The sequence below is a fragment of the Paenibacillus daejeonensis DSM 15491 genome, assembly GCF_000378385.1.
In the GTDB taxonomy this organism is placed as follows: Bacteria; Bacillota; Bacilli; order Paenibacillales; family Paenibacillaceae; genus Paenibacillus_D; species Paenibacillus_D daejeonensis.
The window spans coordinates 375883-432739 of sequence record NZ_KB899662.1; the positions used below are offsets into that span (position 1 = coordinate 375883).

The window sequence follows — 56857 nt, forward strand, 5'->3', positions numbered from 1 at the left end:
CCAGCAGGTTGCCGAGCAAATAGAGGAACAAAGGTGCGTTACAGCGGGCGATTGGCGGAGATGCGGGCAAATAGAGGAACAAAGGTGCGTTACAGCAGATGGTTGGCGGAGCTACGGGCAAATAGAGGAAGAAAGGTGCGTTACAGCTGCTGACCAGCAGGTTGCCGAGCAAATAGAGGAAGAAAGGTGCGTTACAGCGGGCGCTTGGCGGAGCTACGGACAAATAGAGGAACAAAGGTGCGTTACAGCAACCGAGCAGCGGGTTGCCAGACAATTAGAGGAACAAAGGTGCGTTACAGCGACCGACCAGCGGGTTGCCGGACACATCTGACTAAAAAAAGACCCATGCAGCATATGCATGAGTCTCTTGGTCTTTATTCGTGGCTAAGGCGCTATCTCCAAAAACTTGGAGCTTGGATTTTTGTCCATCGCGGTACGCATGGCGTACTCATTCTCGAACAAGGCCACATAGTTGCCCTTCTTGTCCTTCACGAGTGTCGAGTTAATCCGGTACTTGGACGGGTCGATCTTGTCGTCGACGATCCACCGCGCAAACTGGAATTGCAGACGGTGCAGTTGGATATCCACGCCGTACTCGCCCTTCATCCGATACTCAAATACCTCAAACTGGAGCTGACCGACGACGCCGAGAATCGTCTCGTCGAAGTTGCCCGTCGAATGGAACACCTGAATGGTCCCTTCCTCCGTCAACTGGTCAATGCCCTTCTGGTACTGCTTGTGCTTGAGCGCATTCTTGACTGTCACCTTGGCGAAAATCTCCGGCGAGAACGTGGGGAGCTCATTGAACGTGATCTGTCCGCCCTGGGAGAGCGAGTCACCGATTCGGAAAATGCCCGGATCGAACAGACCGATAATATCACCCGGGTACGCGGACTCGACAATATCCCGGTCCTGAGCCAGAAACTGCTGCGGCTGGGACAGCTTAATATCCTTGCCCACCCGCACATGCTTGACACTCATCCCCCGGTCAAAACGGCCCGAGCAGATGCGCAGAAAAGCGATCCGATCGCGGTGTGCCGGGTTCATATTGGCCTGAATCTTGAACACATACCCTGAGAACTTCTCCGCCGTCGGCTCGATCACGCCCTCATTGCTTTCCCGAGGCGTTGGTGGTGGTGCCAGCTGGAGGAAGTTCTCCAAGAAGGTCTGAACACCAAAGTTGTTGACGGCGCTGCCGAAGAACAGCGGCGTCAGTTCCCCCTGCTGCACTTTTTCCAGATCAAACTGATCGCCCGCTACGTCGAGCAGCTCCAGATCGCCCTTCAGTTGCTCATGCAGGAAGTCGCCAGCCATTTTGCCGATAATGTCATCGTTATAGCTGTCAACCTTGCGAACTTCGATTGTCGAATGGTCGGTGCCATTAAACAGCTCGACTTGATTCTTCATCCGGTCGTAGACGCCGCACAGATCCCGTCCCATGCCTATAGGCCAGTTCATTGGCACTGCACGAATACCCAGTACCTGCTCGAGCTCCTCCATCAGATCAAATGGACTCTTGCCCTCACGGTCCAGCTTGTTAATGAATGTAAAAATCGGAATGCCTCGCTGACGGCACACCTGGAACAGCTTGATGGTCTGCGCCTCGACACCTTTGGCGACGTCAATGAGCATGACGGCGCTATCGGCTGCCGTAAGCGTCCGGTAGGTGTCTTCACTGAAGTCTTGGTGACCAGGCGTATCCAGAATGTTGACGCGATGACCGAGATAGTCAAACTGCATGACGGAAGAGGTGACCGAGATCCCGCGCTGCTTCTCGATTTCCATCCAGTCGGACGTTGCATGACGGCTGGCCTTGCGCGCCTTGACCGTACCTGCGAGGCGGATCGCGCCGCCGAAGAGCAGGAGCTTCTCGGTCAGGGTGGTTTTCCCCGCATCGGGGTGAGAGATGATAGCGAACGTACGGCGCCGCTCCACCTCTTTCTTCAATTCGTCGGTTATTGGTTTACTCATGCTTGCCTTCCCTTCGTTCGTAGCAAATTGGCTCAAAAAAGCAAACTGATCTAGATTAAGTTTTCGAGAGTCGCTGTGGGAAGAGGGGCTTCCGATCGCTGTTATTCCCAGGTTTCATAATTATTATCGACTCAGCGGTTGAAATCCGGGAACAAAGGCGAACGTTCAACGCTTTCTGTAAGAAAGCGACCTCGGAAGCATACGCTTTTCTCCAGCCTCCCTCTTCCCTTCACTGCTCCTCGTTCACTCCGTCTAAAGACAGAATCTTTTATTAACCAATCATTATTTAGAGTTGGAGACCCAAATGACGTTGTCCTCTTCCTGGCCGTTGACGGGCCACCAGTGGAAGCCGTCCTTGGCGAGCAGTTGCTCTGCCTCTTGAGGGCCCCAGGAGCCTGCCGGGTAGGTCGGGATGTCGCCCTCGTCCTTACGCCACGCGGCAGCGATTTTGTCCACGAACGCCCAGGCGTGCGACACTTCGTCCCACCGGGTGAAGTAGGTGGACTCGCCGCGTGTGGCATCAAAGATCAGCCGCTCGTAAGCTTCGGGTGTATTCAGGCCGATCAGGCAGCTCTGGCAGAATTCCATCGCTACCGGCTGGACCTGAGAGTCTGCGCCTGGCTTCTTGGCGTTGATCTTGATGTAGATGCCCTCCATCGGATTGACCCGGATGACGAGCAGGTTCGGATTGAGTTGATGCTTGCCGCCAAACAACACATTGTTCGGCACGTTCTTGAACTCAATGACGACCTCCGTCGTCTTCACCGGCATCCGCTTGCCCGTCCGGATGTAGAACGGTACGCCAGCCCAGCGGAAGTTATCCACCATGACCCGAGCAGCAAAATAGGTCTCGGTCTTGGAGTCCGGTGCAACGGAATCCTCCTCGCGGTAGCCTGGTAAATCCTTGCCACGAGCAGAACCGCTGGTGTATTGACCGCGCACCACATGACGTGCCGCCCGCTCCAGCGTGTCGTACTGGCGCAGCGACCGCAGCACTTTGACCTTCTCATCGCGAATGTCTTCAGGATGCAGTCGGCTCGGCGGCTCCATGGCGATCATACTGAGCATCTGCAGCATATGGTTCTGCCCCATGTCGCGGAGCGCCCCGGATTTATCATAGTAGCCGCCGCGTTCCTCCACGCCGACCGTTTCAGATAACGTAATCTGTATATTAGCAATATGCTTGTTGTTCCAGAGCGGTTCGAAGAAGGCATTGGCAAACCGCAGCACTTCGATATTCTGAACCATCTCTTTGCCCAAGTAATGGTCGATCCGGAAAATATCTTTCTCGTCAAACACTTGGGAGAGCTCATCGTTAAGCTTTTGCGCGGATTCCAGGTCGTAGCCGAATGGCTTCTCAATGACAACGCGGTGCCAGCCTTTGGTTTCCAGCAAGCCGCCATCCCGCAGATTATAAGAAACCGGCCCGAACAGCGAAGGCGCCAGCGCCAGATAGAACAGGCGGTTGCCCTGAATACCGAATTGCGTATCAAGACGAGCCGTGAGCTCGCTCAGTTCGCGGAAGCCGTCGACATTGTTAATATCGAGCGACATATAGACGAAATGCTCGGCGAACCGGTTCCATTGCTCGGCATCGTCCGCCTTGTAGCGCGAGAACTCGGTGATTGATTCATATACATCCTCACGGAATTGCTCATGGGTACGGGGGCGGCGCGCCAGGCCAACTACTGCAAAATCCTCAGCCAGCTTGCCTTCCTTGTACAGACTGAACAAGGCAGGGAACAGCTTGCGGCGGGCCAGGTCGCCGGTAGCTCCGAACAAATAAAATACCGCTCCCGCGGCAGCAGTGGGTTCCATTGTATAGTAATCTGCCATAATCCCTCATTCTTTCCTATGTATTTGAATGCATGCATGGGTGTTATCTTGTACTGTAGTTTAGCATATCTGCCTGACAAGTGCTATTCATCGGTTCATAAAAAAAACTGATCCTTCCCCATATAAATGGTGATGACCGGCGGACGGGAATTACCTGGAGCGCGGACTGTAATCGCCTGTAATGAGAGGGATACCTCCGGCAATCGTATGACTGCCTGTGAGGCGGTCATAATGCGTTGCCAGTTGCAGATTGATTTGGGCCTCCCCACTGAATGCCGACCGTCCCAGACGATCCGTGTAGTATGTGCTGCTAGATGAGCCGTTATCCTCATACCGCTCCTGTAGTGATGCGCCTGCCGCTTCGGCGATTCGTTCCGCTGCATCCTCCACTTGTGCCGTTCCCCGGAAGGAAAGAGACCATGTCTCCTCCTCCCTCAATCGTTCTAGCGGCTCTTCCACAAATCTTGCCTGCTTCAGCAGCTCCTGCCGGGACAGCCCGGACTTCGTTTCCAGCACCAGCACAAAGGCCTGCGGAGCCTCCGGCTCCGAGTTCTCCGTCTCGGCGTGCCACAGGGTCCAACTTGCGCTCCCTTGCTGGCGTCTCGTCACCAGTCCTTCCGTCGTACCCGACATGGGTGGCAATTCAAGCCGTTGCGCGAGTGCCTTGATCTCCGATACACCGGCCCGTCCGTCCCAGCGCATCGACCATTCCGCCGACTGTGCCCCTCCTTGCAGCCAAGGATCCGTCCATCCCCACAAGCTGTCCACCGTCTGGGCCAGTGTCTCAGTTGGACGGCTGTCGACTGGGGCAGCCGTTTCCTGGCGAACCAGCCAAATGGCGCACACCATCAAGATCACCAGAGCTACCCATACACTACGCCACTTCTTCGTTCTATTAGAAGATTGGGCCAAGCGAATCTCCTCCTCCACCGGCAAAAGCCGTGACATCTGGGTATTTGACCATACGCATCCGCCCCCTGGTGAATATACTGCTTGCAGAAGCCTTGGGAGGTGTCAACGCATGGAACCTATTTTTCCGCTTCACGAAGAGCGGATCAGTCAGTTCTGCGGTCAGGTTGTATGTGCGGTGATGAAAGACGGTACGCGATATGTCGGCGTGCTCAGTTCATGTAAAGGCGGCCGGCTGATGCTGAACGACCACGGATCGCATGGGCATACCGGCCATCCGCATATCAGCAGTGATGCAGGAATCAGCGCAGCCAAGCCAGATAAGAAAAAGAACTCCAAATCCAAGAAAGCAGCCAAGGAAGCCGAGCCGACTGCGGAAACACAAGCTTTTGGCCCCTATGGCTACGGGTATAACTACGGCTACGGTCCAGGTTATTACCCCTTCGGCCCGCCAATTGGACTGGAGCTCGGCTTACTGGCCTTCTTATTCCTGTTGCTGTAGTCGCACCGCTGGCTGGAATGGTTTGAGAGAGCGCTCGCCGGTGAACGGTCGGGCGCTTTTTGGGTTTGTTCCACTCTTTTCGTTATAGGATAAGTTCGATTCAGTGATGGATATTCCTGCCTTTTTGGGTGAGGTTTAGGAGCGGTTGCAATCTTTTTCTCAGAAAAGTGGTAAATTCATCCTAATCCCGGTTATATAGATAGTATAAATCTGTTCATGAACGAGAGGCGGGTGCACGAATGGTACAGTCTGCACGAAGCATTGTCCGAGCCGGATATTCTCACAGAGTACACCCGGTGATGCCTTACGCCCACTATCCACAACAATACGAGGAGTCTTTGATCTCTCCGTTTAACAGCTACACTTACTTTGGAAAAGGCACCTGGGCCCGTACTGTGCGCTCCGCGGCCGACAGCGTCCGCGAGTGGCGGGAGCAAGGCGAACAGCTGCTTCAAGAGCTGCAGCGCTTTCTCGGAGCACACACGTCGCCTTGGCATGCTCGCAAGCTCACCTTGTCGAATGCAGATATGAAGGGCAAGGTACAGCGGGGTGCCAGAATACATACGTACTCCCTTCATATTGTTGCTCCAGCCCAGGCGGAAATGGTGTGCAGCTATGAGCTGGCTCAGGACGGGTTGTCCATCGCTGAACCCGGTCGGCACCGGTTCTTGGTCCGGCAGGGCGAGCAAATGACAGAGCTCTCTGTAGAAACCAGCATGACGGATACGAACGGACATCTGCTCGCCAAGCTCCAGCAGACGATCCAACAGGCGGATCTCGGCATCCAGGTTGATATTTTGGCGGACAATGGACGTCAGCTCCTGGCATTGGAGCTTAAAGGCAGCCAAGCTTTTTGTTTGACTGACCTGGAGGGAAGCGTCATCTCTGCGGTCGGGGCGGGGCAGCCGTCGTCTGCCGCTGAACATGCCCGTGTGCAACTCGACGGTGGTTCTGTGCAGACCGTTCAGAATAGCTTGTTAACGCTCGATGCTGGTCGGGTGAAGCTGCAGTTGGATGGAGCGGGGACCCAGCCGTCGACTGTCAAGGTCGAACAGGATCAGGAAGCCGTGATTGATAGCATCCGCCTGCTCATGGAACAGGTCAATAGCTTGATTAACGAGGATTCAGACGGAGCAGAACTGCTCAACCCCGAGCTGCGGGACAGCATTCAACGGGTGATGAACTCGCCTTCATACTCCTTATTAGGCTTTTCCCAGACGGCGCTAAGAACCTGGTCACTGGATACTGAGCTGCTTGCGGCCGCTCTAGCAGATGATCCTGGACGGGTCGAGCGGGAACTCGGAGGGCCCTATGGCTGGGCTGGCCGTCTGAACGAGACGATTGCCCGCCTCATTGAATGGCCTGCGCGGGAGATGATGAATCCGGCGGATCAGTTAATGCATCAGTTTACGCTGTACGAGTCGTCGATGCAATCCTATTGGCATGTCCCCCACAGTGGATGGATGATTAATGAACAGGCTTGAGTCACGGTGAAGTGAGTGCCAGCCACACGCAAACTAAGCTGGCCAGCTATTCCGACACAGCACCCACCCCTGCTGCTCTAACGGCGACAGGCGCGCTTATTCGGTCCATTTGGCGGTCGTTGCTGGGCTAACGGACACAGATAGAGTGTCGATTAATACTGTATCGGTTATCGCGCATCACTCAGGATTCATGTTTTGCTGTAACGAACACCACAGCACCTATTAGGCCTTAAAGTTCTGAAATATCCCATTCGCCCACGAAGCTTCTCCTGGATTACAGGAGTAAGCTTCTTTCCGCAATTCAAGATTCCTTGCGTTTGTTGCGCATGGCGCGAATTAGCTTGATCCCTTCCTGCTCCCCCTGCGCGAATGCCTGGTATTCCGGCGATTCCACCGGGTATAGCGCCACTTTGCCAGCTGCGTCAAAATGAATTCCCCAACCGAATTTCTTCGGCAACATCGATGCACGCAAGCACGGCTGTTGTTTGCTGCGAAACGCCTCTTCCAACGCTTGGCCCTCGCGCTCCCGTTCCTCATCCGAGAGACCTTTTTGCTGAATATGCACTTCCACTAGCAGCTCGTCTGATGTGAAATGGTACGGGTGCCGGGTAATCAGTTCATGCTCGATGCCGGCTTTGGTTTTGGAGCCGCCTCTCTCGGGCGGTACGATGCCATACTCTGCCGGACAATCTTCAGCAATCAGAATAAAGCTTTCATAATAGTTAGTATCCACGGGCTCACTCACCTCTTTATTTAAATGAAATGCCGTCCCCTTCAGACTTGGCTTCCGAGGATGGATAGTATACAATTGAACGAAACGCAAGCTATTGGTGAAGGGCGGTTGCAGGAATTGGAAAATGAAGAATTAATTTTGACGCCAGAAGGGCTGGCCAAGCTCGAAGCTGAGCTCATGGAGCTGAAGACAGTGAAGCGCAAGGAACTGTCGGAACGGCTCAAGGTCGCGATCAGCTATGGCGACTTGAAGGAAAACAGTGAATATCATTCGGCCAAGGACGACCAGGCCTTTATGGAAACACGCATCCTTCAAATCGAGCGGATGCTGAAGACTGCCAAGGTCGTGGATGCCAGCAGCCGGACCTCCGATGTCGTGAGCGTCGGCGGCGCGGTTGTGCTTCATGACCTGGAATTCAATGAGAAAATCGAGTATCAAATCGTCAGCCCGGTTGAGGCCGATGTTGCAGATAACAAAATTTCGTACGAAAGCCCGCTCGGCAAGGAGCTCATCGGCAAGAAAGTCGGTGACAAGGTGAACGTTACCGCGCCAATGGGCGTCATCACCTACGAACTGTTGGAGATCAAGGAAGGCTGATACCCTCAGTGAACGCTGCCAGCGATTAACCCAGCACAAGGGACCCTGAAAAGGGTCCCTTGTTGCCATTTACTGCATTCCGTCTTCTGCCAGCAAGACCACCGGATCATCCTGAAGCAGCAAGACCTCTACTCGCTCACCTGCCGCAGCACCTCTTGAACCCGATGGGACACGAATCAGAGCTTGGGTTTCCGGCAACGATGCCATCATGCCCGATTTGCCATAGCCCAGCGGGTCAGCCTGCAGCTGCCCGTCCTGCACCACCAGGCGGCAGCGCACGAATCTTTCATGCGGGCTGCCTTTGTCAATGTCATGCAGCAGCTGCGCCTGCACCGCTACAGACAGCGCAGACTCGTCACCCAGGCGGTGACGGATGAACGGCCGTCCGAATAGCTCGAAGCCCACGTAACAGGCGCCGGGGTTGCCGGATAACGCGAACAGTGGCTTGTCCCCGATCAGCGCTGCCGAGGTCGGGCTCCCGGGGCGCATGGCCACCTTGCTGAACAGCACCTCTGCCGGAGCTCGGTTGTACTCGCCGGTTTCGGCAATGCTGTTCATGAAGTCGGCCATCACATCGTAGTCGCCCACCGACACGCCGCCGGTGGTCATCACCCCATCACAGCTCGCCAGCGCGACATCAATAGCCGCTGTGACCTGGTCCAGCCGGTCCGGGAGCGCCCCGAACAGCACCGGCTCTCCGCCGCTGCGCGCAACCAGCGCCGCCAGCATGGCGCTGTTGCTGTCGCGGATGCGGCCCGGCTCGAGCTGCGCCCCCACCGGCAGCAGCTCGCCCCCGGTCGCGAAGACCGCAATGCGCGGCTTCGCGAAGACCGATACTTCGGCATACCCGAAGGTGCCGAAGACTGCGATGTGGCCCGGCGTGATGAGCGTGCCGGGCCCCGCCAGTGCGCCGCCGAGGCGAAATTCCTCGCCCGGCTGCGCCACATTCTGGCCGGGGGCGGCGGCGTGCTTCACCTGCACCGCCGTCCCGCCGGCCAGGAGCGCGTGCGCCGTCTGCTCCAGCATGACGACGGCGTCCGCGCCCTCCGGCACCGCCGCGCCCGTCATGAGGCGCACGGCTGTGCCGGACTCGACGATCGCGCGGGAGACCTCTCCCGCCGCGATCGCGTCGATGACCCGCAGCGTCACCGGCTTGTCCGCTGACGCCTCCTGGACATCCGCGCTGCGGATCGCGAAGCCGTCCAGCCCTGCCCTTGGGAACGGCGGCCAATCCGAGGTCGCTGTCAGCGCTTGAGCGAGCCGACGGCCGCCGCTCTCCCAGAGCGCCGTGTGCTCGACGAGACGCGGCTGCTCCGCCCGATTGAGCGCCGTTAGTAGTCGTTCCTGCGCCTCTCCCACCGGCACGGCACGGCGGTTAAAACGTGTACGATCGTCTTGCCCCACATCCATTCATCCCCTCATCCTTTTTTCATATCATACCAAATGGATCCCTTTACTGAAACACATCGCCGCAAATCGCGACTCCCCAGCTTCCAAGCAGCCCCCCCTTCCTGTACAATAACAGCAGCGAAAGGAGGAGCCGATGAACCCACCTCATATTTTCCAAATCGTCGGATTTAAGAACGCCGGCAAGACGACGCTGCTCTGCAAGTTGATTGGGCGGCTCAAAGCGAGCGGCAAGCTGGTTGGCACGATCAAGCATGATGGACATGACTTCGTAATGGATCACCCGGGTACGGATACCTGGCAGCATCAGCAGGCGGGAGCGGATGCGGTCGCCATCACCTCTGCGCATCAGACGGCATGGATTCGCAAGCAGGCGACACCACTGGAAGATCTGATCGAAGGAATGTCAGACATGGATGTCATCCTGGTCGAAGGCTTCAAGACGGCAGACTACCCCAAGCTGGTCCTGCTCCGTTCGCCGGAAGATCAGGTATTGCTCAGCCAGCTCTCGCACCCGGTAGGCATCATCTACGGTTACGACGAGGTAGAGTCCAATCTTCCTTTGCGGGAGACACCCGGCTTCCACCGCGACGACGATGCGGACATTGCCCGCTTATTACTGAGCATTATGGGAGACTGAGCCTGACACGGAGGAGCGTAATCCGATAAGCAAACGCACAGCAGCCTCACCATCTGAAGACGGTGAGGCTGCTCCTATATATGATTAGTTGTTCACTTTGCGCTTCAACGCTTCCAGCTGCTCATCAACCTTCAGCTGCGTCGAAGGGTCAACATAGGTCTGAGTCGTTCCGCTATATGTGGAGCTATAGCCTGTGCTCCGGCTTACAGCTGCTTCTGCTTCCAACTGCATGATCTTCTCTTCCATCCGGCTGAAGCCGCGGGAGGCGCCGCCTGCCTGGATCACTGGCTGGCTGCTGACTTGTGACAGCTGCTTGGTAGCCTTGGCCGCTTCTGCACGGGATGCGAGCTCCTGACGCTTGCTCTTCAGGGCAACGAACTCATCTCTCATCCGCTCCAGATCGCCTTGCAGCTGCTCCGTATGCGACTGCAGCTCGGATGCGCGCTGACCGAAATCGGCCGCTTGCTTCTCGGCACCCAGCTTCTCTTCGAGCAACTGACGGGCCAGCTCTTCATTGCCATCACGAAGCGCTTGTTCAGCTGCCTGCTCACGGGAGGCTGCCAACTCAGCAGCTTGATCGGCACGTTGTTTGGTCATGCGCTCGGAAGCCATTTGCTTCGCCACCGTACGCTCCGCGTCGAAAATTTCTTGCTCCATGTCACGCAGGTATTGATTCAACATGATGACGGGATCCTCTACCCGATCCAATGCCTCGTTCAGTGATGCTCTTGTCATATCGCCCAGTCGTTTGAAAATACTCATGATTATTTATCCCCTTTCTCAAAATCAGCAATTTTTTTACGCATCTCTTCCAATTCCTTACGCAATGCTTTAGTTTCCATGTCCGCCATCATCCGGTCTACCCGGCCAGGCGAAGCTTCTGCAGCGCCATATCCATGGTCAGTACCTGTTGCACCCGTTGAAGGGTTTTGCGGAGGCCATGCATTCCAACCTGTGCCGCCGGCATGAGCGCCTGCAAAGCTATAAGGCGGCTCAGGCGACTTCGGAATGACAAAGCCTGCAATCAGGTAAATGAACAATAACGCGCCGTGGGTAAGAATTGTACCGACAATGAACAAGATCCGCAGCAGCGTTGCATCCCAGCCTGTCATTTCGGAGATCCCGCCGCAGATCCCCCACAACTTCCTGTCTCGTGTAGAACGATACCATTTCTTCATCTTAGCTCTCATCCCTTTCCTGTAACCTCTCTTGCTTATGTGTTAATTGTACCTTGTTCTGCGGCTTGGCATAACAGACCAGGGGCGGTTTTTCAACCTAGCTTTAGGTCTAGGTCGGTGCTGCACTTAAGGCGGAGATAGCCTCCGACCATCCGTCTTTTCAGGCCCCAGACATCAACCCTATCCACCCCACGGTGCAAAAAAAAACCGTACCGTCCATGGATTCATGGATGATACGGGGGCAAGTTGGTTTACTCTGCTATGTCATGCTTGTGCGCGTAGATGGCCGCCTGAGTGCGGTCGTCCACATGCAGCTTGGAGAAAATATTCGTAATATGGTACTTTACCGTCTTGATGCCAATGAACAATTCGTCAGCAATGTCCTGGTTGGTCTTGCCTTCCGCCAAACGCTTGAGCACATCCATTTCGCGTTCCGTCAGATCGTCGTGCAACGGTTTTTTCTCCGGCGCCTTGGGTTGGCGGAACCGGTTCATCATCTTGGCCGCCACCTGTGATTCCAGTACGGACTGGCCGCGCGACGCCGCACGGATGGCATCGGCAATCTCGCTGGCGCGGGAGGTCTTCAGCAGATAGCTGAAGGCCCCCGCCTCGATGACGGGATACATCTTGCCATCATCAATATAGCTGGTCAGCACGATGACCTTGCAATCCGGATGGATCTCGAGCAGCTTCTTGGTGGTCTCCACTCCGTCCATCGGCTCCATGACAAGATCCATCAAGACCACATCCGGCTTGTAGTTCTGGGCGAGGCGGATGCCATCCATCCCATTGCTCGCCTCACCCACAACCTCAATTCCATCTTCCGTATCCAGCACCGCCGCAAGACCGATGCGGACCATCTCGTGATCGTCAATCAGCAATACTTTAATTTCCTGTTCCATACGGCTATTCGCCTCCGCCTTCTTCCGCTATGATCGGGATCCAGATTTCAATGCCAGTGCCTTGACCAGGAGCAGTAATGACATGCATCGTTCCGCCCAGCTCCATCACCCGTTCCTCCATGGTCAGCAGACCATAAGAGGTCTGTTTTTTCTCCTCCATATCGAAGCCTACGCCATCATCGCGCATCGTCAGCCGCAGCTGATTCCCATGACGTTCAATACGTATATTGAACTCATTGGCTTTGGAATGCCGCAGCGTATTGGATAACGCCTCTTGAATGATGCGGAATAAATGATCTTCTGCATGAGGAATCAACTGTACAATTGGATCCATCTCCAGCGTGATTTTCATTGGCACTTTCTGCCGCAGCTCCTCCATCAAGCCTTCCAGAGCCTGACCGAGATTCTTGCCCTCCAGATGTACCGGCCGCAGATGAAGCAGCAGCGCGCGCATCTCGGACTGGGCAACAGACGCCATTTCCTCAATAAGTTCCACCTGCCGACGGGCCCGGTCAAAATCCTTCTCCAGCGTCCGCCCAACAGCCGTCGCCGTCATGGAGATGGCAAACAATTGCTGGCTGACCGCATCATGCAGCTCACGCGCCAACCGCTGCCGCTCCTCCGTAATTGCGGTGAACCTCAGCTGCTCATGGCGCAGCTGCTCTTCTTCCCGCTCTACTCTGGTCTCCTCGGAGTCGTCCTCCGAGTTGATCGTTACACTGCGGAACCGTTTGCGCTGCTGCTCGGTCAGACGTTTTATGGTTTGCTTCAGCTTAACGCTCTGCAGGTAGCTGTAGACAGCTCCACTGACGAGGGCTACGCCGATGACGGACAGACCGATGACGGCCGCAGTTCCTTGCAGTTGGAACCAAGGCAAATATCCCGTTCCTTGCAGGACCAGAACAAGTAAGCCAAGGATGACCAGCAGCCATAGAATCGTCTCCGCCGTATTGCGTCTGGCCGGACTACCCGGTTTGCCTGGCGGTTTGCTGCCATTCATGCCGCGCCCCCCTTTCTCTACCATTATGTACGCAGCCTGGCTGCGGGTGTTTCATACCTCTTAAAGGCAGCCCGGCTGCGGGTGTTTCATACCTCTTAAAGGCAGCCCGGCTGCGGGTGTTTCATACCTCTATCCCAGCGCATCACCTGGCCAAACGTGCAATAGCAAGCAGGTGTCTCCACCGGCTTGCTACCTTAAGCTGCACAACTCAGATGAATCTGCAGGAGTTCAGCATTGCAAGTCTTATTCCGACTGTTCAGGCGGGTTAAGCTTGGCTTTCATCGCCCGCAGCTGCTCTTCGACTTCAAGCTGCTTGCCAGCGTCGAGGGAGCTGACCCCACGGCTTGGTCCGTTATAGTATGAGCCTGGCGCTCTCATCACATCAGCTTCCGCTTCCATCTGGACGATTTTCTCCTCCATCCGGCTGAAGCCGCGCGCTGCACTGCCGCTCTCGATCGCATGCGTGCCGCCGAGCTGGGACATTTGCTTCTTCGCCTTGGCCATCTGAGCCCGGGCCACCAACTCATTGCGTTTGTTGCGAAGCTGGTAGAACTCATCCTTCATCTCGTGAAGCTGAGCCATCAGCTCATCCGCCTGAGACTTGGCTTGAGCATGCATGTCACTGTACTCGTTTGCCTTCTGATCATAGTATACCTTCTCTTCAAGCAGCTTGCGAGCCAGTTCTTCATGTCCGGAGCGAAGTGCCTGCTCGGCCTTGCTTTCACGGTCCATCACCTGGCGAGCCGCTTCCTCGAAGCGCTGTTTCATGCGGCGCTCATTCGCCATTTGCTTGGCTACTGTTACTTCAGCCTGGTGAATTTCCGCTTCCATGTCACGCAGATATTGGTTCAACATAACAACCGGATCCTCTAATTTATCAAGCATCTCATGGAAAGAAGCTTTCGTCATATCTCTCATTCGTTTAAAAATCCCCATTTTAACGATCTCCCTTCTCATATCTGGATAGTTTAGCCTTCAGCTCTTCCAGCTCTTTGCGCAGTGCCTTCTTCTCGATATCGTCCATCATTTCATCGAGTTGCGAAGATTTCCGTTCGTAACTGTGGTCGCTGCGTGTCTGCTGCCGAGTCTGCGACTGCCAATCGGTTGGTCCCGGACGTCCATAGGGATCGCCTTGTGTCGAACCGGGATTATAGTAGCCTTGGCCGCCAGGGCCATAGGGGTTATTGTATCGTTGGTCAAACCCACCACCGAAACCAGTGTAGACAGGCGGTTCCTTTGGTACAACCAGTCCAGCCAGTATATAGACCAGAATCATAGCGCCGCTGGAGAAAATGACCGCCACAATGAACAGCACCCGCAGAAGCGTAGCGTCGATGTTCAGCATTTCGGCAACTCCTCCACACAGGCCTAACAGTTTTCTGTCCCTTGTGGATCGGTACAATTTCTTCATGACGTCATCAACCTTCCTTTTCGAGTTTCCGTTTCAGTTGCTGCAGCTCTTGCTCAATCGTGGACTGCAGTGAATTCATGGAGGCATTAGCCTGGTTCATAAATTGCTGCCCTGCCCGGCGAAGGTCTCGTAGACTTCCCGCTTCGAGCTCCATATCGCTGATGCGGTCATCCAGCCTGCGGAACATGCCGCTGGGGTTGCCCCCGGAGCTTTGATTATTATAGCGTGCGTTCATCCGCTGCTGCAATCGCAGGGATTCCATGCGGGCCGAGTAATATTCGCGTTTATCATAGACGGCCTGGTACTCGCTGCGCAGCTCTTGGAGATGATCTTCCAACTCGTCAATATTTTGCTTGCTTTGCTCGTAGAGCTCTTTATATTGAACTGCGCGTTGGTCATGAGCCGCTTTTTCCTGAAGTGCCATGCGTGCCACTTGCTCCTCGCCGGCTTTCAGTGCTGTCATTGCCTGTTGCTCGCGCTTGTCTTTTTGCTGTTCGGCCTGTAGCCATTGCGTCCGGAGATGATTCCCGTGACCTGAGTATTGCTGATAGAGCCGTTCCGCCTGGATAATCTCTTCTCTGGTGGACCAGAGGAACTGATCGATCAGCCGGACCGGATCCTCAGCCTTTTCCAGCCGTTCATTCAACGTTGCAACCGTTATATCTCGCACTCGCTTGATTAGACTCATCGTTTGACCTCCGATTCTTTAAAGATACGATTCATTAGTACGCACGCTTGTTGCCTCTAAACAGGGATACGCCGAGGACCACCAGACCAACCGCTACCAGGAACATGAACAATCCGGAGAGCTTGCCAAGCAGCATGATCAATCCGATTGCGAACATCACACCGCCGATTAGCTTGCTGTCGTTCTTGATGCCGACATAACCAAGTCCCATCAACAGGAGCGGGAACAGGAACGAGATAATCGGTCCCAAGGTAACTCCCAGAATCTTAAGTGCAATCCATCCACCCATAATCACCAACAATACGCCGAGCGCTGTTTTGCCATTCATATCAGTGCCCACCACCTTTCTTCTAATGTCGATCCGCAGGTCGCGATGGCTGTTTGTTTTGCATGTCCGCCAGTCGTGTCCGCTTCTATGTCTCTATTGTAGGATGGATTGGAGTTTTTCAAAACGGACCTGCGGCGGTTTTTGCACCTGGACTCAGGTCGGGGACGCTGCCGTTCCCAGGTCTCGCGGGGACTCAGACCCTGCGGTCGCCGCGGGATGTGTGGGCTGGCTTGTCGGAGGTTAGCGCTGCATGATTTTGCGGTATTCACGGGGGGAAAAGCCAGTATAGCTCTTGAACATGGAAGAGAAGTTATGCTCGTCGATACCGACTGCGCGGGCAATACCGCCGATGGGCTGATCGCCGCTTAGCAGCTGACGGGCACGATCAAGCTTGCGCCGGTTGATGTATTGAATCGGTGAGCTGCCGAACACGGCATGGAACGCGCGGATAAAGTAGTTGGGGTGATAATGCACAAGCTGAGCGAGTTCATCTACGGTCATGCGCCGATCTAGGTTTGCTTCAATATAACGAGCCACGTGGGCCAGCTTGCCCGGCTGGGAGGCCGTACCTGGTTCGGGCTCGGATACTTGACTGACCACAAGTCCGATCAGCTGCAGCATCGCGGCACGAGCGTTCAACACGCTTGCCGGCGTTCGCTTGGCATGCTCTTGCACCAGAAGGTTGAATAATCGTGTGGCCTCCGCCGGATCGTCCAAGTCGTAGCAGACCGGAAAGCGATACAGCTCGAACAAATCCCGGTTACCTACTCTCGCCGTGAAGTGACACCAGTATTTATAAAAAGCATTGTCTGCATCGGTCCGATAAGATTGCCTGATATGGCAGGGCATCACGACGAGCTGATCTTGCTGGGGAACGTAGGTCTTGCCATCTACCGTGATCTCGCCTTGCCCAGCGAGGATAAGATACATCCGGTTGAAGCTATGTACATAATCGTCACGCCGCCACTGACTGTCTACCTGCTGCAGATCAGCCATGATCACATCCGCCTGCAAATGACCAAGTACACTGGAGAGCGATTCCATCTCAGGAGTAGGCATATTCATTCTGTTCACCGCCACCCTTCCTTAAAATTCAGGTTAGAATTGACTAAAAACAGGTTAACAAACGCCATAGTGTGTGTCAATGGCTCGGTCTATGATGAATAGGAAGCGATTTGAATCCTTACACTAGAGAAGGAGGATTTTGAAGATGATCCGGCGTTTCAACGATGAGCGTGACCGTTTTTTTGACTTGAGATACGGTCTGTTTGTGCATTGGGGACTGTACGCGATTCCCGGCTGGCACGAACAAATCCTGTGGCGTGGAGACACCTCCCGCGAGCAATACGAGCAATTGATTCATGAATTCAATCCCGTGAACTTTGATCCGGAGGCCTGGCTGGATCTCGCCCAAGAAGCGGGAATGCAATATTTGTGCATCACCACCAAGCATCATGACGGCTTCTGTCTCTGGGACACCAAGCAGACGGATTACAATATTATGCATACGCCTTATGGACGGGATGTGCTCGCCCAGCTGGCAGAGGCTTGCCGGAAGCGGAACTTCCCGCTTAGTTTGTACTACTCGTGTCCGGACTGGCATCATCCAAATTATCCGAATCAAGGACGGCATCATGAGATGTTCGGCCCGCGTGCAACCGATACGCCGGATCTGGATCTCTATTACGCGTTCGTGAAAGAACAAATACGGGAGCTGCTGACCGGGTATGGCCCGATCTACCAATTGTTCTGGGACGTGAACGTGGCGGAATACTACAATCCCGAGCTTAACGCGTATGCCCGTTCCTTGCAGCCTGGCCTGTTGATTAACAATCGGGGCCCGGATGACGGGGATTACAGCACGCCGGAGCGAGAGCTGCCGGAGGGGTTGGCCTTTGACCGACCAACAGAGGCTTGCCAGTCGCTTGGCCGCGAGAGCTGGGGCTACCGCTCCGATGAGGATTACTACAGCCGCAAGTTCCTGATGCAAAGTGTGGACCAGATTCTGGCGATGGGCGGCAACTATTTGCTCAATGTCGGTCCCCGTGCTGACGGTTCAATCGCGGAGGAGAACGCGGCCACATTGCGTGCCATCGGTTCGTGGTATGGCAAGGTGCGGGAAGCTTTCGATGGCACGTACCCAGCCTCCTATTTAAAGTCGGACTCGTATGACCAAGTGCTGCTGACGCGGAAATATAACCACGTCTATGTCCATGCCTACCAGGATTTGCAGACGAGTAGTATTACGCTGAAACCGCTGGATCGTCTGCCTGCTCGTGCTGTTCTGCTGAATGACGGCCGTGAGCTGCCGGTACGTATCGCCAAACTTCCATGGTATTGGAAGGAGAAGCCCTATCTACAGGTGCAGAACATTCCCATTGACGAGTATCCTGGCGAGGTACTGGTGGTCCGGTTGGATTTTGAATGAAAAAAAGCGATGCCGGAGAGGGTCTCCTGCATCGCTTTTTTTGTAGCATTGCCTTTTTGAAGCCTTGCGTTGATTCACGTTCTTGCTCTATACGCACAATCGTTACCTTATTCTGCCGCGCTGGGCCGAGTTGATCAGGAGGAACAACCCCGAGATCAAATGCAGGAACCAGCCAACGAACGGGATCCATGCCAGCAGAGAGGTCACAATGCCAATAGCGGGTCCGTAAGCCGGCTCATGATTGGAGCGAGACAGCACATACGTAACAAGATGTAAAACCAGCATGACTCCTAACAGGGAATAACCACTCGACAAAACCAAGGCCCCGCCCAAAACGGGAATGGCCAAGAACAATTCAGCTATACCTGAAAAAAACTTCAATATCCGTGACAGGGTCATCAGCAGTCACTCCTTCTTATGTCATGGTACCCATTTTCTCTTACCCACATTGTCTGAATTCGAAGATGTGATTCGCTAGAATCCTCGCATGGGGGCCCAGCGACGGGCTGATCGAAGCGGCAGAGGTAGCTCCCGAGTGGCATGGTGTATGGTAGATTGCGGCAAATACAGCTTCCGAGCGGTGCGGTAGATCGCAGGTCCTGGCGCGCTCTCGATCGCAGCGGCAGCTCCTTCCCGCAGTAGAGCGCAGCATGATGGCTGGCGGTCGGTCGAGTCTTGTCTGCGCAGCCTTGCGCCGGTCTCACGTTTAATCTATGCACCATTTTATTTTCTAGCCAACCCAACTTTCAAATTCAGGTCATTCTATATACGATGAAAAGCAAACCTGGTCTCGTAAGAAGTTAATTTACACCTACTACCTATGCCTTCCCGCACCCTCTCTCGCCCTACACATCCTCCATAAACGACCCCGGTGTCAGCGCAAATATATAGAAAGTTTACTTAGAACAGCTAAAGATGGCTCCAGTGCTGACTGCAAGTATAATAAGTTTACTTAGAGACCACTTTGGCATGGTGGGCGGCGCTCCAACGAAAGTTTCTTGCCTTACAGCACCAGCACACACCCTAACGCACCCTCCAACGAAAGTTTCTTGCCTTACAGCACCAGCACACACCCTAACGCACCCTCCAACGAAAGTTTTTTCCTTACAGCACCCGCACACGCCCTACCGCATCCTCCAACGAAAGTTTTTTGCCTTACAGCTCCCGCACACACCCTGCCGCATCCCCCAACGAAAGTTTCTTGCCTTGCAGCACCCGCACACACCCTACTGCACCCTCCAACGAAAGTTTCTTACCCTACAGCACCCGCACTCGCCCCGCCGCACCCTCCAACGATAGTCTTGCCTTGCAGCATTCGTACACTGGGGACGGGTTACGTTACGTTTGCCATCTCGCATTATTCGTCGCTCAGCACACACGCATGTAGCCGCAGACTTAGCAAACACAATTCCAGCAGAAATCCCGGGCTAGGAGCGGACCCGGGATTCTTGCTGGAATGCAGCTAGCTGGTCTAGGAGTCTGGCGTGGTGAGTAATCTATGACTTAGCCTCCCATATACTCCTCCAAACAAACACCCAAGCGCTCCATTTCCTGCGCTGCTTCACGTCCCACATACCGGAAATGCCATGGCTCGTAGCGTGTCCCCGTCAGGTGCATCTTATCCCGAGGATAGCGGAGAATAAAACCGTAGCTGCTGCAGTTTTGCGCCAGCCACTCGTACACTTCACGATTTGTCGAACGGATCTTGTCAGCGTTGATATCGACCGCAATCCCCAGTTGGTGCTCACTATGATCGGGCAGGGCTACCCATGCTTCGGCCAGCTCCCGGGACTCTTCCGCCGAATGCCCCTCTGAACGGTAAGCCTCAATTTTCTCCTTCATGATTTGTTGCTGCGTTGCTTTCGTCCGGTATCCTGATCTCACAACCGTATGATGTCCAGTTGCTCTCGCAGCTTCCAGCATCTGCTGGAGTGCCGGGTAGATTCGCGCATCCACGGACTCTCCGCCAGCCAGCTGCACCAGCTCCACCATATAGTCTTGTGGTATGGCATGCCAGCGATTGACCAACCGCAGCCGCCAGTCCCCTTTTCGGTTAGCTCTCCGATTGTTAGTTGGTTGTGCAGATCTATGCCATGTCCCGCCGAGGGTCAACAGTGTACTAATGATGAACAGCAGCGGCCCTGAGGTCAGTTTGATTTTCATGTTTCCCAGCCACCTTTCCTATCAGCCTGTCCGGCTTGATATCTCTATTTTACCGGGATACGGCGCTCAGGGTTTGAGTTTTGACTTAGCAATTTCTTAAGAAAGCGTAAGACTTCTCTTAATATTTATTCTGGCTTAAATCTTTTTGTACAATTACCATCGTCTATATGGTGAAAATGAGGTGAGAGTCGTGTATACGGACGAGGAACTGGCAGGCCGATTGCAGCGGGGCGATCCCGAGGCGCTCGACGCGCTGATCCGACGCCACTATCAGCTGGTGTTCGCTTATATCTACCGGTGTACCGGTGGAGATTATCATACCGCCTATGATCTGACCCAAGAGACATTTATCAAGCTGGTACGCGCGGCCGGCACACTCGCCAGCGGTGATAGCCTGAAGCCCTGGCTGTTGCGGATCGCGCTCAATACATGCCGGGACTACTATCGCAGCCGCACCTACAAGAGCAGGCAATCTGCCCCCTATCAGGAAGAGTTGGCCACAACTACGGACCGCGTCGTGCATCTGGGAAAGGACCTGGAAGATCGGGAAGAGCTGGAACGTCTCCTGAGCCTGCTGCCGGATTACCAGCGGGAGACGATGATTTTGCGCTATTATCATGATCTGAAAATCAAAGAAATTGCCGAAGTGATGTCGGTTGGCGAATCGACTGTAAAATCGCGGCTCAAGCAAGGGCTGGACAAGCTGCGCCAGCGGTTTGGAAGGAGGGAAAAGCATGACAAGAAAAACGCTGAATGATGACCTGCCTGACGTATCAGAGGAAGAACTAAAGCGGTTGGAGAAGCTGCTGAATAATTGGCAGCCACCTTATCCAGCATCATCAGATGTTGACAGGACCATCGCTGCCGCAAGGCTGGAGCTACAATTGCAGAACGATACCAAGCCTGCTCCAGGCCTGTGGATAGCAAGACTGCTGCGACTCACGGCAACCGAATTATCCGGCTTCAACACATGGTATTGGGTGATGAGTCTGTTCCTTTATATCCTTGGTCTCGCGGTATTGCTGCAATTCCAAGGAGAGCCTCGGTTTGCATTATTCGCCCTGGCTCCAGTGCCGTTCTTGGTTGGTCTATCGGAGGTTCTGCGCAGTCGGGATACGGGGATGCTAGAGCTGGAAATGTCCTGCCGGTACAACGGGGCAAGCGTCATGCTGGCCAAGCTGTGCATCACTGCCGGCTATACCATCCTGTTGAACGCATGCGCAGCGACCTGGTTCGCCAGCTCGTACGCCGGCCTCGGACTGGGGACCCTCATGCAGGCCTGGCTCCTTCCATTTACACTCATGACAGCGCTAGCCTTGGCTGTTGTCATGCGTCTGCGTGGAAGCAATGCCGTAGTGTTGACGCTCTCGATTTGGGGCAGCTGCTGTGTACTATTGCTATTCAACCCTGGCATCATAGAACAGCTCACTTCGCTTCCGTACAGTACCGGACTGCTGGCCGCCACGCTGGGAACGGGATTGGCACTCTTTCTGGGGTATCGGCTACTGCAACAAACAAACACGGGGAAAGGAGGCGATTGGCTTGAAGCTGGTTATTGATCATGTCAGTCGCAGCTATAAGCGGCACTTAGCCATTGATGACGTCAGCTGTGAACTGACGCCTGGTATTTATGGCTTGATTGGCCCCAACGGAGCCGGCAAAACAACGCTTATGCGCATGCTCGCCGATGTGCTGCGCCCGAGCAGTGGCCAGATCACGGTCAATGGTACATCGACGGCCGTACTGGGCGAGCGGTATCGAGATCTGCTCGGGTATCTGCCGCAGGAGGTTGGGTTTTATAGTTACTTTACTGGGGAACGCTTTATGCGTTATATAGCTTCTCTAAAAGGGCTGCCCGGCCGCGAGTCGGAGGCGCGAATCACTGCTCTGCTCCGGCTGGTCCAGTTGGAGGATCAACGACATCGCAAGATCGGACACTATTCTGGTGGCATGAAACGGCGACTCGGCATCGCACAAGCGCTCCTCAATGACCCAAAACTGCTTATTCTCGATGAACCTACAGCGGGACTGGATCCCAAGGAGCGAATCCGGCTGCGCAATCTGCTCTCCGATATCTCCGGTGAACGAATCGTCATCCTGTCGACCCACATCATCACAGATATCGAGTTTATTGCCAAGGAAGTGCTCATTCTCAAAGATGGGCGGCTGGTTCGCCAGGATCCACCGGAGCAGATCCTCCATGAACTGGAGGGTAAAGTTTGGAGCGTGCAGATCCCCGCACATCGGCTGCATGAACTGGAGAAACAGTATATGGTAGGTAATATTCAGCGACGCGGTGATGAGGCTTTGGCCCGTATCATTGCCGACCGACGTCCCGAAGGGGAAGCGACAGCACTTGAGCCGCGACTGGAGGATATTTATCTCTATTACTTTGGGGATCAGCCGGAGCGTGACGAATGATGAACCAACTGATTCAATTGGAGTTATACAAGATCTTCTCTCAAAAAGTAATCTACATCGCCGCTGCGGTCTTCGCTGCCCTATATATTTCCCAGTTTTACAGCAGTTTGCCTTCTGCCGAGCAGCGGGCGCTGGACAAGGCAGCTTATACCACCTATGGTGGTGTCCTGACCGAGGACAAGCTGGCGTGGGTGGAAGCACAATATGAAGCCTATGAACAAGCCCGTCTTGCTGCAGGAGACCAAAGACTCCATTTGGAGGAATCTTTCAGGGCCGAGCATCGGGTTGCGATGGATTTCAAAAGTGCCCTGCAAGGGAGAGCAACAAAACCGCTCGATGAGCATCCATCGTCTGAATCGGGCAACCGTATTGTCGTTATTGCCTCAACCGGCGAGCAAGTTGTCGTCATCCAACAGGAAGTCTGGCTGCGTATCCTCATCTTTATTCAGGAGGTCGGCTATTTCTTCGTCGCTGCGCTGGTCATTCTGGGACTTGCCGGCAGCTACAGCCGCGAGACAAGCGCAGGTATGGATCAGCTGCTGTACAGCTCCCGCCACGGGCGGGGCAAGGGGACGGTGGCCAAGCTCCTGGCCGGTGCGGCCTATTGCGCCACGATTCCACTATTTTTCGGAGGGCTAGTCGTATCGCTCTATGGTGTTCATTACGGACTCCATGGCTGGGATGCGCCGCTAATCCATTACACTCGGCTCTTCGGACAGACCACTTTTACAGGGACAGCACTGCACTATTATGGCCTTCAAGTGCTCCTCTCTGCAATCGGCTGTATCGCGCTGGGCTGGCTAACCATGCTGCTATCGGCATGGAGCCGCAACGTTCTTGTTCCCGCTATGATTGCAGGTCTTCTATTTATTCTGCCCGTTATCGTGCTGTTCCTGAGTTTACCGGAATCCCCCGTAACTTGGGGGGTCATGCTTTTATTCCGGTACATGGAATTCATTCAGGCCAACTACATTGAGGGACAGATTCCGGAACTTTTCTTCCTGCTATGGGGCTCTTTAGATCGGGGCATTAGCGCTGGTCGGGCAGATCCGATGATTATGTACCAACTGTTATTGAGTCTGATGATCCCGGCAATCCTCCTGTATTGGAGCATTCGGAGAAAGCAGGTGAGATGACAATGATGACGCTGATCCGAATGGAGCTGTACAAACTGGTGGCGGGACGTTGGCTCCTCGTAGCTTGTGGTGGCATTGTTGCAGCCGCTGTCCTCCAGGCAGCGATGCATTATCAATGGTCGGATAGGTCCGCCTGGGAGAGCATCGTACGCTTCCCCTATGCATCCGGGGCTGCGTACGAAGCGATCCTGCTGCTGTTCGTTCTGCCAGGCTGTTTCAATCTGGAGCGCCAGTGGGGGACACTGACGCTGCTGTTGAGCTCACGCAATGGCCGCACCAAGGTGCCTTCTGCCAAGCTCTGGGCTGCCTCGCTGTATACGACCGGCGTTGTGGCCGGCTGCTGGCTCTTGGGACTGACCATCCACCTCTCTTATGGAGGCTGGGAGGGCTGGGATGTTGCCTTACAATCGATGCCCGGCTATGCGGATTCGCCTTGGATAATGCCAATCTGGCAATACGTCTTGATTCAGATCGGAACCAATTGGCTTGGCTGCATGACTTTCATGCTGTTTCTGCTCTGGCTGTCAGCGGCATGCCGCTCATCGTTGACGGTCTTTTTTCTGGGCGGCATCGTGTTTGTCTTGTCTTTTCTGATCCATAACTTCTCGGTCTTCTCGCTGCCTTGGGCGCTCAAGAACCTCACGATGATGGAGGTGCTGCGTGTGGAAAATGTATTCAACCGTCCCCGTTATGTGCTTGCCGGTCCATGGGCGCTTCATCTGCACCCCGGCTGGTTTTATCTGTATACCATCCTGCTGGCAGTGGTGCTCGCTTGTTCGGCCAATCGGAGGGCAAGACGCGAGGAGGCAACGTAACACTCTCAATTAACCAGAGTTCCGTCTATTAAATGCCAATGACGAACACGGAGCTCTGATCGCGGATGGCTTTGACCACGCTCATCGCAACGATATAGCCGGTCTTGGGGTTGCTTGCAGAAGGTGTGTTCTCAAGTTCAAGCCGGATGCGGCCGAAACGACCGCTTGCTACGATCTCGTGCATGTTGCGTGAGATGCCGGGATCTACAATGACTTTAACTTTGGTCTCGTCCATTCCGACTCCCGCCAGACTCAGGGCTGCCGAGACGTTGACGCTCTCGGGAAACAGCAGCGCTGCCTCGCGTGCGATCCCTTCATAGGCCGTGTACGGCTCCGTTAATCCGCCGAGATCGACCTCACGCTCAATGACCGTGCCGTACCAGGCCTTTGGCGGCTTGCGTGTAGTTAGCGACACCTCCTCCATGGGCCCCAGACTTCCTGCCGCGATACGATCAAGTCCGCCAATGGCCGCCGAAGGCACAATGATCCGCCTGCCAGCTGCCTCTGCGGCTGCTTTAAGCTCGCTGAGCAGCGTCTCATCCGCGAGCGCGCCGACACTGACGATGATCAAGTCGGCACCGTTCGCCAACACGTCCCTTCCATAGAGCCGTACCGCTTCGTGTCCCGCCGATTCGACGACGATGGTAGGTTTGGTCGCGTGAAAAGCCTCCGGATCGTCGAAGATCCACGGCGAGAGCGGATGATCCTGCCAGCGGCTCCGGTTACGTACCAGAATAGCCGCCAACTCTGCGGCCCCAGCCAATTGAGAGTGAATGGCTGCCGCCACGTCCTCGCCGATTGTCCCCAATCCAATGATGCCAATTCGATTCATCGGTTCGCCTCCTGAAACATAGATAACTAGATTCTGGAGAGTGTCGATTAATAGCTGGCCCCCAAGTGGGAAAGTGCTAACGGCCACCAGAGCACTTATTCGTAAAGAAAATGAACTTTTGAAAATCTAACGGTCACAGACGCACTTATTTGCTCGAAAACTAGACATTTCGGCTGAAAACGCGTGAATAACGGCGTTCCTGTCCGTTAGAATTACAAATGGGACGTTTAAGGCTTAATAGGTGCTGTGGTGGCCGTTACAGCAAAAGTGCATCCTCAGAGATGCACGATAACCGATACAGCTTATTAATCGACACGCTCTTCTGCTCTATTCTATTTTATCAAACAAATTGCATATGGTATACCATAAACCATAAGACTATGATATAATGAGCCCATACTATCGAGGAGGGATGCCCGTGCCAACCGTAACCTTTCAAACATCCGGGAAGTCGATCGAGGTGGAGAAGGAAAGCAACCTGCTTCGCACCTCGATCCGCTACGAAGGCTCCGTCCCGTACAAATGCGGAGGCGGCCTCTGCGGAACCTGCAAGGTCCGGATTGTCGAAGGCCAGGACAATCTGAGCCGGATTATGAAGAAGGAAGTTGCCCGCCTGGGTCAAGAGAAGCTGGATGAGGGCTACCGTCTCGCCTGTCAGACCTTCATCTCGGGAGATGTGACGATCGCTTGGGGCGAAGAGGATCTTGCCCGATTGAACAAGATCGCCCAGCGCCGAATCAATGCGGCACAGTAAACCATGAACCGGATAAGGAGCCTCGTCGCAGCTGCGGCGAGGTTCTTTCCTATTCCGCTGCTGCTCCGACTTCCGCACACAAGAGAAGGCCGGGCAGCTCCAGCGGCACCTCGCCACCAGTCCTGCCCGGCCTTCTAACCCCTGCCTCAACTGACTTGCACGATCTTGTTTTCTTCATCCAAGTCGAGCTCATAGATCTCTTTGATGATATCCTCAACTGTATCCGACTTGGGGAACACCTTGAGCGGGATCACGTTGTCAGGAAACACTTCCTTCACGCCCTTGATCGTGATCCGGATATCGGGATCGGCGATCTTACAGATTGTGAAGGTCGACATTTTTTTGCCAAAGAAATGGTATTCGTACTCCGCCACCTTCTCCAGATGAGGATGATCGGTCACTGTGCGGTACCGTTCGGTCGTCGTCATCAGTACATATTCGCTCATGTGGGCACTCCCTCCCTCTTCGCTACTCTTGGCTGAATTCAAGATCAGCCGTAATATAAAGCTGGCATGCGAGCCTGTAGCCTTGCTCAAGCCGTTCTCCCAGCATTTTTTGCTCTTTCCAGTTGGGCTCCTGCAATGATTCGCCTCCCGCGATGACGCGGATGGTGCACTTGGTACATTTGCCCATGCCACAGCCATACTTCAGATGGGGAAGCTTTTTGACGCCTGCCAGGACGACCAGATTGCTGCCCTCCTGCACCTCTTGCTCGTATGTCCCGTTCTGCTGATGCAGTGTGATGTTGGGCATCGACGCACCTCCATCTCTTATAGGCCTACTCCTTGGCCAGAACTTCCAAGTATGCTTTCTTCGCGTTCTCCACGTGAATCTTGGTCAGATTCTCCGCAAGGTCCGCCTCGCCTTCCATAACCGCCCGCGCCAGATCGCGGTGCTCCTCCATCGCTTTGCGCAGCCTCCCCGGCAGCTCATAGGCCAGGTGGACAAATGCCTGCACGTACTCCGACAGACTGTCGATCATGGCCTGCAGCCGCGGACTGCGCGCAGCCTCGAAGACGACGGCATTGATCTTGAAATGAATCCGCCAGTGCTCCTCGCGCAGCACATTGTGCTCCAGCGCCTCTTCAATCTCCGCAATAATCTGACGCAGCTTGTCCCTTTGGGGCTCCTCCGCCCGCTGGGCAGCCAGCTTCATCGCCAGGCTCTCGGTCGCCGACAGGATCGTGAAGATCTCGACGATCTCCTCAGGCGACAGCTTGGAGACGACTACGCCTCTGCGCGGCAGCGTCTTTACAAAGCCCTGCGACTCCAGGCGAAACAGCGCCTCACGGATAGGCGTACGGCTGACATTCAACTGGCCGGCCACCTCACGCTCAACGATCCGGTCACCAGACTTATAGATGCCCTGGACGATCGCTTGCTTCAAATACTCATAGACTTTGTCTCGGATGGGGCTGAGCTCTTCATCTTTCCAAATTACAGGACCTTCTGGCATATCGTATACCTCCGAATGGGTTATTACTCCATAGTGTATACGAAATGCCAGCCCTTTCACAACATTAACAAGGTGCTGTGCTTACTAGCCTCAAAAGTGCCGGAGAGGCACGGAATCGAATCTGGAGAAGCGAAGCGTTCGCCTTTGTCCCCGGATTTCAACCGCTGGAGCGGTTAAAAATTCAAGAAATCTGGGGACAACAGCGATCGTAAGATCGATCCGTGACCGTAGGGTCCTTTTTGAAGGCTGTCTGCAATTACTTCTTGATATCGGCCTGTGTTAACACTTCATGATCGCTCCCCAGGTAATCTTGGAGCGCCCGTAGCGCTGCCGTGCCGACGATCGTATCCTGCTCGCCGTTGCCGCCACTGATGCCGACGCCGCCGACGACCTCCCCGTCCACGACGATCGGAAAGCCGCCGACGAAGATGGCGAACTTGCCCGGCATCATGACATGGATCCCGAAGGCTTCGCCCGTTGGCGATGCTGGCCCGCCCGGTTGATTGAACAGATGGGTGGAGCGCTTGTGTCCGCTTGCCGTAAAAGCCTTGGCTATGGCAATCTCCGGACCCGTGATGCGTGCGCCGTCCATCCGCTCCATGGCGATAACGTAGCCGCCGTCGTCGACGATGCAGATCGTTTCCAGCACCTGGGCTTCTTCCGCGGCAGCTTTGGCTGCTTCGATCATCGCCCTGGCTTCCGCCAGCTCCAGCTTGACCGCTGTTCTCATCCTGCCGTTCCCTCCTTTATCTAGTTGCTGCAGCAGAACCGGATTGGCTGCGAGCCGTGATACACCGTCTTCTCCTGCAGGTAGAACTCAAGCGCTGCCCTGCCCGACTCGCGGTAGGTGGCCGTGCTGGACATCTTCATCCCGCCAAACGGCGCATTCATGCTGTTGCCGGTCGTGGGACGATTTACCTTGACCACCCCGGCTTCCATATGATCGATGAAATAGGACATCCGGTCAGGATCTGCCGTACAGATTGCAGCGGAGAGACCGTAATCAACTTCATTAGCTGCCCGGACCGCATCCTTGAAGCACTTGACCCGAATGACTGCAATGACAGGGCCGAAGATCTCTTCCCTGGCGATGCGCATCTCCCGCTTCACGCCCGTAAATACAGCCGGTTCGACATAATAGCCTTGCCCGTATTCGCCATCTGTGAGCTGACGCCCGCCGCTGACAAGCTGCGCCCCCTCCTGCTGGCCGATGTCCAGATAAGAGAGGACGGTCTCAAGCTGACGCGCGTTGGCGAGCGGACCAATCTCCGTGCCGGGGGCAAGGCCGTCTCCAATTCGCAGCGCCTTTGTTTTCTCCGTCAGCTTGGCGACAAAGGCATCGTGAACTTCATCCATAATAATGACGCGGCTCGTACCTGTACAGGCCTGCCCTGTCAGCTCGAAGCCGCCTTTGACGGCCAGCTCGGCGGCATGGTCGAGATCGGCATCCTCCAGAACGAGGAGAGGATTCTTGCCCCCCAGCTCCAGCTGTACCCGGGTGGACAGCCCCACAGTCCGGTGGATCTGTTCACCTGCGCGGGTCGAGCCTGTAAACGTGACGGCTCTGACTGCCGGATGGGTCAGAAGCGGTCCTGCTGTATCTGCCGCTGAGCCCGTTACAAAATTCAGCACCCCTGCGGGCAACCCCGCCTTGTGGAGCGCCTCGACCAGCCGAAGCGCGATGAGCGGCGTATCGGAGGCCGGTTTGAAAACAACTGTATTGCCTGTTGCAAGGGCGGGAGCGATCTTGCGGGCCGGGATCGAGATCGGAAAATTCCACGGTGTAATGACACTGATGACGCCAAGCGGCTCCCGCTTGGTGTAGACAAAGACGGTCGGATCGTCCGATGGAAGCGTGTCGCCCGAGACATTAAGCCCCTCGGTAGCGTAGTAGCGCAACGTCTGCGCCGAGCGCTTGACCTCCATGCGGCTGCTTGCCAGCGTCTTGCCTTCCTCTGCCGTAAGCTCCTGCGCGTACTGCTCCAGACCGGCCTCCAGCAGATCCGCTGCCTGGAGGAGGATCTCCGCCCGCCGGCTCGGCGCGGGGCGCCGCCACCCGGCGAATGCTTGCTGCGCCGCTTCCACCGCTGCTCTTGCATCCGCCTCTACAGAAGCCTGGAACCGTCCGACGACTTCGCTGCTGCGCGCGGGGTTGCAGCTCTCAAACGTTGCCCCGCCTGCTGAAGGTACCCACTCGCCGTTGATCAGATTGTGATAGGTTTGTACCGCTGTATCTACTGGCATGGCTTCCTCCTTCGTCATGATCTAGCCGAGTCCGAACTCCCGGGATATGGCAGCGATGTACATCCTGCGCATCTTGGTTGCTTCTTCGACGATTTCGATACAGCGCTGCTGTTCCTCCGGCGTCTTGGCATACTCGAGGACGATCTGATACCCGCGTTCGCCGTGGATCTCGTCAGAGACGATATGCAGATCGAAGAACTCTACTTCCTCGTCCGTAAACCCGTAATGATTGCGAAGCGTCGGCGTCTGACGGCGATAGATAGCCGGTACCTGCGATTCCAGCCCGACCACGAGCGCCGCTGTCGCATACAAGAAATTTTCCTTGAATGCCATCCGGTAACACCAGGACTGGAGTCCGATCGTTTCCGGCAGCAGATTTTTCATGGACACGACCCTCTCCCGTGTCGTCCCGCACGCTTCTCCAAAGCGGATCAGCAAGTCAGTATGACGGTCGCCCCCGAGCTCTTCCTCCCACATGTTCTGCAACAGAAAATCTCTGGCATCTTCATGCGGGCAATTAGCGTACACATAGGCGAGGTATTCGGCAAATGGACCCACATATGCATAGTGCTGCTCTACCCAGCGGGCAAAATGCTCACGCTTCAGCTCCCCGTTGGCCCACATCGTTGTGAATGGGGCTTTGGCAACGGCATTCCCCTCGATCGCTTGCTCCAAGGCACGGCGGAACTCCTCCTTGTTCATCAAGCGGTTTTTTTCAACGGTTTGTGTCATATTGCCCAATCTCCTCTCCAAAGCTCGAAATTTGTTTTTTTGGTATATGGTATACCAAAATTGTGAGGTGTGACTATTATTGCCCAGCCATCCGTCATTTGTCAACCTGTCAATTCCAAAACGATGAGCAGCACTGTCACCATGCCGATGTAAGCGGCGGTGAACGGCAGGTTCCAGTTGGATACCTTGTAGGCGCTGCGGTTGATGAGACCCGCCATCATACTGGCCGTCGCATTATAAGGTCCCATCATGAAGGCTGCCGCCGCCCCTGTCAGCATGGCAATCGCCGCGATCTCAACGGATACGCCAAGCGCCGTGGGATTCATCGCCTCCGCGGCCAGTGCCAGCGCCACGGCCGGCTGCAGCCCGGCAAAGGCCAGCCCGAGCGGAATAAGCGGGATCAGCAGTATGAACAGTTCGGCTCCTACCGTTTGTTTGATCGCACCAAGCGCCGTATTAATCACATGCGTTGCCCCTGTGGACTGAATCGCTGTAATCATAAATCCAGCGCAAAGGAACATGTAGAATTGCTCCTTCATCCGTCCCAGATGCTGGGGCAGACGTTCGCGAGCCAGCGACAGGAAAGCTCGTCCCTGACCAAGCAACAGGGACCAAACCAAAGCGAACGGAATCACCGTCAGGGTCACCAGCAATAGGAAACCGAGATGCAGCCGGCTCTCTAATAGCGAGATCAAACCGTTCAGTGCGACAACGGCAAGCAGGATATGAGACGGATGTGCCCCCTTGGCGGCTCCCTCTTCGGTCATCCGTCCGTTGTCTGCTGCCTCCGTTCCGAGTAGCGCTGCGTCCCCTGCGTCGTCTCTCTCCGGCTTGCCGGACATCTCAGATATGGCAGCGAGCTGTCTCCGCCGGCGCTTCGAGAGGGTAAAGGCGATCAGACAGTCTGCGGCGAGTCCGAGCAGACTGAACGGGATCAGAATCGGGATGATATGCAGCCAGCGGACGCCAGTCATCTCTACGACGATACCGACAATTGGAGTGACCGGCGTCCATACCGTCGGCATGGCGAAGCCATGCGTAATCGAACGGCTGATAAACCGCTCCTTCTCACCGATCGGATACAGATCCATCGACGGCTTCATCGTCTGGTACATCATCGGCATCGCCCCCAGACTCATGAAGGAGCTGGCGATATAGGTTAAGCCCGAAGTGATCATATAGAGCAGACCGGATGTCTTGACCCTGCGCGCAACCGCAAGGCGGATCCGCAGCGCATAGCGGCCAAGCTCTATCGGCAGGGCGATCAGCGGCACAAGCGCAAACAGGCTTAAGATATTCATCATCCGGCCGAAGCTGAGCAGCACCTGCCCCCACCCGGCCCCGTGAGCTGCAAGCAACCACAAGCCGATTCCCAGCATCAGCATGCCGAGCAGTCGGACATACATCCCGATTCGGGAAACCACAACGAGAATGACGAGGATACTCAATAAAGGCACGAGCCAGTCCAGCAGCTTGGCGGGATACAACACTGAGATCAGGTACACCAGTATAGCAACCCCCAGTAGCCCCGGGAGCCTCATGGGTCCAAGATGTCGCGAACCGCAGCAGACAAGCGGGTCAAAGCGGTCTCCACCAGTTCCTCGCCGAGCTTGCGGCTGCCTTGGCGGCCATCACCGATACAACCGTTTGTGGTCATCTCTTCATAATAATAGAAGCCTTGCAGCGGACTGCCCGGCCGGAGTTTCCGCCATCGGCCTTCCTCTGTCAGTTCGCCCTTGGCCAGCCGCTCTTGCCGGACAAGCTCAGGCGCCAGGTACAACGCCTCGGACACTTCTCGTTCGCAGCTGTGACCGTATACCTTTGACCTAATGTGCTTGTCCATCACATCCTTGGCCGAGGCGGTGGTCTTGGCGTAATAAAACTCGATCTCTTCCTCCCGGGTGAGCACGTCGGCGGCTACGCCGAGCGTAGCCTGATTGCCGCCATGCGCGTTAATGACCAGAAAGCGCTGGATACCGTGCGGCTTCAAAGAACGGACGATATCCCTCAGAAGCGCAATCAGCGTCGATGGCTGCAGGGAGATCGTTCCCGGAAAATGAAGATGATGGCTCGAGATCCCAAGAGCGATCGGCGGCGTCATGAACGCCAAGGGATGGAGACGCTCCGTCAGCCGTATGGCAAATTGTTCGGCGAGCACTGCGTCACAGCTCTCCGTCATATGCGGGCCATGCTGCTCCTGGGCCCCCAATGGAATGATCGCCAATTGTACCGTGCGAAGTGCTTCCTTCACTTCCGGCCATGTCATCTGCTGCAACAGAAAGGGTGGACCAGCGTGCATCCGTTTCACCCCCTTCAATAAGGTTTATTGTATACCATATAAGTGCCGATGCTGTCTTCCCTTTGAACTCCCCGGCATTTCGGAGTATGATGAAGAGACATGCAAGTATGATTACGTTTGGGGATGATGCACAAATGATGCACCATATACATTATCTTGACAAATCCGCGCCTGCCTTCCTGGCGGATAAACTTGTCGAGCATGCGCATAGTTATCCGGACCTCCGGCAGATCGTGATTGTCGGCATTGGCACCAATCGTTCGCCCGGCGATTCGCTAGGGCCAGCAGTCAATAGCCTTCTGGCCAACTCCTACACTGGCAACCGCCGCATCCGTCTGTTTGGAACGCTGGAGAAGCCTGTCCATGCCTTGAATCTGAAGAAGACCTTGACTTATCTGAACAAAAAACACGCGCAAGCGTACACTATCGCACTGGATGCTTGTCTCGGACAGTACTTCAAAATCGGCACGATCCAGCTCGTACACGGCCCGCTTATGCCCGGACTCAGTATGGGCAAACAATTGCCGGAGATCGGTCACATCCATCTGAAAGGCATAGTCAACAACTACGGTCCGATCAACGTCAAGGTGCTGGACAAGACGAGCCTGACCTTCGTACAGGACATGGCCTTGATGATGGCTCAGGCGTTGACACTGACCATCGACCGGCTGCTGCCGACGATGACAGACGTGGAGCATGACTCTGCCGGCGATACCCTTCGCGAAGACCTTCTCGCCTCTTCGCAAACGAGATTCACCAGATAAGGAGCGCGACAATAGTCGCAACAATCAGCCCCAGCATCACGGGGATAAAATTCTTGCGAGCAAGCTCCATCGCCGATACCCCGGCGAATCCCGCCACGGCTACAAGGGAAGACCAAGCCACGATCGTCCCGCCGCCGGCCCAGATCGCTCCCATCTGACCAATCGCGGCCAGTGTGGAGGGATCGACGCCAACTGCTGGACCAAGAGCGCCGGATAACGAGCCGGTGAGCGGCAGGCCGGAGAAGCCCGAGCCGTCCAGGCCGGTCACTATGCCGAGGATCAGGATGCCGAAGGCGGTAATCGATGCGCTGGAGGGAATCGCATGCTGAATCGTAGATACCAGATCGAACAGAAAAGCCGGAGCGGCTGCACCTTCGCCAAGCGACAGGATAGACCCGGAGAAATCGGAGCTGCCCAGGAAGAAAAAGCCCGCGATTGGAATTACCGGACCCATGGCTTTAAAGGCAAATACAAAGCCTTCTACCAAATGGTCGCTGATCCGGTCCAGCGCCTTCAGCTTGCTGAAAGCAAAGGAAGCCAGGATAAGGAGTACTACCGCAACGCCGCCGATAAATGCGGCCCCATCTCCGCCCTCGAAGCTGCCTAGTCCGCCGAATTTGCTAAAGATCATGACTACCATTACGCCAAGCATCGCGAGCGGCACCAGCAGCGCAAACAGCTTCGACCACTTCTCCATCCGGGGCTCAAGCGTCTCGACAGCCGCCGCGACTTCATCCAGATGGGCCGGCTCCTTCTCCGCTGCGGTCATGACCGTAACCACGGCTCCGGGGGCGCCTTGGCCGGCAGTAATCGGGGTGCGAATCGACTTGCGGTTCATCAGATAAGCCGTCGTAATCGCGACGCCGCCCGTTATAAGCGAGAGAATCAGCGCCTTGTCGGCCACTGCTGCAGTCGGTACCCCTGCCCCGACTGCACTTAGCATAGGGGCTACTTGCATAATATAATCCGACGATAGCGCCATACCTTGGCCTGCCAATGCAATGGCAATCGCCGCACTCATCGGCGGCAGTCCAGCACGCACCGCAGCCGGAATCAGCAGCGCTCCAAGCAGCGGGACAGCCGGCGTTGGCCAGAAGAACAACGAGATGACAAACGTGATGCCCGCCAGAATGAAAAAGGCGAGATGCCCATTCAGCATGAATCTTTGAATCGGTTGAATCATCCGGCGGTCCGCTCCCATATCCCGCAGCGAAGCAAGGAGCGCTACCATAAACGTAATAATCAGAAAAATTGTAAACAATTCCTGGGCTGCCGTCAGGTTGGCATTGTATACCGCTTTAAATCCGCTCAGCACATCCCCTGTAAACAACCACCCGATCAAGAAAGTCCCCACCAACGAGGGAATTACGACACCTTTCCGAAAAAGCATCACAATTATTACAGACAATGTGATAAAAGCATACAAATAATGCGATAAACCTAACATCCGCATCCCTCTGCTTTCCTCGTTTTTGATGACTTTCAATCGAATTGTATCACAGAAAGGATAGCTTGAACACGTTTATTTGGCATTTGGTATACAATTTTATCAATGATTCTGCTAAAATTCTCGGAAATTCGGTCGTTTATACCAATTATTATACATGAAAGCGTTTCACATGGTGTTAGGCAGGAGTGGAACTTTTCAAATAACTATAATTTGGTATACCTATTTTCGCGACATCATCTTGTAACTATAGTTAACATCATTCAAAGTGATTCCTTTTCAATGCATATCGCCCTACCAGCGTTACTATGCTGTAAAACACGACAGAAAGCAGCGCAAGCATGACAATACTAACCATGACCAGATTCATCTGAAACACTTGCCCCCCATACGTTATCAGGTACCCCAGACCCGCCTTGGAGGAAAGAAACTCTCCCATAATGACGCCTACCAGCGTAAGACCGACATTGACCTTCAACGTAGCAATAAAGGTCGGCACACTCGCAGGCAGCAGCACCATTCGCAGCATCTGTCCGCGGGAGGCGCCGAACGACTCCATTAGCTTCAGCTTGGTTTTGCTAATCTCCTTGAAGCCACTCTCGATCATGATGATTGTCACAATGACCGAGATCGCCACCGCCATGCCATAGATCGAGTAACGGTCACCCAGCCAGATATAGAAGATCGGCCCGAGCGCCACCTTGGGTAGCGCATTGAGAACAACCATATAGGGCTCCAATACTTTGGACGCGTACGTCGACCACCAGAAAAGCACAGCGACAGCCGTCCCCATCACCATTGATACGATGATGCCGACCAGCGTCTCCCAGGCCGTTATCCACGTATGACGAAACAACTCCCCCTGCAGCCCCAGCTCAATGAACGACTGGTAGATTCGTGAAGGACGGCTCGTCAGCATTGGATTTACCCAGCCAAGCCCCGCCGCAAGCTCCCACAAGCCCAGAAAAGCGGCAAGGAGCAGCAGCTGACCGCCACGGATCAGCCAAAACTCACGTTTTTTCTGCTTTAGATACAACGTGTACTGGACGGACGGCGTCCGGGCCACTGCAGCTCCGCCACTATTCCCGTCAGTAACCATCGCGCCCGTCTTTTTAACCGGTAGAGACGACATGACCTTCCAGCTCCCTCCATATCGTATTGAAGTAGGCCGCATAACGTCCCGCTTCCCGCTTTTTCCATGGCGCCAGCTGTTCACCTTCATCAAATCGCATCGGATAGATCGACGAGATCGTACTCGGCCGTTTACTCATAACCATCACGCGGTCTGCCATACAGATCGCTTCCGAGATATCGTGCGTCACGAGAATCGCCGTCTTGCCCTGATCCTTGATGATTGAATGCACCTCATCCGCCAGCGTCAACCGGGTCTGATAATCGAGCGCCGAGAACGGCTCATCGAGCAGCAGGATATCCGGTTCGGCGACAAGCGTACGGATCAGCGCCACCCGTTGGCGCATGCCCCCGGAGAGCTGTCCCGGATTGTGCTTGGCGAAACCGCCCAGACCGTAACGCTCCAGCAGCATAAGTGCCTTCTCCCGGGCCCGCGCCATATCCATCTTGCGGATTTCAGCACCGACAAGCAGGTTGCTCAGAACATCCCGCCATTCGAACAGATGATCATGCTGAAGCATATAGCCTACCTTTGGCGATGTGCCGCTAACCTGCTCGCCTTCGATCATCACGCTGCCTCCGGTTGGCTTCAGCATGCCCGAGATGAGGGAGAGCAGCGTGCTCTTTCCACAACCGCTAGGACCTACAATACTGATGAACTCTCCAGGCATGATCGACAGGTTGACATGACGCAACGCTTCGGTTTCTTGTTTTAAAGTGAAGTAGCGCAGATCCACATTCCGAAATTCCACTGCGGCATGCGACATAGATATCTCCTCCTCTATACTTAAGGCAACTGGTTCACGAAACTCATATCAACGACATCGCTCATCTCCGCGATCCGCTCCTCTTCCTTCAACACCCCGTTTTCAACAAGCACATTCTGGAGAATATCGAACATCTCCTGCGTCAGTTCCGGTTTCTCCGACCAGGTATCCTGGGCTTTGTACCGATTAACGGATTGTATAACCACTTCCTTCGGCGTCCCCTCAAAGAACGGCATCAATACCTCAGCAATTTCATCATCACTAGCCGTCATGAGCCATGATGTGCCTTTGGTGACTGCCCGCACGAAACGCTCCACGACCTCCGGATGACGCTCCAGGTACTCACCGGTAGCTACGTAGGAGGTTTCAGGAAAATCGCCGTACATCTCACCCATTGAGGCAACATAATGTGCCGATCCGTCGAGCTCCAGCGTGGAAGCTACCGGTTCGAACAATTGGATATAGTCGCCTTGACCACTGGCAAACGCACCCGCCATCGCCGGCGCGGCCAAGTTAGTAACAACATCAACGCCGTTCACACCTTCCCGAAGCAACTGCGAATTCATCACCATCTGTGGCGCACTGCCCGGACGCCAGCCAATGACCGTCTTACCTTCAAGCTCACTCCAGTCGAAGTCCTGGACCGGCTCGCGCGCAAGCAGGAATGAGCCATCCTTCATCGTCAACTGATGGAAGATCTTGATCTTGTTGTCCCCTTCCTGGTTGTAGATATAGATCGCCGTCTCCGGACCGACCAGCGAGATATCTGCCGTCCCAGCAATGAGCGCCGCCGCTCCCTTGTCAGAGCCCTGCGCCGTATTCATATCAATCTCGAGACCTTCCTCTTCGAAAAAACCCTGACCGATCGCAACATAATGCGGCGCATAGAAGATGGAACGAATAACCTCGGAGAACTTGACGGTTACCTTCTCCACCGGCTGCTCCGGCGGCGCTGTCTCACCGCCAGTGTTCTCTTCAGTGGCTCCGGCGGAAGGCGGGTTTGGCTGCGGCTCGTTATTGGCACCGCAGGCAGCCGCAAACAACATCATACACACAAGCATCAACAATACAGGCTTGCTCTTCGTCAAGGTTTTCATCGGTTTCTCGTCCTCCCTGATATCTCTTCTATATATTTTGAACTGCTCGGGATACCCCGGCGACCAGATGGTCCGCCGCGATCCCCTTGCCGTAGTCCACCATCTGCCGGGAGCCGATATCCGTGAGCGGGACTGCCGTCACCCGCTCGCGCAGCAGGAACACCTCTGCCGAGGGCAGCAGCATCTCGAGGGCATAGGCAAGTGGCAGGCCATTCTCCATGATCTCCACCGAGTGTGAGTTGCCAACAATAAAGTTCAACCCCCTCTTCTGCGCCAACGAGACGAACGGATGCCCCTCTCTCACCCGGCTGATACTGACGATGATCGTGTCAGTCTCCGGATAGAGCAGCAGCGCCTGCTCCAAATGCTCCAGTGAGAAGCCCGTATGTGGGAAAAAATGCAAGATGTGCTTGACCGGCTTGTCCATTCTGCCACTGAGCAATCGCGACGGATTGGCCATCGTCGCTTCCTGCAGCGTCGCTTCGCCACGGATCATCCGTTCCGCCTCCAACAGCCGATGATCGCTGTCGCGATCCAGCCATCCCGCAAGCCGCCCCAACAGATCCGCAACGGTAGCAACACCTTCCAGAGCCACGCCTTTGTGTAAGACATTGCCCGGCACACCGCCAAACGAGATGTCTGTTGATAGCTTTTGATGCCCGTGCATCATCGTCATCCCCGGATGCAGGCCATGGAAGGCCTCATGCAATTCAATGACCGAGAGTCCATAAAGCGGCAAGTAATCTCCGAACGGCACTCCGCCCGAGCTTGCCGCTTCGGCGACCGGATGATGGACAACAAGCAGATCCAGCTCCATGCCCGAAGCCAGCTCGATCATGTTTTCAGTCAGCGTCATGCCAACCCCGATGCGCTTGACTTCCTTGGCAGGGTCCCCGAAGATCAAACCTGGAATCTCCACAATGCCCTTGCCGGGGATATGCGACGTCTTGGTGACCACATAGGGATTCGTGCCTGCGGACACCTCGTCCCAGCTCGTCACCATCCGTCCACGGGTGATGATATTAAGGGCTGCGACGACATCCTTGTTCGTTATCATGGTTGTAGGTTGTTCCATGCCCGCTCTCCTTCCATTTCAGAGAACCTCTTCTTAGAAATCAAAAAACCGCTAAGTATGATTGCCCGAACCCCCGCAATGCGGGTCCGGCCATGTCATAATTAGCGGTCAAAAAGCTCTCTGATCTCAGAGTTCTCCAGTACCTGCTAGAGTGTGTGTGTACCTAGCGATCGACTAATCGGTGCAGCAGCTTTCTCTTATAACAGAGAGGCAACAGCGCCTTATCCGTCAATTGCTTGTAAGGTATTCCGAAATTATTTATTGAAAACTCTCTTTCTTGTTAGGTAATATACCATATAAAAAAGTGATTCGTCAATAAAGGCAAAAAAATAATAATAAAGCAAACTATGTGTTAAGTTAATGTCATGTTCTGAGGGGGTTGGCCCCCAATATAATTACGGTCCCGGAATATTCCGTCCGGTAATCGTAATCCTTAAGAATCAATCGTACGTCCAGTCCGAGTTGTTGTTCCAACTGCTCGCGCAATAACCGCTTGTTCTCCTCCATCAGCAGCATGTCTACACTGGCCGTAAGCGAGCGGTGTTCCTTGTCCAGGATTTTCATCGCCGGTATCCGCTTGTGCGTAGCAAAGATATAGACTTTATCCTCGACGATATCGATTTTTTGCGACTTGATACCGATTCCGAAGATCTCCTGATTGATGGCATTATAGATTTTGATAATCTCCTGCTTCAATTCACCCACCGTATACGGAGGCTGCATACACTCACCCTTCCCGATTCGATCTCCAACAGCCCCATTATAGCATGGCTGCCGTTTTCCTCAACGGGACGAACCAAAGTCAAGACAAGACAAAAAAAAGACCTGCTACCGTTATTCGATTTAGCAGGCCTTGTAATGCTCTTCTTTATCCCGCAGGCTGACCCTGCGCCTCCAGCGCCAACCGCTCATAGGTCCGCAGCGCGGCCTGGACCCCTTCGCCAGCGGCTACGCGGACGCCGTGCCAGATGAGGACAGCCTCCAGGGCGCCGAGGGTGAACAGAACGTTGCGCATGCTGCAGCTGTAGCCCATCGTGCCAATTCGCCAAATCTTGCCTTGCAGCGGGCCAAAAGAGCTGGCGATCTCAAGACCGAAGCGGTCCAGCAGCATCGCCCGTACCGACTCGCCATCCACTCCGTCAGGAATCGCGATGCAGGTCACCACCGGCAGCTTGGTTCGGCGTTCGCCATACAGCGTCAGTCCCATCGCTTCGATCCCCGCGACCAGCGCTGCTTCCTGGGCCCGATGCCGAGTAAAACGCTCCTCCAGCCCTTCCTCACCGACGAGCCGAAGCCCCTCATACAGTGCATACAGCATACTTGTCGCCTCTGTATGATGATTGAGCCGCGCCGCACTCCAGTAGTCTTGCAGCTGACTCAGATCTAGATAATTGCTGCGGATTGCCCCCTTCGCTTCGGCAATCGAATCCAGCGTCGTGCCACTCTGCAGTCCGCGCTCGATTCGCTTGCGCTGCAGAAGTTTGGCCTCCGCCCGGTCGTTGTATGTGACTGGAGCCGACCCGGATGGCACGGACAGGCACTTCTGCGTGCCGCCAATGACCGCATCCAGCTCCCACTCATCCGTTCGCACCGGCACGCCGCCCAGCGTCGCCACGGCATCGACGACGAGCAGAGCGTCGACCGCCCGGCATGCCGCCCCGATGCCCTCCATCGATTGCAGCTGTCCCGTCGACGTCTCGCCATGCACCATGGCCACCAGCTGCGGACGGTGTGTGCGAATGGCTTCAATAATCGTCTCCGGCGCAAAGGTTGTTCCCCATTCGCACGTAAGCGAGATGACATGCGCACCACACCGACTGGCGATTTCATGGAGCAGATGACCGAAGCGTCCGTAGATCGGCACCAGTACAGTGTCACCGGGTTCGATCAGGCTGACCAACACCGCCTCGAGTCCTGCCCGGGAAGTCCCGTCGACAGGAAAAGCCCATCGGTTGTCGGTCATGAACACATCACGGAGCTGGTCCATGACTGTATTCATCAGCGACGTGAATGCCGGATCAAATTGACCCACAATCGGCGCCGCCATCGCCCGCAGCACGCGCGGATCAGCTTCTACCGGACCAGGTGTCATGATCGTCCGTGCCGGAGGCGACCATACTGGATAGTTACGCATGCAGTTCACCCTCCTCGTATCCCAAGTTGTACAATAACTCTACCAGCACCAGTACCCCAATGGCCAGTTCGCGCGGCGACGTATATTCCTCAGGCGAGTGTGAGATGCCCCGCTTGCTCGGCACGAAGAGCAGTGCCGTCGGACAATGTCCACCGAACATCTGCGCATCGTGACCTGCGCCGCTCGGCATGTGCCGGGCCGCAATTCCTTGCTCCTGGCAGATACGCTCCAGCCTGCTGTTCAATGCGGCATGCAGCGGGACTGCACCTTCGCGGAACCACTCGTCAAAGGCGATGCTCAAGCCGCGTTGTTCCGCCAATTCGGTAAACGTCGTCCGCATCCAGCTGCAAAAGGAGTCGAGCTGCGCGTCGTCCGTATGTCTGGCATCCACTGTGAACTGTACGCCCCCTGGAACAACATTGGGTACATTCGGGGACACTTGCAGCTTGCCTACTGTCGCGACCAGCGGCGCCCCGCGACGGATGGCCTCCTGCCGGAGCAGGTGGAGCATCAAGCCCGCCCCTTCCAGTGCATCCTTGCGGAGATGCATCGGTGTCGTACCAGCATGGTTGGCCTCACCCACCAGCTCGATTCGCACCCGGCGTTGACCGGCGATGGAGTCCACAATACCAATAGCCAGACCTTCCGACTCCAGAACGCCTCCCTGTTCAATGTGGGTTTCGATAAATGCACCGATGTCTCTGCGCAGCGCCGGGCGGGCACTACCTGCACCGAAACCGCAAGCCTTCATGGCCTCCCCGAACCCCATCCCTTCTTGGTCGACAAGTGTGACGATCTGTTCGTGAGAGCGCTTGCCTACGACATTACCCGATCCCCAATAAGCGAGAGGGAAGCGACTTCCTTCTTCTTCGCAGAGGGACACGACCTCCAGACTCCGAAGCGGCTTGCCGTAACGTTTCTGAAGATAGGCCAGCGCCACCAGGCCTGCAGCTATTCCATAGGCCCCGTCGTACTTACCGCCCTGGATCACGGTATCGATATGTGAACCGGTAACAATCGATGGCACATCCGGCTGTCGGCCCTGCAGCTTGCCATACAAATTGCCAACCTCATCAAAAGTCGTCTCCAGTCCAGCCCGGGTCATCCGGCCCGCCAGCCCCTGCTGGGCAGCAAGCCAAGGCTTGGAATATAATAGCCTTGTCACGCCCGCACTTTCACCTTCGCTATAGCCAGACAGCCAATCCAATACGCCGGTTACCTCGCTTTCCAGCCAATCCAGCAGCCGTTCTTGCTCTTGTGGATGAGATAACACTTCCTGCTCCATGGCCGCCCCTCCCAAAAGTTTTCCGAAGGAAAACTCACTTCGGAAGCATTCAAATATGTCCATGCGCCACAATCTGCTAGTCTACCCGTTGGTGCTTCAGCCAATTACCGCCCCCTGCTGCCAACAAACCTGCCGCCCCATCGTAAACGTGACGGCCACGGCTGTAGACGCCAGTGACGCGACAGTGCATTGTACGCCCAATATAAGGATTATGCTTGTGCCGATGCAGCAACTGCTCCTGCTGAAGACGATAAGTCTGCTCCAGGTCAAGCAGGACCAGATCAGCATCCGCGCCGATCCGAATCTCGCCTTTGCGCGGGTGCAAACCGAATCGCCGAGCTGGCGCTAGCGACAATACACGGCTGAGAAGCGGCAGCGGCAGGCCACGCTTCACATGACCCTCGCCAACTATCAGCTCCAGCGAGTTCTGGGCGCCCGCGATGCCGCCCCATGCTTCAAAGAAATCCGGTTTATCCTTGAGTTCTGCCGGACATGGCGAGTGGTCCGAAGCAATCAGATCAATCGCCCCGTCCGCCAGCAGCTCCCACAACGCCTCTTGCTGGGCTTCATCTCGCAGCGGCGGCGCACACTTGGCCGCAGCGCCAACAGTTTCGAAAGCTCGCTCCGTCAACACCAGATAATGCGGACACGTCTCCGTGGTTACATCCATTCCTCGGCTCCGAGCTTCCTGGATCAGCCGGATCGCTTCACCACTACTGATATGCACGAAGTGGAGGGCGCAGCCCGTTTGCTCAGCATAGAACAGAGCGCGATTCACCGCCTCCAACTCGGCTAGTACTGGACGGGTCGCCGCGTAATCGGCAGGCGATGTCTTGCCCGCTTCCCTTGCCTGCTCCGCCAAGACGGAGACGATCGGCTCGCTCTCTGCATGCAATGCCAACACTCGGCCGAGGCCGGCCAGAATGCGCATCCCTTCCAGCAGCGTATGATCATCAACCTCGCGAAATGCCTCTTCTGATGGATCGCCTGGAGATGACATGAATGCCTTGAAGCCGGTCACGCCAGCAGCCGCTAGACCTTCCAGCTCGTGCAGCTTGCCCGGAACCAGGCCACCCCATAAGGCGTAATCAATACGCGACTTGCCTTCCGCGGCTGCCAGCTTGCGCTCCAGCGCAGATACGCTCACGGTCGGCGGAATGCCATTAAGCGGCATGTCAATCAACGTTGTACATCCGCCTGCGACCAGAGCTGCGGTGCCGGTCTCGAAGCCTTCCCAGTCGCCAAGACCAGGTTCATTCAGATGTACATGACTGTCTACCATACCCGCCATGACGGTCAGACCGTCAGCATCGACGGTCTGATCGGCAGCACCTCCCAGCTTCTCGCCCAGTTGGACGATCTTCCCTTCGTGAATGGCAATATCCAGCCGGCGTACGTCATCCTTCAGGACGACCGTCCCATTCTTGATGATCAGATCTACATGCTTCGTCATGGACGATGCCTCCTTCGCCTCAGCCTAAACCAGATTCGATTCCGTGCCTCTCCGGCATTTCTTCAACAGTCTTTTATTCTAGGTTACTGCAGTTGCTCTGTAATTAGGGCCGGATCAACGGCTTCCAGCAGCGACAAGTCATGATAGGAAGTCGGATCAGGGATCGACGTAATATTGCCTACGGATTGCAGATATTCACCAACAGCCGGTCCGTTACTGCCATGGACATACGAGGCGTCTACTTCCATCGAATACACATTACGGCCCATGATTTCAGTCAGCTCTTCCACGCTCAGACGCAGCTCGGGGGCTAGAATTTCAATCGCTTCCTCACGGTTGTCGTTAATGTAGTCCGTTGCCTTTTGCAGCGCCCGCAGTACCGCCTTGAGCGTATTCGGATTAGCCTCCAGGAAATCATCAGTGACCTGAATTGTCGTATGCACGCTCATCCACTCCACGTCGCCAGGGTTATCCGGCAGTTCGCTCTTTGTACCACTGAACAAGAACTTGCCGCCACCCTCGATGGCTTTGGTGATGAACGGCTCCCAGCTTGCCATGGCATCAATATCGCCACGCTCCAGCGCTACCACAGCGTCACTCGGAGCAAGATTGACATAGTTGATTTTGCTGGCATCCACACCCAGCTCTTCCGCCATATTGTTGATAGCGATCATAACGTCAGCACCACTTGGGATACCAATCGTCTTGCCTTCCAGATCCTTGGCGCTTGTCAATTCGAGATCGGCTGCCCCGACCACTGCTTGCGTACCGGCAATCTGGGCCAGCGGCGCAATGATTTTGACCGGAATGTCCGTTGATTTGAGGATGATATCCATGAAGTTCGTTTGAATACTAACTTTTGCACTACCGCCTGCAACCATCGGACCGATATCCGGACCACTCTCAATCAGTTGGCTTGTGACCTCAAGCCCTTCGTCCGAGAAGTAGCCGAGCTTGTCGGCAATGATCTGCTGCGAGGAAATCTGTGCATCCCGCACGCCAACCAAGGTCAGCTTTGTCGTCTCCAGTTCCTCAGCCACAGCTTCATCCGCAGGTGGCTCTTCATTGTTGGCAGCTCCTGTTACCGGCTCGTTGGCAGGCGGATTGTTCGGTATGTTATTCGGTGTATTGCCCCCTCCGCATGCTGCCAGCAGCAGCAGAAGTGTCAAGGCCGCAGCCAGCGTAGGTCCCCATTGGAATGTCCGTTTAATCATCGATATTTCCTCCCCTTAATAGATATGATATAGCAAGCGCTAGCTGGCGCCCCTGTCCGTCCGCTGTCGGCAGGCGGACAAGGCTGCACAGATGTTATCTTGTGGTTGTATCATTCAAGCGCGTCCCGCAGACCACCCTTACGCCAAGCCAGCACTCTGCGCTCGAAGAGCTTCAGGAAGTAAGAGAACAAGCTGTATTCGAGGCCAATCAGGATGATGGCAACAAACATATTGGTGATTTTGAAATAGTTACGCGCATCGACAATCATGTAACCCAGTCCGGAACTCGCACCCATCATCTCCGAGACAATCAATGCGGAAAAGGACAATCCGAGCGACACCTGTGCACCAACCAAGAAATTCGGAATGGCCGCGGGCAGCATCACCCGTGTGAATATCTGTCTCTCTGATGCGCCCAGACTCAGCGCTGAGCGAATCAGCGTCGAAGGGACTGATTTGAAGCCATCCAGCGTGTAGACGAGGACCGGAATAAAGGTGGTCCAGGCGATCAGCAGAATTTTGGGAAACTCACCGATACCGAACCAGATGATGAACAGCGGCAGCAGCGCCAACGCGGGGATCGGTCCAACCAGGTTCAGAATTGGCGAGAACCAGCGTTCCACACTGCGAAACTTGCTCATGAAGACGCCTAGCGCAACGGCGAAAATACTCCCCAGCAGAAAACCTGCAGCAATGCGGATCGTACTGGCCATAATACTCTCCGTAATGATTCCCGTCTGGGCCAGCACCCAGCCTTCCTGCAACAATACCGTCGGCGCAGGCAAGAAACGCGGATTGAAAAGTGTCAACGTTTCATTGAGGCGAGAGAAGCCTTCCCAGACCAGGAAGAAAACAATAGCGGGCAATAGATTATAACGTTTGAAGAAGGATTCCTTCGGTACCGTCCGCTCACCCGACCGCCCGGCTGGCTTCATGCCTGTCACTTTCGGCCCACTCTCCGAAGCCGCTGTCCCTTGCAAGGTATGCTCTTTGACGGTACTCAGCTTGGCACTGCTCATGAGGATCCCACCTTCATCTGTAAAAGTTCCTGCGGCTCTTCGTCCATCAGAATCCGCTCAATCCGGCTCATCATCTTGCCGAAGCCAGGCGAATGAAAGGAGCGCGGATGCGTCAGACCCACTTCAAAGATATCGCTGATCTCACCATGCTTCATGACAACGACCCGGTCAGCCAGACTAACGGCTTCACTGATACTGTGCGTGACGAACAGGATGGTCGGCTTGAGCTTGGCGCAGATCTTCTGCAGCTCCACGCGCATCGTCTCCCGCGTCAAGACATCCAGCGCCCCGAAGGGTTCATCCATTAGCAAAATCTCCGGCTGCCCTGCCAGTGCCCGGGCAATACCGACCCGCTGCTTCATGCCGCCAGACAGTTCGGCGGGATAGCTATCCGCATAGGCTTCCAGTCCAACCAGCTCCAGGAACTCGCGTGCCGTCTGTCTTGCTTGCGCCTTGCCGGCCTTTTGAACCTCAGGTCCGAACGCGATGTTATCCAGCACCGTCATCCAGGGAAACAAGGCATGATCCTGGAACACCATGCCTCTGGATTTCGAAGGGCCCTTAACCGCCTCGCCATCCACACTGATCGAGCCCGTGTCGGGATGCAGGTATCCCGCAATCATATTGAGGAGCGTGGACTTGCCGCAGCCGCTATGGCCCAGGATGCAAATAAACTCATGCTCGTGGACGACAAGATTGATGTCCCTTAAGATCGACCGCTCCCCGAACCCTTTGCCTACCTCCCGTACTTCCAGCTTCATGCCATCAACTCCCATTCATTTGTTTATGTCAGTTTATTTAACGCTTATGAGTTATGTTATTATCATACTGTCTAACACGTGAGTTGTCATTGTACATTTTAACTAAATCCATCCGGGTCTTTTTGATCATGTTATCTAATTTCACCTATACACCGTTCGAGTTTAGTGGTATAAATACGTTAACTATACTCACACTTTGTCAAAAGGAGGTCTTGTGATGCAGCTTCACCAGCTCCTTGCTTTACCGATCTACCGCAATGCCCGCATCGTCGCTGGCGGCAGCGGCCTAAACGGCAGTCAAGTGCTGTCCGTCAACATCATGGATGCGCCGGACATTATTCATTATTTGAAGCCCCATGAATTGCTGCTGACTACCGCCTATGCCATGAAGGATCACCCTGAATCGCTGCTGGCGCTGGTAACGAATATGGCAGAGGTAGGCTGTGCCGGCATAGCTATCAAGACCAAACGCTTCCTTGAAGAAGTACCTGAGTCCGTCGTGCAGCGCGCTGACGAGCTCGGCTTTCCTATTATTGAGCTGTCGCTGGATTACTCTATCGGGGAGCTGGCCAACCATTCGCTCAGTCACATTCTGGAGAAGCGGACGGATGAGCTGCACTACGCCCTGACCACGCACAAGCAGCTGTCCCAGATGATCATGAAAGGGCAGAGCATCCCGGAGATTATCGAAGCGCTGGCCTCGCTAATTGGTGCCCCCGTCCTGCTGCTGAATACCGAACTCGAACAAGTAGAAGGCTGTCCGGGCCCTGCAGGTGACCCCGGGCCGGTCGATTGGCTGCCAGCCATCCAGTCGGCCTTAGCTGACCTTGGGCCTCCGGACGCTTTTGCCGAGCTCCAGCTTCCTCCCTCCGCTTCCCCCAATTCGGAGACGGGCGTCCGCCTACTGCCGATCTACACCTTTCAATTAGAAGGCTATCTTGCGGCCATCTCGGAGTGGGCAGGCCGTGATCAAGCACTAACCCGTCATGCCATGGAGCAGGCGGCCAATGTCATCGGACTGGAGCTCGTCAAGCGGCAGGCGGTCCAGGAACGCTCCCGACGGTACAAGAACGAATTCTTCTCTGACTTCGTGGATGGCCTTATCACTTCCGAGCAGGAGCTAATGCACCGCAGCCGCTATTACGACCTGCTGCATCATCCCGTATATGTGTGTGCTGTCGCCAAACGGGATCCATCCAGAGGCAACACACAGACCAGCGAGCCACTAGTACCTGCCGATGCCCAGATTTCCGATCGCGACCGCAACTATCAGCTGCTGAAGAACGCCTTTGCTGAATTAGAGCTCCCATTTGTCCTCTTCACCAAAAACGATACGTTCTGCTGCCTGCTCGCCATCCCCGCCCTGAACAGTGAGGCGCAAGCCGGAGATCAGCCGCTCATTCCCCAGCTGAAGCAGATGATTCAACGGCTGCAGGAAGAGACCAGCGTGCCCGTCTCGGTCGGCGTCGGCAATCCAGTCTCCAAGCTGACGGATATTCCCTTGTCATACAAAGAAGCGGTCAAGGCGCTCGCCCATGGTTATGAGACTGGCAAGCAGCGCTTCGTTCAACCTTACCGCGAAAAGGATTTGACGAATCTGTTACGATTACTGCCACGTGAAGAGATGCGGGAGTATTACGAACAGACCTTCAAGGAGCTGCTGCAGCTGGAGGATAAAGAGCGGGGCGAGCTGATGAAGACACTCCACATGTTCTATGAGACACACTGCCAGCTGGCTGAGACGGCCAAGCGGCTGTATGTGCACCGCAACACCGTCATTTATCGTCTGGACAAATGCCAGCGCCTGACCGGACGCGAGCTTCGTGACGCAGTGGAGAGTCTGCGCTTCCGCACCGCTTTTGCCATGGAGTCACTGCTCACGTAAGAATCTTTATGGCAGATAAGTAGGCTGCTTAAAATGGCCGAAGAGGCACGGAATCGAATCTGGTCAACGCTTTCTGGAAGAAAGCGACTTCGGAAGCATAAGCTGCGAAGCGTTCGCCTGAAAGCTTTTCGCAGAAAAGCTAGCTTCGGAAGCATAGGCTGTCCCCGGATTTCAACCGCTAAGGCGGTTAACAATTCAAGAAATCTGGGGACAACAGCGATCGGAAGATCGATCCGTGACCGTAGGACTTATTTGAAGTTAGCCAGCCCTGAGCCGCGCGTTTCCGCTTGACGAATGCCGTCGAATATGTTGAAATGCTACTGTAAGTCATTTCCACATATACATAACCATCTTCGAATGGAGGCGACGGTATGCGCGCAAAAACGGAGCTGGACAACGGCACCATCCTGATTCCGGATAATCCGGTCTCACAGTTCCTGTTCAGCAACACCAAATCCGCCATCATCTGGCTGGTCATCCGGTTGTATCTTGGGTATGCGTGGGTTACAGCGGGCTGGAAAAAGGTCACCAGCAGCGCTTGGGTCGGTGAGGATGCCGGGGTAGCTGTAACCGGCTTTGTCAACGGGGCTTTGGCGAAAGCGGAGGAAGGCGGCGAAGTCACAGGCTGGTATGCATGGTTTCTGGAGAACGCCGTGCTGCCCAATGCCAAACTGTTCTCGTTCTTCGTTGCTTACGGGGAAGTATTGGTGGGTCTGGGGTTAATCCTGGGTCTGCTGACAGGCATTGCGGCCTTCTTCGGCGGCTTGATGAATGTTACGTTCCTGTTCGCGGGTACGCTCAGCACCAACCCCCTGCTCTTCATCCTGGCCACATGGCTCGTTATGGCCTGGAAGGTCGCCGGCTGGTACGGGCTCGATCGCTGGGCGCTCACCTATCTCGGAACGCCATGGCATCGGGGCCACGGCGGCAGATAGATTTCCACTGAAACTTCGACACTACAAGAAGAAGGAGCCTGGACCGTCTCTACGGTGCCAGGCTCCTTTTTTGATGGCATTCATTGAACCACAGGCACCTTTTTGACACCGCCTTACAAAAAAGTGCGTACTACTCAAATTCGACAATCCCTCTTATACTGGTCACAGGTTAAGGAGGGAAGCCATGTGGACTACAAATTGAATATTGGAGGACGACATCTCGTCTTGGGTACTACAATAGATACCGACAGCACGTTAGCCGTCTCCGGCAAACAAGGCGTCGCCCTGCAGGACGGAGAGTGGGACCTCATGCCAGGGCTATACAGCGCAAGGAATCTGGCCGAGCACATCGGTACGCTGCTGGACGCTGTTTGTATACAGCTTGGTAATCCCGCCGCGGCTGGGGTGCTCCTGGACAATCTGGAAGCAAGTTTATCCACCACGGCAAGAGAAGCCGTGCTGCCTGCAAGCTCTTTGGATGCCGATAATACCTGGCGCGCATGGGCGGAACGAGCAGAAAGGATAGGAGCCAAGCTCACACAATGGGCAAGGGAGTCGCGCACCATCAGAGCATCAGAGCCACGCAGCTCCGCAGTACAATCTCTTGCTCTGCGCAGCCGCTGCGAGCAGCATCTATGGACAGCGGAGACGGTACGGCTCCTCATGGGATCCGCCGGCAGTCCCATGGTCATGCAGCTGTATAATGAATATCTGCATCAATTTGTGCTGTTGCGGGACCTGTTACTTCCCTTTGCGAATTGGGACGTTATCCCTATCCCGGTTGGGGTTCGACGAAAATCGCGGGGATTGCGTGAGGTATCGGAAGCAAGGGAGCGGTTCTTGACGGGATTGTTCACCAAGCGACTGCCGCACCGGGAGCTAGTCCGTTTCGCTCAAGAGGTGCTGCAGCCTGGCTTAGGGGAGCCAGGCTACGGGTTCCAGTATGAAGCTGGCCTGGTACTGCCTGCTGCATTGGGGTGCCAATCCATAACCGCCGCCACCCCGCTTCTCCGCTGGTATCCTGCTGTACTTGCGAATGCGGAATCAGAGCTCCCCGGTGCTGTAATTTTCGACTATGTCCATGACGATTACGAGGGAGCCCCCCGCAGTTGGGTAGATGATCCTGGATATCAAATTGGGTTCCTTTCTGTAGAAGAAGGTCTGCAAGGAGTCAGGGAGGCTGTCATTGCAGCGCAATTACAATTAGAGGCAGGTCGTACAACACTCAGCTATACCGTGATGGACAGTCAAGGCAAGGCGTATGCTGTCGATGTGGGCCAGATGCTGCGGGGTTATCGCTATATGTACAGGGAGGCAGCAAACCTGCCGTCCGCAGAGACTGCTCGCGCACAGCCTCATGACGAAGTAGCTCGCCACAAACCGGAGAGTCTGCTTAGCCTGCCAGGACTTGTGGACAGCCAACAGGGCGGCGTGCACCTCATTGATACGTACGGTAACCCGTTGATCCTATGGGCGCTGATTGGCAAGCTCCACCCAGCGAATCTCGTGTTGCTGCCAAGTCGTGACCCCGAAGCAATTACAGCTGCGCAGCACACAGGCAAAAGCTTTGGTGCCAAATTCCTGCTATATCCGGCATCATGAGACGTTGCCCGAGGCCCCTCAGCCCGGGCAAGCCTCAGCTCTGGGAAGCCCTCCGCTTGGAGCTGTGCTCTGCAGAATATTCAGAATAGGATGCGCCAAAATCGCACAGCTGCTGAAGCACCGATACCAGCTGTTCCCCCCACTGACTCAGCCTGTATTCTACCTTAGGAGGCGAGACAGGGTAAACCTTGCGGATGATTAATCCGTCTTCCTCGAGATCACGAAGCTGCGTCGTCAGCATCTTCTGTGTCGCGCTTGGCATTAGCTTTTGAAGCTCGTTGAACCGGCAGGTCTTCTGTGACAAATAGCCGAGGATCAACGGCTTCCATTTGCCACTAATTAATCCCAAGGTAATCTCTGAGGTACAAGTATAATCACGGTCGCGAAACGAAATCATAGCCGTCCCCTTTCCCAATCTTATTATCACTGACCAAAAACCAACTATTCCTATTTGTATATTTAATCATTATATCAGAAGTAAATAGGCTTCACTACTCATATTTCATTCCAGAAAGGAGCTCTTCCCATGCCATCGATTAGACCTGTCGCAACACTTTCTGTGCTGCTTGTTGCCACTCTGGCCGCAGCTGGCTGTGCCGGTCCAGACGTCTCATCCGATATAAACCATCCTGCCTCTCCGGCAAACACGGACAACAAAACGACTAAAACCGAGACCAGCTATCCCATCGTTACGGAGTCCACATTGACCTATTGGCTGCAAACGCCTACGACCCTCAAGCCCAGCATTAACGAGGTTCCCTTCTTCCAGGAGTGGCAGCAGCGGGTAGGGGTACCCGTCTCGTTCGTCGAGGTATCCCCTACACAGGCCAAAGAATCGTTTAGCGTCATGCTAGCTTCTGGCCAGCTGCCTGACATCATCGAATACAATTGGCAGAGCGGGTTGCCTGGAGGACCGGAAAAAGCGTTGCAGGACGGCTATATTCTGCGTCTCAACGAACTCATCGACGAGCACGCGCCTAATCTGAAGCGGTATCTGGCGGCGCATCCCGAGATCGACAAGCTTGTGAAGACAGACAATGGAGATTATTATGTCTTTCCGTTCCTGAAGGAAGGCGGGATGACCACCCAATGGGAAGGTCCGGCGCTGCGCAAGGATTGGCTGGCGGAGCTGAATCTATCGGTACCGACGACTATCGATGAGTGGCACACTGTGCTCACAGCATTCAAAGAAGAAAAAAATGCGAGCGCTCCATTGACGATTCTCAATGCCCCCAATGCGCTGCAGGGCTTTTTGAACGGAGCATTCATCGGTGCTTACGGGATTAACCGCGGGTTCTACATCGATGAACAACAAGTACAGTTCGGTCCGCTCCAACCCGGTTACAGGCAGTTCTTGGAGACGATGAGCCAGTGGTATAAAGAAGGTCTGATCGATTCCAGCTTTACCCAAACCGACCGCAAGGCTCAGGATGCCAATATCGTCGGTGGCAACTCCGGCGCTACCATTGCCTCCGGAGCAGGCTTCGATAAGTGGACTCATGCCTTGGCAGAGCATGATTCGACGGCTGGTTTTGTCTTTGCCCCCTACCCCGTACTGACACCTGGAGAGACCCCAAAGTTCGGCCAGGAAGCATGGATGTACGGTGCCGAGGCATCAGCAGCTATCTCCGCCTCCACCAAGCATCCCGAGTTGGCCGTTCAACTGCTTGACTATGCCTATAGCGAAGAAGGCTATCTCTTCTTTAACTATGGGACGGAAGGGTTGAGTTATACGCTGGAAAACGGTGAGCCGGCGTTGACTGAATTGATCCGCAACAACCCGGACAATCTATCCTACCTGGAGGCGCTCGGACTGTACACCCATACCGTAAACCCCGGTCCGTATGTGGCTTCCAAAGCTTTGATCGGAAGTCTGGCGGCAACTGGAGAAGATCACAACTATGACCGTTGGAAGACAGATAACCTGAAGCATGTGCTGCCGCCAGTCTCCATTTCTGCTGAGGAAGCCAGTGAATACGCACGCATCATGGCGGATATTAATACGCTAGTCGATGAAACGTCACTTAAAATCATTCTTGGCACGGAAACGATCCAGGCCTATGACGAGCTGGCGGAGATGCTGGATGTTCTGCAGATCGGACGGGCGCTGGAGATCCAGCAGGCCGCTTACGACCGCTTCCTGGAGCGATGAAAGGCATGTTTCCTGCAGCGGGTAGTTCCCTAAAAGCTCGGCTGACAAAAGATTTCAAACGGCATAAGTGGCTCTATCTCATGGCGCTGCCGGTCATTGCCTATTATGCCGTTTTCCAATATTCACCTCTCTTCGGCGCAGTGATTGCCTTCCAGCATTACACACCTATGAAAGGCGTATGGGGCAGTGACTGGGCAGGGCTCGAGCATTTCCGTACCTTTATCGGCAGCTACTATTTTTGGCGACTGGTACGCAATACGATCCTGCTCAGCTTGTATGCCCTGCTGTTCGAATTCACGGCTCCCATTCTGTTGGCGCTCCTGCTGCACGAAGTGCGATCCCGCACGATGCGCACGGTTGCCCAGACCATAGCCTATATGCCTTATTTCGTCTCGCTCATTGTCGTCTGCGGTATCGTCAAGGAGCTGACCCGCAGCGGCGGGCCGCTTAACCTCGTAGTCCTGAATTTGTTTGGAGGAGAGGGTCAGGACCTCCTTCAGCAGCCGGAGATGTTCCGCGGCATCTATGTGATGTCCGAGATTTGGCAGCGCGCAGGATGGGAAGCAATTATCTATCTGGCGGCCTTGACGACCATTCATCCGCATCAGTATGAAGCAGCACGCATTGACGGGGCCAGCAGATGGCGGCAGATACGCAGTATCACGCTGCCGGGTCTTCTCCCGACAATCACCATCATGTTGATTCTACGCTTGGGCTATATGATGGACGTCGGGTATGAGAAAATCTTGCTGCTCTATAACCCTGTTATCTATGAAACGGCCGATGTCATCTCCACCTTTGTCTATCGCAAAGGCCTCCTCGACAATGACTGGAGCTTCAGCTCGGCCATCGGGCTGTTCAACTCGGCCATCAATCTCGTGCTGCTCGTGACGGCTAACTATATCAGCCGGCGCATCAATGGCAACAGTCTGTGGTAAGGAGGCGAAGCATGTCACGATCCGATCGAACGCTGGATTTAATAGTCTATCTGTTGCTGACAGTGCTGGTCATCATCACACTCTATCCGCTACTCTATGTCGTGTTCGCCTCGCTCAGCGACGGGGACCAACTGATGGCGCATACCGGTCTGATGTGGCGGCCCCTAGGCTTCAGCACCCTTGCCTACGAGCGCGCAATCGCGAACCCCGCCATCTGGACCGGATACTGGAATACACTTCGCCTGGTAGCGGGCGGCCTGATCCTTAACCTGACGATGACAGTGCTTGGCGGCTACGTGCTGTCCCGCCGGGATGCCTTATGGACCAAGCCACTCATGATAGCCATCGTCTTCACCATGTTCATCAACGCCGGAATCATTCCCTTTTATCTAATTGTCCGGGAACTGGGACTCATGAATTCACTCTGGTCGCTGCTCCTGCCATTTGCCGTCAAGACGTTCCATCTCATTATTGTTCGCACAGCCTTCCTGTCTCTGCCTTCCGAACTGGAGGAATCGGCGCAAATCGACGGTGCCTCGCACCTGACGCTGCTGCTGCGCATTATCCTCCCCCTGTCCATGCCAGTAATCGCCGTCCTACTGCTATATACTGCCGCCGACAAATGGAACATGTGGTTTATGCCCTCCATCTTCATCCAGGACCGCACCTTATATCCGCTGCAACTGGTGATGCGGGAAATTATCATCAACAATGTCACTGATCAGATCTCCTCCGGAGCCAGTGTCGGCGAGGCACAAAAAATTGGCGAGACAATCAAATATGCAACCATTGTCATTGCCACGCTGCCAGTTCTGCTTGTCTATCCTTTCCTGCAAAAGCACTTCGTTAAAGGAGCGCTGATCGGCGCCATCAAGGGCTAATTGAAACGATCATGGCAAACCGTGAGCTCATGCTGGTCAAGCTTGCCTCAGTTTCAACGCCTTTCTTTTTAGGCTATAATGATGAGGGTGTTGCATATCGCACCATATCTCATCTCATTCGAAAACGGTGATGCATAATGAATGTCAGGCTTCATATCGTTGCACCCTATGAATCCATGCTTTCTGTCATTCAAGAAAGCCTGCCCCTCTTCCCCGAGTTGACTGTGGATTATTCAGTCGGCGACCTGGAGAGCGGCGTTAGCCAAGCCATCACAGCAGAACAGCAGGGCGCGGATCTGATCATCAGCCGCGGCGGTACGGCACGACTGATCAAGCGAGCCGTCACCATCCCTGTCATCGACATGCAACTATCCGGTTATGACATGATTCGTTCGCTGATGATGGCCAGTAATCTGAATGAAAAAACAGCCATCGTCGGGTTTGCCAACATTACGTCGGGTGCGCAAGCAATCATTGACTTGCTCGATCTGCCGCTGAAGGCGTTCACCGTCTCCGCCTCTGAGGAGGTTGCTCCCTTGCTCCTGGATCTGAAGAGCCAGGGCTACAAGCAGATCGCCGGGGACGTCATCACCCTCAAGACCGCCAATGCTTATGGGCTTCGTGGGTTTCTGATTCAATCGGGTAAAGAGTCCATTGTCAAAGCGCTAGAGGATGCCAAGCTGATCTACGGCTACCTTCATAAAAACGATCACTTGACGCAATTATTCGAACGGATGATCCTGCACAAGCATGCCAATCTTATCATAGTTAACACGGAGCACCGCATTATCTATGAACGACTAACCGATTATTCATCCAATCCGTTGCAGGAGCAGCATTTAACGATTCTAGACAGCGAATGGGCAGCTGGTGATACCACGCTAGTCCGCAAGCTGGCCATAGACGGGGGGAGCCTCCGGATAAAAGGTTATCGTTATACCATTGACGATCATTCTTATACCTTGTATGCTCTGCACCGGGATGAAGCACTCACCGACGGACAGATCGGCATTCAAGCCAGGCATATTGATTACAGCGAACCACTGGCTGACCGTTCACCGGTGATGCGTCAGTTACTGCAAAGGATGCGGACGTTATATGAACGCTGCGAACCGATATGTCTGCAAGGCGACAAGGGTACCGGCAAAGCGTTCATTATCCGGCATATTCACCAGGAGCTCTCGCCTGATAGTCTGCTGCTGGCCATCGATTTGAGTCAGAGCGATTTGGACGATGTAGAGACTCTTTCGCTAAGCTCGGTTGCCACCATCAAGCTGCTGCATCCGGAACAAGTATCCGATCAGAAGCGGCTGATTGCCTGGATACGGAGCTGCCGGGAGATCGGGATTCGTATCTTCTTGGTTGCCGAGCAGACCGCTGTACCGCAGATCGTTCAGGAAGCCGAAGCAGGTCTGCTAATTATGCCTGCACTCCATGAGCGTCCTGAGGAT

58 protein-coding genes (1 of these 58 cut by a window edge) are annotated in these 56857 nt (G+C 54.9%); 19 read left to right on the top strand and 39 right to left on the bottom strand.

Annotation, left to right across the window (positions count from 1 at the left end; translation table 11 throughout):
* From F556_RS38350 to F556_RS0114965, 4 genes are all read right to left on the bottom strand, one after another.
* On the bottom strand, nt 1-274 hold a 274-nt coding region (locus tag F556_RS38350; RefSeq protein WP_169447593.1), incomplete at its 3' end, for a hypothetical protein.
* 110 nt (nt 275-384) lie between these two features.
* Nucleotides 385-1971, bottom strand: coding sequence for a peptide chain release factor 3 (locus F556_RS0114955; RefSeq protein WP_020617786.1), 1587 nt, complete (start codon nt 1969-1971; stop codon nt 385-387).
* A gap of 282 nt (nt 1972-2253) precedes the next feature.
* Nucleotides 2254-3807 (bottom strand): glucose-6-phosphate dehydrogenase, encoded by a 1554-nt coding sequence (zwf, locus tag F556_RS0114960; RefSeq protein ID WP_020617787.1) that lies wholly within the window; start codon nt 3805-3807, stop codon nt 2254-2256.
* A 150-nt stretch (nt 3808-3957) separates the two neighbouring features.
* A complete protein-coding gene (locus F556_RS0114965; protein WP_020617788.1) occupies nt 3958-4755 on the bottom strand; it encodes a YwmB family TATA-box binding protein in 798 nt (265 codons plus the stop codon).
* A gap of 73 nt (nt 4756-4828) precedes the next feature.
* Between F556_RS0114965 and F556_RS0114970 the strand changes: the two genes are divergently transcribed.
* Entirely contained in the window at nt 4829-5218 is a 390-nt protein-coding gene (locus F556_RS0114970; protein ID WP_020617789.1) for a hypothetical protein, read from the top strand.
* A gap of 239 nt (nt 5219-5457) precedes the next feature.
* Nucleotides 5458-6702, top strand: a complete 1245-nt coding sequence (locus tag F556_RS0114975; protein WP_157272766.1) for a hypothetical protein — start codon at nt 5458-5460, stop codon at nt 6700-6702.
* A 301-nt stretch (nt 6703-7003) separates the two neighbouring features.
* Here the strand turns inward: F556_RS0114975 and F556_RS0114980 are convergent, their stop codons facing one another.
* Nucleotides 7004-7447: a DUF6157 family protein gene (locus F556_RS0114980; RefSeq protein ID WP_245583069.1), complete on the bottom strand. Its 444-nt coding sequence runs from the start codon at nt 7445-7447 to the stop codon at nt 7004-7006.
* Nucleotides 7448-7552: 105 nt separating this feature from the next.
* Between F556_RS0114980 and greA the strand changes: the two genes are divergently transcribed.
* A complete protein-coding gene (gene greA, locus F556_RS0114985; RefSeq protein WP_026297309.1) occupies nt 7553-8032 on the top strand; it encodes a transcription elongation factor GreA in 480 nt (159 codons plus the stop codon).
* Nucleotides 8033-8101: 69 nt separating this feature from the next.
* On the opposite strand, the gene F556_RS0114990 is transcribed toward greA, so the two are convergent.
* On the bottom strand, nt 8102-9442 hold the full coding sequence (locus F556_RS0114990; RefSeq protein ID WP_020617793.1) for a molybdopterin molybdotransferase MoeA: 1341 nt from the start codon (nt 9440-9442) through the stop codon (nt 8102-8104).
* A 133-nt stretch (nt 9443-9575) separates the two neighbouring features.
* On the opposite strand from F556_RS0114990, the gene mobB reads away from it, so the two are divergent.
* The gene (gene mobB, locus F556_RS34110) at nt 9576-10079 is read left to right on the top strand and encodes a molybdopterin-guanine dinucleotide biosynthesis protein B (RefSeq protein WP_020617794.1); all 504 of its coding nucleotides are present in this window, start codon (nt 9576-9578) and stop codon (nt 10077-10079) included.
* A gap of 84 nt (nt 10080-10163) precedes the next feature.
* Here the strand turns inward: mobB and F556_RS0115000 are convergent, their stop codons facing one another.
* From F556_RS0115000 to F556_RS0115040, 9 genes are all read right to left on the bottom strand, one after another.
* Complete coding sequence (locus tag F556_RS0115000) at nt 10164-10841, bottom strand: PspA/IM30 family protein (RefSeq protein ID WP_020617795.1); 678 nt, start codon at nt 10839-10841, stop codon at nt 10164-10166.
* 2 nt (nt 10842-10843) lie between these two features.
* Nucleotides 10844-11257: a PspC domain-containing protein gene (locus F556_RS0115005; RefSeq protein ID WP_026297310.1), complete on the bottom strand. Its 414-nt coding sequence runs from the start codon at nt 11255-11257 to the stop codon at nt 10844-10846.
* Between the two features lie 251 nt (nt 11258-11508).
* Entirely contained in the window at nt 11509-12159 is a 651-nt protein-coding gene (locus F556_RS0115010) for a response regulator (RefSeq protein ID WP_020617797.1), read from the bottom strand.
* 4 nt (nt 12160-12163) lie between these two features.
* Nucleotides 12164-13159 (bottom strand): sensor histidine kinase, encoded by a 996-nt coding sequence (locus F556_RS0115015; protein ID WP_020617798.1) that lies wholly within the window; start codon nt 13157-13159, stop codon nt 12164-12166.
* Nucleotides 13160-13402: 243 nt separating this feature from the next.
* On the bottom strand, nt 13403-14095 hold the full coding sequence (locus F556_RS0115020) for a PspA/IM30 family protein (protein WP_020617799.1): 693 nt from the start codon (nt 14093-14095) through the stop codon (nt 13403-13405).
* 1 nt (nt 14096) lies between these two features.
* Entirely contained in the window at nt 14097-14570 is a 474-nt protein-coding gene (locus F556_RS0115025) for a PspC domain-containing protein (RefSeq protein WP_026297311.1), read from the bottom strand.
* Between the two features lie 7 nt (nt 14571-14577).
* Nucleotides 14578-15258, bottom strand: coding sequence for a PspA/IM30 family protein (locus tag F556_RS0115030; RefSeq protein WP_020617801.1), 681 nt, complete (start codon nt 15256-15258; stop codon nt 14578-14580).
* A 34-nt stretch (nt 15259-15292) separates the two neighbouring features.
* Nucleotides 15293-15586, bottom strand: coding sequence for a LiaF transmembrane domain-containing protein (locus F556_RS0115035; RefSeq protein WP_020617802.1), 294 nt, complete (start codon nt 15584-15586; stop codon nt 15293-15295).
* A gap of 240 nt (nt 15587-15826) precedes the next feature.
* On the bottom strand, nt 15827-16651 hold the full coding sequence (locus F556_RS0115040) for an AraC family transcriptional regulator (RefSeq protein WP_245583073.1): 825 nt from the start codon (nt 16649-16651) through the stop codon (nt 15827-15829).
* Between the two features lie 145 nt (nt 16652-16796).
* Here F556_RS0115040 and F556_RS0115045 point away from each other — a divergent pair, with 145 nt between their 5' ends.
* The gene (locus tag F556_RS0115045; protein ID WP_020617804.1) at nt 16797-18014 is read left to right on the top strand and encodes an alpha-L-fucosidase; all 1218 of its coding nucleotides are present in this window, start codon (nt 16797-16799) and stop codon (nt 18012-18014) included.
* A gap of 102 nt (nt 18015-18116) precedes the next feature.
* On the opposite strand, the gene F556_RS0115050 is transcribed toward F556_RS0115045, so the two are convergent.
* The gene (locus F556_RS0115050; protein ID WP_020617805.1) at nt 18117-18413 is read right to left on the bottom strand and encodes a hypothetical protein; all 297 of its coding nucleotides are present in this window, start codon (nt 18411-18413) and stop codon (nt 18117-18119) included.
* 1104 nt (nt 18414-19517) lie between these two features.
* Nucleotides 19518-20177 carry a M15 family metallopeptidase gene (locus F556_RS0115055; RefSeq protein WP_020617806.1) on the bottom strand — a complete coding sequence of 220 codons (660 nt, stop codon included), beginning with the start codon at nt 20175-20177 and terminating at the stop codon, nt 19518-19520.
* A 190-nt stretch (nt 20178-20367) separates the two neighbouring features.
* Here F556_RS0115055 and F556_RS34115 point away from each other — a divergent pair, with 190 nt between their 5' ends.
* From F556_RS34115 to F556_RS0115080, 5 genes are read left to right on the top strand one after another with little or no spacing between them, the layout of a single operon-like run.
* Entirely contained in the window at nt 20368-20934 is a 567-nt protein-coding gene (locus F556_RS34115; protein WP_020617807.1) for an RNA polymerase sigma factor, read from the top strand.
* A complete protein-coding gene (locus F556_RS0115065; protein ID WP_020617808.1) occupies nt 20912-21736 on the top strand; it encodes a hypothetical protein in 825 nt (274 codons plus the stop codon). Before F556_RS34115 ends, F556_RS0115065 begins: the two co-directional genes overlap by 23 nt.
* Complete coding sequence (locus tag F556_RS0115070; protein ID WP_020617809.1) at nt 21720-22598, top strand: ABC transporter ATP-binding protein; 879 nt, start codon at nt 21720-21722, stop codon at nt 22596-22598. Before F556_RS0115065 ends, F556_RS0115070 begins: the two co-directional genes overlap by 17 nt.
* Nucleotides 22595-23734, top strand: coding sequence for an ABC transporter permease (locus F556_RS0115075; protein WP_020617810.1), 1140 nt, complete (start codon nt 22595-22597; stop codon nt 23732-23734). Before F556_RS0115070 ends, F556_RS0115075 begins: the two co-directional genes overlap by 4 nt.
* Nucleotides 23735-23736: 2 nt before the next feature.
* Nucleotides 23737-24549 carry an ABC transporter permease gene (locus tag F556_RS0115080; protein WP_040716581.1) on the top strand — a complete coding sequence of 271 codons (813 nt, stop codon included), beginning with the start codon at nt 23737-23739 and terminating at the stop codon, nt 24547-24549.
* A gap of 28 nt (nt 24550-24577) precedes the next feature.
* On the opposite strand, the gene F556_RS0115085 is transcribed toward F556_RS0115080, so the two are convergent.
* A complete protein-coding gene (locus F556_RS0115085; protein WP_020617812.1) occupies nt 24578-25381 on the bottom strand; it encodes an aspartate dehydrogenase in 804 nt (267 codons plus the stop codon).
* Nucleotides 25382-25793: 412 nt separating this feature from the next.
* On the opposite strand from F556_RS0115085, the gene F556_RS0115090 reads away from it, so the two are divergent.
* Entirely contained in the window at nt 25794-26135 is a 342-nt protein-coding gene (locus tag F556_RS0115090; RefSeq protein WP_245583070.1) for a 2Fe-2S iron-sulfur cluster-binding protein, read from the top strand.
* A 146-nt stretch (nt 26136-26281) separates the two neighbouring features.
* Here F556_RS0115090 and F556_RS0115095 read toward each other — a convergent pair whose 3' ends face one another.
* The 8 genes from F556_RS0115095 to F556_RS0115130 form a co-directional block, all read right to left on the bottom strand.
* A complete protein-coding gene (locus F556_RS0115095; RefSeq protein ID WP_020617814.1) occupies nt 26282-26581 on the bottom strand; it encodes a hypothetical protein in 300 nt (99 codons plus the stop codon).
* A 22-nt stretch (nt 26582-26603) separates the two neighbouring features.
* Nucleotides 26604-26888 carry a 2Fe-2S iron-sulfur cluster-binding protein gene (locus F556_RS0115100; protein ID WP_020617815.1) on the bottom strand — a complete coding sequence of 95 codons (285 nt, stop codon included), beginning with the start codon at nt 26886-26888 and terminating at the stop codon, nt 26604-26606.
* 25 nt (nt 26889-26913) lie between these two features.
* Nucleotides 26914-27591 carry a GntR family transcriptional regulator gene (locus tag F556_RS0115105; RefSeq protein WP_020617816.1) on the bottom strand — a complete coding sequence of 226 codons (678 nt, stop codon included), beginning with the start codon at nt 27589-27591 and terminating at the stop codon, nt 26914-26916.
* 256 nt (nt 27592-27847) lie between these two features.
* Nucleotides 27848-28321 (bottom strand): GlcG/HbpS family heme-binding protein, encoded by a 474-nt coding sequence (locus F556_RS0115110; protein ID WP_020617817.1) that lies wholly within the window; start codon nt 28319-28321, stop codon nt 27848-27850.
* A 20-nt stretch (nt 28322-28341) separates the two neighbouring features.
* Nucleotides 28342-29835: an aldehyde dehydrogenase family protein gene (locus tag F556_RS0115115; RefSeq protein ID WP_020617818.1), complete on the bottom strand. Its 1494-nt coding sequence runs from the start codon at nt 29833-29835 to the stop codon at nt 28342-28344.
* Between the two features lie 21 nt (nt 29836-29856).
* Nucleotides 29857-30567, bottom strand: a complete 711-nt coding sequence (locus F556_RS0115120; protein ID WP_020617819.1) for an iron-containing redox enzyme family protein — start codon at nt 30565-30567, stop codon at nt 29857-29859.
* Between the two features lie 101 nt (nt 30568-30668).
* Nucleotides 30669-32072: a hypothetical protein gene (locus tag F556_RS0115125; protein WP_020617820.1), complete on the bottom strand. Its 1404-nt coding sequence runs from the start codon at nt 32070-32072 to the stop codon at nt 30669-30671.
* A gap of 32 nt (nt 32073-32104) precedes the next feature.
* Nucleotides 32105-32833 carry a creatininase family protein gene (locus tag F556_RS0115130; RefSeq protein WP_245583074.1) on the bottom strand — a complete coding sequence of 243 codons (729 nt, stop codon included), beginning with the start codon at nt 32831-32833 and terminating at the stop codon, nt 32105-32107.
* A 167-nt stretch (nt 32834-33000) separates the two neighbouring features.
* Here F556_RS0115130 and yyaC point away from each other — a divergent pair, with 167 nt between their 5' ends.
* Entirely contained in the window at nt 33001-33630 is a 630-nt protein-coding gene (gene yyaC / locus F556_RS36310; RefSeq protein WP_211222598.1) for a spore protease YyaC, read from the top strand.
* On the opposite strand, the gene F556_RS0115140 is transcribed toward yyaC, so the two are convergent.
* The 12 genes from F556_RS0115140 to F556_RS0115195 all read right to left on the bottom strand — a co-directional run bounded on the left by F556_RS0115140 (nt 33620) and on the right by F556_RS0115195 (nt 47013).
* Nucleotides 33620-35083, bottom strand: a complete 1464-nt coding sequence (locus F556_RS0115140; RefSeq protein WP_020617823.1) for a hypothetical protein — start codon at nt 35081-35083, stop codon at nt 33620-33622. The two genes, yyaC and F556_RS0115140, sit on opposite strands and share 11 nt — an antisense overlap.
* A 253-nt stretch (nt 35084-35336) precedes the next feature.
* Nucleotides 35337-36209, bottom strand: a complete 873-nt coding sequence (locus tag F556_RS0115145; protein WP_020617824.1) for an ABC transporter permease — start codon at nt 36207-36209, stop codon at nt 35337-35339.
* A complete protein-coding gene (locus F556_RS0115150; protein WP_020617825.1) occupies nt 36190-36975 on the bottom strand; it encodes an ABC transporter ATP-binding protein in 786 nt (261 codons plus the stop codon). Before F556_RS0115150 ends, F556_RS0115145 begins: the two co-directional genes overlap by 20 nt.
* A 20-nt stretch (nt 36976-36995) precedes the next feature.
* Nucleotides 36996-38072 carry an ABC transporter substrate-binding protein gene (locus F556_RS34125; protein WP_020617826.1) on the bottom strand — a complete coding sequence of 359 codons (1077 nt, stop codon included), beginning with the start codon at nt 38070-38072 and terminating at the stop codon, nt 36996-36998.
* Between the two features lie 28 nt (nt 38073-38100).
* Nucleotides 38101-39147, bottom strand: a complete 1047-nt coding sequence (locus F556_RS0115160) for a Nif3-like dinuclear metal center hexameric protein (protein ID WP_020617827.1) — start codon at nt 39145-39147, stop codon at nt 38101-38103.
* Nucleotides 39148-39510: 363 nt separating this feature from the next.
* Entirely contained in the window at nt 39511-39870 is a 360-nt protein-coding gene (locus F556_RS0115165; RefSeq protein ID WP_020617828.1) for a Na-translocating system protein MpsC family protein, read from the bottom strand.
* A 145-nt stretch (nt 39871-40015) separates the two neighbouring features.
* Nucleotides 40016-41281, bottom strand: coding sequence for a pyridoxal-phosphate-dependent aminotransferase family protein (locus tag F556_RS0115170; protein WP_020617829.1), 1266 nt, complete (start codon nt 41279-41281; stop codon nt 40016-40018).
* Nucleotides 41274-42566 carry a Zn-dependent hydrolase gene (locus tag F556_RS0115175; RefSeq protein WP_020617830.1) on the bottom strand — a complete coding sequence of 431 codons (1293 nt, stop codon included), beginning with the start codon at nt 42564-42566 and terminating at the stop codon, nt 41274-41276. Before F556_RS0115175 ends, F556_RS0115170 begins: the two co-directional genes overlap by 8 nt.
* 76 nt (nt 42567-42642) lie before the next feature.
* A complete protein-coding gene (allB, locus tag F556_RS0115180; RefSeq protein ID WP_020617831.1) occupies nt 42643-44019 on the bottom strand; it encodes an allantoinase AllB in 1377 nt (458 codons plus the stop codon).
* 83 nt (nt 44020-44102) lie between these two features.
* Nucleotides 44103-45233: an ABC transporter substrate-binding protein gene (locus tag F556_RS0115185; RefSeq protein WP_020617832.1), complete on the bottom strand. Its 1131-nt coding sequence runs from the start codon at nt 45231-45233 to the stop codon at nt 44103-44105.
* Nucleotides 45234-45343: 110 nt separating this feature from the next.
* Nucleotides 45344-46252: an ABC transporter permease gene (locus tag F556_RS0115190; RefSeq protein ID WP_020617833.1), complete on the bottom strand. Its 909-nt coding sequence runs from the start codon at nt 46250-46252 to the stop codon at nt 45344-45346.
* Entirely contained in the window at nt 46249-47013 is a 765-nt protein-coding gene (locus tag F556_RS0115195; RefSeq protein ID WP_020617834.1) for an ABC transporter ATP-binding protein, read from the bottom strand. The genes F556_RS0115190 and F556_RS0115195 overlap by 4 nt, the downstream gene beginning before the upstream one ends.
* 217 nt (nt 47014-47230) lie before the next feature.
* Between F556_RS0115195 and F556_RS0115200 the strand changes: the two genes are divergently transcribed.
* The 3 genes from F556_RS0115200 to F556_RS0115210 all read left to right on the top strand — a co-directional run bounded on the left by F556_RS0115200 (nt 47231) and on the right by F556_RS0115210 (nt 51435).
* Entirely contained in the window at nt 47231-48898 is a 1668-nt protein-coding gene (locus F556_RS0115200) for a PucR family transcriptional regulator (RefSeq protein WP_020617835.1), read from the top strand.
* A 371-nt stretch (nt 48899-49269) separates the two neighbouring features.
* Complete coding sequence (locus F556_RS0115205; RefSeq protein WP_020617836.1) at nt 49270-49833, top strand: DoxX family membrane protein; 564 nt, start codon at nt 49270-49272, stop codon at nt 49831-49833.
* Between the two features lie 186 nt (nt 49834-50019).
* Complete coding sequence (locus tag F556_RS0115210) at nt 50020-51435, top strand: hypothetical protein (protein ID WP_020617837.1); 1416 nt, start codon at nt 50020-50022, stop codon at nt 51433-51435.
* Nucleotides 51436-51469: 34 nt separating this feature from the next.
* Here F556_RS0115210 and F556_RS0115215 read toward each other — a convergent pair whose 3' ends face one another.
* Nucleotides 51470-51832 (bottom strand): winged helix-turn-helix transcriptional regulator, encoded by a 363-nt coding sequence (locus F556_RS0115215; RefSeq protein WP_020617838.1) that lies wholly within the window; start codon nt 51830-51832, stop codon nt 51470-51472.
* A gap of 129 nt (nt 51833-51961) precedes the next feature.
* On the opposite strand from F556_RS0115215, the gene F556_RS0115220 reads away from it, so the two are divergent.
* The 4 genes from F556_RS0115220 to F556_RS0115235 all read left to right on the top strand — a co-directional run.
* On the top strand, nt 51962-53587 hold the full coding sequence (locus F556_RS0115220) for an extracellular solute-binding protein (protein ID WP_020617839.1): 1626 nt from the start codon (nt 51962-51964) through the stop codon (nt 53585-53587).
* Nucleotides 53584-54525 carry an ABC transporter permease gene (locus F556_RS0115225; RefSeq protein WP_020617840.1) on the top strand — a complete coding sequence of 314 codons (942 nt, stop codon included), beginning with the start codon at nt 53584-53586 and terminating at the stop codon, nt 54523-54525. The genes F556_RS0115220 and F556_RS0115225 overlap by 4 nt, the downstream gene beginning before the upstream one ends.
* Nucleotides 54526-54536: 11 nt before the next feature.
* Nucleotides 54537-55406, top strand: coding sequence for a carbohydrate ABC transporter permease (locus F556_RS0115230; RefSeq protein ID WP_020617841.1), 870 nt, complete (start codon nt 54537-54539; stop codon nt 55404-55406).
* 137 nt (nt 55407-55543) lie between these two features.
* Nucleotides 55544-56857: the 5' portion of a sigma-54-dependent transcriptional regulator gene (locus tag F556_RS0115235; RefSeq protein WP_020617842.1), read on the top strand. It continues 372 nt past the right edge of the window; the window shows 1314 of its 1686 coding nt (coding positions 1-1314); the start codon lies at nt 55544-55546; the stop codon falls past the right edge of the window.

What these genes read in the sequence shown, in the direction of transcription:
- F556_RS0114955 (WP_020617786.1), bottom strand. Translation starts at nt 1,971, where the DNA reads ATGAGTAAACCAATAACCGACGAATTGAAGAAAGAGGTGGAGCGGCGC.
- zwf (WP_020617787.1), bottom strand. Translation starts at nt 3,807, where the DNA reads ATGGCAGATTACTATACAATGGAACCCACTGCTGCCGCGGGAGCGGTA.
- F556_RS0114965 (WP_020617788.1), bottom strand. Translation starts at nt 4,755, where the DNA reads ATGTCACGGCTTTTGCCGGTGGAGGAGGAGATTCGCTTGGCCCAATCT.
- F556_RS0114970 (WP_020617789.1), top strand. Translation starts at nt 4,829, where the DNA reads ATGGAACCTATTTTTCCGCTTCACGAAGAGCGGATCAGTCAGTTCTGC.
- F556_RS0114975 (WP_157272766.1), top strand. Translation starts at nt 5,458, where the DNA reads ATGGTACAGTCTGCACGAAGCATTGTCCGAGCCGGATATTCTCACAGA.
- F556_RS0114990 (WP_020617793.1), bottom strand. Translation starts at nt 9,442, where the DNA reads ATGGATGTGGGGCAAGACGATCGTACACGTTTTAACCGCCGTGCCGTG.
- mobB (WP_020617794.1), top strand. Translation starts at nt 9,576, where the DNA reads ATGAACCCACCTCATATTTTCCAAATCGTCGGATTTAAGAACGCCGGC.
- F556_RS0115000 (WP_020617795.1), bottom strand. Translation starts at nt 10,841, where the DNA reads ATGAGTATTTTCAAACGACTGGGCGATATGACAAGAGCATCACTGAAC.
- F556_RS0115005 (WP_026297310.1), bottom strand. Translation starts at nt 11,257, where the DNA reads ATGAAGAAATGGTATCGTTCTACACGAGACAGGAAGTTGTGGGGGATC.
- F556_RS0115010 (WP_020617797.1), bottom strand. Translation starts at nt 12,159, where the DNA reads ATGGAACAGGAAATTAAAGTATTGCTGATTGACGATCACGAGATGGTC.
- F556_RS0115015 (WP_020617798.1), bottom strand. Translation starts at nt 13,159, where the DNA reads ATGAATGGCAGCAAACCGCCAGGCAAACCGGGTAGTCCGGCCAGACGC.
- F556_RS0115020 (WP_020617799.1), bottom strand. Translation starts at nt 14,095, where the DNA reads ATGGGGATTTTTAAACGAATGAGAGATATGACGAAAGCTTCTTTCCAT.
- F556_RS0115025 (WP_026297311.1), bottom strand. Translation starts at nt 14,570, where the DNA reads ATGAAGAAATTGTACCGATCCACAAGGGACAGAAAACTGTTAGGCCTG.
- F556_RS0115030 (WP_020617801.1), bottom strand. Translation starts at nt 15,258, where the DNA reads ATGAGTCTAATCAAGCGAGTGCGAGATATAACGGTTGCAACGTTGAAT.
- F556_RS0115035 (WP_020617802.1), bottom strand. Translation starts at nt 15,586, where the DNA reads ATGAATGGCAAAACAGCGCTCGGCGTATTGTTGGTGATTATGGGTGGA.
- F556_RS0115040 (WP_245583073.1), bottom strand. Translation starts at nt 16,651, where the DNA reads ATGAATATGCCTACTCCTGAGATGGAATCGCTCTCCAGTGTACTTGGT.
- F556_RS0115045 (WP_020617804.1), top strand. Translation starts at nt 16,797, where the DNA reads ATGATCCGGCGTTTCAACGATGAGCGTGACCGTTTTTTTGACTTGAGA.
- F556_RS0115050 (WP_020617805.1), bottom strand. Translation starts at nt 18,413, where the DNA reads ATGACCCTGTCACGGATATTGAAGTTTTTTTCAGGTATAGCTGAATTG.
- F556_RS0115055 (WP_020617806.1), bottom strand. Translation starts at nt 20,177, where the DNA reads ATGAAAATCAAACTGACCTCAGGGCCGCTGCTGTTCATCATTAGTACA.
- F556_RS0115065 (WP_020617808.1), top strand. Translation starts at nt 20,912, where the DNA reads ATGACAAGAAAAACGCTGAATGATGACCTGCCTGACGTATCAGAGGAA.
- F556_RS0115075 (WP_020617810.1), top strand. Translation starts at nt 22,595, where the DNA reads ATGATGAACCAACTGATTCAATTGGAGTTATACAAGATCTTCTCTCAA.
- F556_RS0115080 (WP_040716581.1), top strand. Translation starts at nt 23,737, where the DNA reads ATGATGACGCTGATCCGAATGGAGCTGTACAAACTGGTGGCGGGACGT.
- F556_RS0115085 (WP_020617812.1), bottom strand. Translation starts at nt 25,381, where the DNA reads ATGAATCGAATTGGCATCATTGGATTGGGGACAATCGGCGAGGACGTG.
- F556_RS0115090 (WP_245583070.1), top strand. Translation starts at nt 25,794, where the DNA reads ATGCCCGTGCCAACCGTAACCTTTCAAACATCCGGGAAGTCGATCGAG.
- F556_RS0115095 (WP_020617814.1), bottom strand. Translation starts at nt 26,581, where the DNA reads ATGAGCGAATATGTACTGATGACGACGACCGAACGGTACCGCACAGTG.
- F556_RS0115100 (WP_020617815.1), bottom strand. Translation starts at nt 26,888, where the DNA reads ATGCCCAACATCACACTGCATCAGCAGAACGGGACATACGAGCAAGAG.
- F556_RS0115105 (WP_020617816.1), bottom strand. Translation starts at nt 27,591, where the DNA reads ATGCCAGAAGGTCCTGTAATTTGGAAAGATGAAGAGCTCAGCCCCATC.
- F556_RS0115110 (WP_020617817.1), bottom strand. Translation starts at nt 28,321, where the DNA reads ATGAGAACAGCGGTCAAGCTGGAGCTGGCGGAAGCCAGGGCGATGATC.
- F556_RS0115115 (WP_020617818.1), bottom strand. Translation starts at nt 29,835, where the DNA reads ATGCCAGTAGATACAGCGGTACAAACCTATCACAATCTGATCAACGGC.
- F556_RS0115120 (WP_020617819.1), bottom strand. Translation starts at nt 30,567, where the DNA reads ATGACACAAACCGTTGAAAAAAACCGCTTGATGAACAAGGAGGAGTTC.
- F556_RS0115130 (WP_245583074.1), bottom strand. Translation starts at nt 32,833, where the DNA reads ATGACATGGCCGGAAGTGAAGGAAGCACTTCGCACGGTACAATTGGCG.
- yyaC (WP_211222598.1), top strand. Translation starts at nt 33,001, where the DNA reads ATGATGCACCATATACATTATCTTGACAAATCCGCGCCTGCCTTCCTG.
- F556_RS0115140 (WP_020617823.1), bottom strand. Translation starts at nt 35,083, where the DNA reads ATGCGGATGTTAGGTTTATCGCATTATTTGTATGCTTTTATCACATTG.
- F556_RS0115145 (WP_020617824.1), bottom strand. Translation starts at nt 36,209, where the DNA reads ATGTCGTCTCTACCGGTTAAAAAGACGGGCGCGATGGTTACTGACGGG.
- F556_RS0115150 (WP_020617825.1), bottom strand. Translation starts at nt 36,975, where the DNA reads ATGTCGCATGCCGCAGTGGAATTTCGGAATGTGGATCTGCGCTACTTC.
- F556_RS34125 (WP_020617826.1), bottom strand. Translation starts at nt 38,072, where the DNA reads ATGAAAACCTTGACGAAGAGCAAGCCTGTATTGTTGATGCTTGTGTGT.
- F556_RS0115160 (WP_020617827.1), bottom strand. Translation starts at nt 39,147, where the DNA reads ATGGAACAACCTACAACCATGATAACGAACAAGGATGTCGTCGCAGCC.
- F556_RS0115165 (WP_020617828.1), bottom strand. Translation starts at nt 39,870, where the DNA reads ATGCAGCCTCCGTATACGGTGGGTGAATTGAAGCAGGAGATTATCAAA.
- F556_RS0115170 (WP_020617829.1), bottom strand. Translation starts at nt 41,281, where the DNA reads ATGCGTAACTATCCAGTATGGTCGCCTCCGGCACGGACGATCATGACA.
- F556_RS0115175 (WP_020617830.1), bottom strand. Translation starts at nt 42,566, where the DNA reads ATGGAGCAGGAAGTGTTATCTCATCCACAAGAGCAAGAACGGCTGCTG.
- allB (WP_020617831.1), bottom strand. Translation starts at nt 44,019, where the DNA reads ATGACGAAGCATGTAGATCTGATCATCAAGAATGGGACGGTCGTCCTG.
- F556_RS0115185 (WP_020617832.1), bottom strand. Translation starts at nt 45,233, where the DNA reads ATGATTAAACGGACATTCCAATGGGGACCTACGCTGGCTGCGGCCTTG.
- F556_RS0115190 (WP_020617833.1), bottom strand. Translation starts at nt 46,252, where the DNA reads ATGAGCAGTGCCAAGCTGAGTACCGTCAAAGAGCATACCTTGCAAGGG.
- F556_RS0115195 (WP_020617834.1), bottom strand. Translation starts at nt 47,013, where the DNA reads ATGAAGCTGGAAGTACGGGAGGTAGGCAAAGGGTTCGGGGAGCGGTCG.
- F556_RS0115200 (WP_020617835.1), top strand. Translation starts at nt 47,231, where the DNA reads ATGCAGCTTCACCAGCTCCTTGCTTTACCGATCTACCGCAATGCCCGC.
- F556_RS0115205 (WP_020617836.1), top strand. Translation starts at nt 49,270, where the DNA reads ATGCGCGCAAAAACGGAGCTGGACAACGGCACCATCCTGATTCCGGAT.
- F556_RS0115215 (WP_020617838.1), bottom strand. Translation starts at nt 51,832, where the DNA reads ATGATTTCGTTTCGCGACCGTGATTATACTTGTACCTCAGAGATTACC.
- F556_RS0115220 (WP_020617839.1), top strand. Translation starts at nt 51,962, where the DNA reads ATGCCATCGATTAGACCTGTCGCAACACTTTCTGTGCTGCTTGTTGCC.
- F556_RS0115225 (WP_020617840.1), top strand. Translation starts at nt 53,584, where the DNA reads ATGAAAGGCATGTTTCCTGCAGCGGGTAGTTCCCTAAAAGCTCGGCTG.
- F556_RS0115230 (WP_020617841.1), top strand. Translation starts at nt 54,537, where the DNA reads ATGTCACGATCCGATCGAACGCTGGATTTAATAGTCTATCTGTTGCTG.